47 protein-coding genes and 1 pseudogene are annotated in these 47,169 nt (G+C 58.4%); 28 read left to right on the forward strand and 20 right to left on the reverse strand.

Annotation, left to right across the window (positions count from 1 at the left end; all coding sequences use genetic code 11):
* Positions 1-171 precede the first annotated feature (171 nt).
* Entirely contained in the window at positions 172-1,080 is a 909-nt protein-coding gene (gene glsB, locus EJA70_RS15495; RefSeq protein ID WP_158831801.1) for a glutaminase B, read from the forward strand.
* A 201-nt stretch (positions 1,081-1,281) separates the two neighbouring features.
* Positions 1,282-2,784 carry an aldehyde dehydrogenase family protein gene (locus EJA70_RS15500; protein ID WP_158831803.1) on the forward strand — a complete coding sequence of 501 codons (1,503 nt, stop codon included), beginning with the start codon at positions 1,282-1,284 and terminating at the stop codon, positions 2,782-2,784.
* 118 nt (positions 2,785-2,902) lie between these two features.
* Here EJA70_RS15500 and EJA70_RS15505 read toward each other — a convergent pair whose 3' ends face one another.
* Positions 2,903-3,562 (reverse strand): carbonic anhydrase, encoded by a 660-nt coding sequence (locus EJA70_RS15505; RefSeq protein WP_158831805.1) that lies wholly within the window; start codon positions 3,560-3,562, stop codon positions 2,903-2,905.
* Positions 3,563-3,623: 61 nt separating this feature from the next.
* On the reverse strand, positions 3,624-4,091 hold the full coding sequence (gene cynS, locus EJA70_RS15510; RefSeq protein ID WP_008077320.1) for a cyanase: 468 nt from the start codon (positions 4,089-4,091) through the stop codon (positions 3,624-3,626).
* Positions 4,092-4,210: 119 nt separating this feature from the next.
* Between cynS and cynR the strand changes: the two genes are divergently transcribed.
* Positions 4,211-5,092 carry a transcriptional regulator CynR gene (gene cynR / locus EJA70_RS15515; protein WP_158831807.1) on the forward strand — a complete coding sequence of 294 codons (882 nt, stop codon included), beginning with the start codon at positions 4,211-4,213 and terminating at the stop codon, positions 5,090-5,092.
* Positions 5,093-5,238: 146 nt separating this feature from the next.
* Here cynR and EJA70_RS15520 read toward each other — a convergent pair whose 3' ends face one another.
* The 3 genes from EJA70_RS15520 to EJA70_RS15530 all read right to left on the reverse strand — a co-directional run bounded on the left by EJA70_RS15520 (position 5,239) and on the right by EJA70_RS15530 (position 8,689).
* The gene (locus EJA70_RS15520) at positions 5,239-5,568 is read right to left on the reverse strand and encodes a hypothetical protein (protein WP_008077317.1); all 330 of its coding nucleotides are present in this window, start codon (positions 5,566-5,568) and stop codon (positions 5,239-5,241) included.
* A 509-nt stretch (positions 5,569-6,077) separates the two neighbouring features.
* Positions 6,078-6,581 (reverse strand): GNAT family N-acetyltransferase, encoded by a 504-nt coding sequence (locus EJA70_RS15525; protein ID WP_158831809.1) that lies wholly within the window; start codon positions 6,579-6,581, stop codon positions 6,078-6,080.
* Between the two features lie 176 nt (positions 6,582-6,757).
* Positions 6,758-8,689: a DNA topoisomerase III gene (locus EJA70_RS15530; protein WP_158831811.1), complete on the reverse strand. Its 1,932-nt coding sequence runs from the start codon at positions 8,687-8,689 to the stop codon at positions 6,758-6,760.
* A 279-nt stretch (positions 8,690-8,968) separates the two neighbouring features.
* On the opposite strand from EJA70_RS15530, the gene EJA70_RS15535 reads away from it, so the two are divergent.
* Both EJA70_RS15535 and EJA70_RS15540 read left to right on the forward strand, forming a co-directional pair.
* Positions 8,969-10,378 (forward strand): serralysin family metalloprotease, encoded by a 1,410-nt coding sequence (locus EJA70_RS15535; protein ID WP_158831813.1) that lies wholly within the window; start codon positions 8,969-8,971, stop codon positions 10,376-10,378.
* Between the two features lie 172 nt (positions 10,379-10,550).
* Complete coding sequence (locus EJA70_RS15540; RefSeq protein ID WP_158831815.1) at positions 10,551-10,919, forward strand: DUF427 domain-containing protein; 369 nt, start codon at positions 10,551-10,553, stop codon at positions 10,917-10,919.
* A gap of 21 nt (positions 10,920-10,940) precedes the next feature.
* Here the strand turns inward: EJA70_RS15540 and EJA70_RS15545 are convergent, their stop codons facing one another.
* The 4 genes from EJA70_RS15545 to EJA70_RS15560 all read right to left on the reverse strand — a co-directional run bounded on the left by EJA70_RS15545 (position 10,941) and on the right by EJA70_RS15560 (position 17,324).
* The gene (locus EJA70_RS15545) at positions 10,941-11,360 is read right to left on the reverse strand and encodes a hypothetical protein (protein ID WP_158831817.1); all 420 of its coding nucleotides are present in this window, start codon (positions 11,358-11,360) and stop codon (positions 10,941-10,943) included.
* Positions 11,361-11,376: 16 nt separating this feature from the next.
* A complete protein-coding gene (locus EJA70_RS15550) occupies positions 11,377-13,602 on the reverse strand; it encodes a C1 family peptidase (RefSeq protein WP_158831819.1) in 2,226 nt (741 codons plus the stop codon).
* A gap of 291 nt (positions 13,603-13,893) precedes the next feature.
* A complete protein-coding gene (locus tag EJA70_RS15555; protein WP_158831821.1) occupies positions 13,894-15,516 on the reverse strand; it encodes an MFS transporter in 1,623 nt (540 codons plus the stop codon).
* Positions 15,517-15,677: 161 nt separating this feature from the next.
* Positions 15,678-17,324 carry a GMC family oxidoreductase gene (locus EJA70_RS15560; protein ID WP_158831823.1) on the reverse strand — a complete coding sequence of 549 codons (1,647 nt, stop codon included), beginning with the start codon at positions 17,322-17,324 and terminating at the stop codon, positions 15,678-15,680.
* A gap of 133 nt (positions 17,325-17,457) precedes the next feature.
* Between EJA70_RS15560 and EJA70_RS15565 the strand changes: the two genes are divergently transcribed.
* The 4 genes from EJA70_RS15565 (at position 17,458) to arsH (ending at position 20,028) form a co-directional block, all read left to right on the forward strand.
* A complete protein-coding gene (locus tag EJA70_RS15565) occupies positions 17,458-18,345 on the forward strand; it encodes a LysR family transcriptional regulator (protein ID WP_008077304.1) in 888 nt (295 codons plus the stop codon).
* 137 nt (positions 18,346-18,482) lie between these two features.
* Positions 18,483-18,830: a metalloregulator ArsR/SmtB family transcription factor gene (locus tag EJA70_RS15570; RefSeq protein WP_158831825.1), complete on the forward strand. Its 348-nt coding sequence runs from the start codon at positions 18,483-18,485 to the stop codon at positions 18,828-18,830.
* 19 nt (positions 18,831-18,849) lie between these two features.
* Positions 18,850-19,320, forward strand: coding sequence for an arsenate reductase ArsC (locus EJA70_RS15575; protein ID WP_158831827.1), 471 nt, complete (start codon positions 18,850-18,852; stop codon positions 19,318-19,320).
* Positions 19,321-19,329: 9 nt separating this feature from the next.
* Positions 19,330-20,028: an arsenical resistance protein ArsH gene (gene arsH / locus EJA70_RS15580; protein WP_158831829.1), complete on the forward strand. Its 699-nt coding sequence runs from the start codon at positions 19,330-19,332 to the stop codon at positions 20,026-20,028.
* Positions 20,029-20,048: 20 nt separating this feature from the next.
* Here the strand turns inward: arsH and EJA70_RS15585 are convergent, their stop codons facing one another.
* Positions 20,049-21,161: an aromatic ring-hydroxylating dioxygenase subunit alpha gene (locus EJA70_RS15585; RefSeq protein WP_158831831.1), complete on the reverse strand. Its 1,113-nt coding sequence runs from the start codon at positions 21,159-21,161 to the stop codon at positions 20,049-20,051.
* Positions 21,162-21,467: 306 nt separating this feature from the next.
* On the opposite strand from EJA70_RS15585, the gene EJA70_RS15590 reads away from it, so the two are divergent.
* The 5 genes from EJA70_RS15590 (at position 21,468) to dapF (ending at position 25,222) form a co-directional block, all read left to right on the forward strand.
* Positions 21,468-22,730 (forward strand): MFS transporter, encoded by a 1,263-nt coding sequence (locus tag EJA70_RS15590; RefSeq protein WP_158831833.1) that lies wholly within the window; start codon positions 21,468-21,470, stop codon positions 22,728-22,730.
* A gap of 124 nt (positions 22,731-22,854) precedes the next feature.
* Positions 22,855-23,307, forward strand: a complete 453-nt coding sequence (locus tag EJA70_RS15595) for a GNAT family N-acetyltransferase (protein ID WP_158831835.1) — start codon at positions 22,855-22,857, stop codon at positions 23,305-23,307.
* A 404-nt stretch (positions 23,308-23,711) separates the two neighbouring features.
* Entirely contained in the window at positions 23,712-23,927 is a 216-nt protein-coding gene (locus EJA70_RS15600) for a DUF4287 domain-containing protein (protein WP_008077296.1), read from the forward strand.
* A gap of 13 nt (positions 23,928-23,940) precedes the next feature.
* Complete coding sequence (locus EJA70_RS15605) at positions 23,941-24,444, forward strand: GNAT family N-acetyltransferase (RefSeq protein ID WP_158831837.1); 504 nt, start codon at positions 23,941-23,943, stop codon at positions 24,442-24,444.
* Positions 24,425-25,222, forward strand: coding sequence for a diaminopimelate epimerase (gene dapF / locus EJA70_RS15610; protein WP_158831839.1), 798 nt, complete (start codon positions 24,425-24,427; stop codon positions 25,220-25,222). Before EJA70_RS15605 ends, dapF begins: the two co-directional genes overlap by 20 nt.
* A 200-nt stretch (positions 25,223-25,422) precedes the next feature.
* Here dapF and gabP read toward each other — a convergent pair whose 3' ends face one another.
* Together gabP and EJA70_RS15620 are read right to left on the reverse strand one after the other, a co-directional pair.
* Complete coding sequence (gabP, locus tag EJA70_RS15615) at positions 25,423-26,823, reverse strand: GABA permease (RefSeq protein WP_008077293.1); 1,401 nt, start codon at positions 26,821-26,823, stop codon at positions 25,423-25,425.
* A 483-nt stretch (positions 26,824-27,306) separates the two neighbouring features.
* The gene (locus EJA70_RS15620) at positions 27,307-27,780 is read right to left on the reverse strand and encodes a hypothetical protein (protein WP_158831842.1); all 474 of its coding nucleotides are present in this window, start codon (positions 27,778-27,780) and stop codon (positions 27,307-27,309) included.
* A gap of 609 nt (positions 27,781-28,389) precedes the next feature.
* Between EJA70_RS15620 and EJA70_RS15625 the strand changes: the two genes are divergently transcribed.
* The 7 genes and pseudogenes from EJA70_RS15625 (at position 28,390) to EJA70_RS15650 (ending at position 33,402) form a co-directional block, all read left to right on the forward strand.
* Positions 28,390-28,755 (forward strand): DUF6124 family protein, encoded by a 366-nt coding sequence (locus EJA70_RS15625; protein WP_158831844.1) that lies wholly within the window; start codon positions 28,390-28,392, stop codon positions 28,753-28,755.
* A 196-nt stretch (positions 28,756-28,951) separates the two neighbouring features.
* Complete coding sequence (locus EJA70_RS15630) at positions 28,952-29,344, forward strand: DUF6124 family protein (RefSeq protein ID WP_158831846.1); 393 nt, start codon at positions 28,952-28,954, stop codon at positions 29,342-29,344.
* Between the two features lie 115 nt (positions 29,345-29,459).
* A pseudogene (locus EJA70_RS31385) lies at positions 29,460-29,625 on the forward strand (DUF6124 family protein); the annotation flags it as partial.
* A gap of 139 nt (positions 29,626-29,764) precedes the next feature.
* Complete coding sequence (locus EJA70_RS15635) at positions 29,765-31,306, forward strand: phospholipase effector Tle1 domain-containing protein (protein WP_158831848.1); 1,542 nt, start codon at positions 29,765-29,767, stop codon at positions 31,304-31,306.
* Positions 31,306-31,962, forward strand: a complete 657-nt coding sequence (locus tag EJA70_RS15640; protein ID WP_158831850.1) for a DUF2931 family protein — start codon at positions 31,306-31,308, stop codon at positions 31,960-31,962. Before EJA70_RS15635 ends, EJA70_RS15640 begins: the two co-directional genes overlap by 1 nt.
* Before the next feature lie 503 nt (positions 31,963-32,465).
* Positions 32,466-32,831: a DUF6124 family protein gene (locus EJA70_RS15645; protein ID WP_158831852.1), complete on the forward strand. Its 366-nt coding sequence runs from the start codon at positions 32,466-32,468 to the stop codon at positions 32,829-32,831.
* A gap of 178 nt (positions 32,832-33,009) precedes the next feature.
* Positions 33,010-33,402, forward strand: coding sequence for a DUF6124 family protein (locus tag EJA70_RS15650; RefSeq protein WP_158831854.1), 393 nt, complete (start codon positions 33,010-33,012; stop codon positions 33,400-33,402).
* Between the two features lie 812 nt (positions 33,403-34,214).
* Here EJA70_RS15650 and EJA70_RS15655 read toward each other — a convergent pair.
* From EJA70_RS15655 to EJA70_RS15670, 4 genes are all read right to left on the reverse strand, one after another.
* A complete protein-coding gene (locus EJA70_RS15655) occupies positions 34,215-35,009 on the reverse strand; it encodes a hypothetical protein (RefSeq protein ID WP_158831856.1) in 795 nt (264 codons plus the stop codon).
* A gap of 313 nt (positions 35,010-35,322) precedes the next feature.
* Positions 35,323-36,444 carry a DNA alkylation repair protein gene (locus EJA70_RS15660; RefSeq protein ID WP_158831858.1) on the reverse strand — a complete coding sequence of 374 codons (1,122 nt, stop codon included), beginning with the start codon at positions 36,442-36,444 and terminating at the stop codon, positions 35,323-35,325.
* A 2-nt stretch (positions 36,445-36,446) separates the two neighbouring features.
* Entirely contained in the window at positions 36,447-37,052 is a 606-nt protein-coding gene (locus EJA70_RS15665) for a glutathione S-transferase (RefSeq protein WP_158831860.1), read from the reverse strand.
* Positions 37,053-37,114: 62 nt separating this feature from the next.
* The gene (locus tag EJA70_RS15670; RefSeq protein WP_158831862.1) at positions 37,115-38,023 is read right to left on the reverse strand and encodes a MurR/RpiR family transcriptional regulator; all 909 of its coding nucleotides are present in this window, start codon (positions 38,021-38,023) and stop codon (positions 37,115-37,117) included.
* 505 nt (positions 38,024-38,528) lie between these two features.
* On the opposite strand from EJA70_RS15670, the gene EJA70_RS15675 reads away from it, so the two are divergent.
* From EJA70_RS15675 to EJA70_RS15685, 3 genes are all read left to right on the forward strand, one after another.
* Positions 38,529-38,933: a TraR/DksA family transcriptional regulator gene (locus EJA70_RS15675; RefSeq protein WP_008084239.1), complete on the forward strand. Its 405-nt coding sequence runs from the start codon at positions 38,529-38,531 to the stop codon at positions 38,931-38,933.
* A gap of 605 nt (positions 38,934-39,538) precedes the next feature.
* On the forward strand, positions 39,539-40,762 hold the full coding sequence (locus EJA70_RS15680) for a methyl-accepting chemotaxis protein (protein WP_371924592.1): 1,224 nt from the start codon (positions 39,539-39,541) through the stop codon (positions 40,760-40,762).
* Positions 40,763-40,875: 113 nt separating this feature from the next.
* Positions 40,876-41,079 carry a hypothetical protein gene (locus EJA70_RS15685; protein WP_008084245.1) on the forward strand — a complete coding sequence of 68 codons (204 nt, stop codon included), beginning with the start codon at positions 40,876-40,878 and terminating at the stop codon, positions 41,077-41,079.
* A 6-nt stretch (positions 41,080-41,085) separates the two neighbouring features.
* On the opposite strand, the gene EJA70_RS15690 is transcribed toward EJA70_RS15685, so the two are convergent.
* Together EJA70_RS15690 and EJA70_RS15695 are read right to left on the reverse strand one after the other, a co-directional pair.
* Entirely contained in the window at positions 41,086-41,322 is a 237-nt protein-coding gene (locus tag EJA70_RS15690) for a DUF2789 family protein (protein ID WP_158831866.1), read from the reverse strand.
* 48 nt (positions 41,323-41,370) lie between these two features.
* Positions 41,371-41,592: a hypothetical protein gene (locus tag EJA70_RS15695; protein WP_256677687.1), complete on the reverse strand. Its 222-nt coding sequence runs from the start codon at positions 41,590-41,592 to the stop codon at positions 41,371-41,373.
* Between the two features lie 479 nt (positions 41,593-42,071).
* Between EJA70_RS15695 and EJA70_RS15700 the strand changes: the two genes are divergently transcribed.
* The 3 genes from EJA70_RS15700 to EJA70_RS15710 all read left to right on the forward strand — a co-directional run bounded on the left by EJA70_RS15700 (position 42,072) and on the right by EJA70_RS15710 (position 43,856).
* The gene (locus tag EJA70_RS15700) at positions 42,072-42,521 is read left to right on the forward strand and encodes a hypothetical protein (RefSeq protein ID WP_177323325.1); all 450 of its coding nucleotides are present in this window, start codon (positions 42,072-42,074) and stop codon (positions 42,519-42,521) included.
* Positions 42,518-42,715, forward strand: coding sequence for a hypothetical protein (locus tag EJA70_RS15705; RefSeq protein ID WP_008084251.1), 198 nt, complete (start codon positions 42,518-42,520; stop codon positions 42,713-42,715). The genes EJA70_RS15700 and EJA70_RS15705 overlap by 4 nt, the downstream gene beginning before the upstream one ends.
* A 127-nt stretch (positions 42,716-42,842) precedes the next feature.
* Complete coding sequence (locus EJA70_RS15710) at positions 42,843-43,856, forward strand: ABC transporter substrate-binding protein (protein WP_158831870.1); 1,014 nt, start codon at positions 42,843-42,845, stop codon at positions 43,854-43,856.
* A 106-nt stretch (positions 43,857-43,962) separates the two neighbouring features.
* Here EJA70_RS15710 and EJA70_RS15715 read toward each other — a convergent pair whose 3' ends face one another.
* Positions 43,963-46,095: a TonB-dependent siderophore receptor gene (locus EJA70_RS15715; RefSeq protein ID WP_158831872.1), complete on the reverse strand. Its 2,133-nt coding sequence runs from the start codon at positions 46,093-46,095 to the stop codon at positions 43,963-43,965.
* Positions 46,096-46,187: 92 nt separating this feature from the next.
* Positions 46,188-46,577 carry a DUF2946 domain-containing protein gene (locus EJA70_RS15720; protein WP_008087349.1) on the reverse strand — a complete coding sequence of 130 codons (390 nt, stop codon included), beginning with the start codon at positions 46,575-46,577 and terminating at the stop codon, positions 46,188-46,190.
* Between the two features lie 94 nt (positions 46,578-46,671).
* Here EJA70_RS15720 and EJA70_RS15725 point away from each other — a divergent pair, with 94 nt between their 5' ends.
* Positions 46,672-47,112 (forward strand): DUF3995 domain-containing protein, encoded by a 441-nt coding sequence (locus tag EJA70_RS15725; protein ID WP_158831874.1) that lies wholly within the window; start codon positions 46,672-46,674, stop codon positions 47,110-47,112.
* The last annotated feature ends 57 nt before the right edge of the window (positions 47,113-47,169 follow it).

Here is a 47,169-nt window from a genome sequence, read left to right on the forward strand (position 1 = left end):
AGCTGCCGAAGGCTGCGATCTTTTGATTCTGTTTTTCAAGATCAAAAGATCGCAGCCTTCGGCAGCTCCTACATTGTGCGAATCGAAGGTGGAGGTGTGATTCGGCATTGATCGGCAGCGTCTAGCCCAAGTGTCCCCGCAATCCCTTGGGGCGAGACTTCGGAACCCGGCATGCAAGCGCTGTTGAACGAGATCCTTGACGCTGTCCGGCCCCTGATCGGGCAAGGCAAGGTGGCTGACTACATTCCTGCCCTCGGCACTGTGCCGGCCAATCAACTGGGCATCGCCGTGTATGGCAACGACGGCGAAATGTACTGCGCCGGCGATGCTGAAACGCCGTTCTCGGTGCAGAGTATTTCCAAGGTGTTCAGCCTGGTGCAGGCCATTGATCATTCCGGTGAAGCGATCTGGGACCGCCTCGGTCATGAGCCGTCCGGCCAGCCGTTCAACTCGCTGGTGCAACTGGAATTCGAACGCGGTCGCCCGCGCAATCCGTTCATCAATGCCGGTGCGCTGGTGATCTGCGACATCAACCAGTCACGCTTCGCTGCGCCGACCCTGTCGATGCGCGACTTCGTGCGGCGCCTGTCGGGCAATCCGCAGATCATGATCGACGGCAAAGTCGCCGACTCCGAATACCAGCACCGTGCGCGCAATGCGGCGATGGCGTATCTGATGCAGTCGTTCGGCAACTTCCACAACGACGTCGAAGCGGTGCTGCGCAGCTACTTCAGCCACTGCGCGTTGCGCATGAACTGCATCGATCTGGCCCGGGCGTTCTGCTTTCTGGCCAACGACGGCTACTGCAAACACAGCGGTGAACAGATCCTCACGCGGCGTCAGACCCAGCAAGTCAACTCGATCATGGCCACCAGCGGCCTGTACGACGAGGCGGGCAACTTCGCTTATCGCGTCGGTCTGCCGGGCAAGAGCGGTGTTGGCGGCGGAATCGTCGCAGTGGTGCCGGGGCAGTTCAGCGTGTGCGTGTGGTCACCGGAACTCAACGCCGCCGGCAACTCGCTGGCGGGGATGGCGGCGCTGGAAATGCTCAGCTCGCGGATCGGCTGGTCGGTGTTCTGAACCAATCCCCCAAACCCCATAAATCCCTGTGGGAGCTGGCTTGCCAGCGATGAGGCCGGAACATCCAGCACGAGTATTGCCTGAACCGCCGCCATCGCTGGCAAGCCAGCTCCCACAAGGATCTTTAGTGTTCGAAGAGATGTATTTCATCGCGTAATCCGCTACATTTTCCGGCCGCTCCCTGCATGGTGAATCTGCTTCATGTCTCTTGCACTCGAACGTCTCGTCGCTGGCACGCCGATCCCTTTCGCCGGTAACCGCGTCACCGTGGTCAGCCCCGAACTGGCTGAGCGTTTTCAGCCCGGTGACCACCTGCTGGTCGAGCAGGTGAGTGGGGAACTGTTGCTGATTCCGGTGGCGGATCAACTCGCGGCGTCGGTCGCGATCGAGCGAGCGGCTGCGGCGTTTACGGCGTTGTCGGCGGTCTCGGACGAGGCGATCAGCCAGTTTTTCGACCTCTTCGCACAACGCCTGGAAACCCCGCAGTGCTGGGCGCAAATTGCCGCGGCCAACCTTGCCGACATCGAGCGGGCCAAGGCACGCGGTCGCTCGACAACGCGCCTGCTCGCCGATGAACGCATGCGCGGCGACATGATTGCCGGCCTGCGTGCCTGGCGTGATGCGGCGCCAACCCGTGGCAAGGTGATCAGCAGCGTTGAACACGATGGCTGGAAGGTTGAACAGGTCGTCTCGCCACTGGGCATCGTCGCGTTCGTCTTTGAGGGACGGCCGAATGTGTTTGCCGATGCCGCCGGTGTATTGCGCACCGGCAACACGGCGGTGCTGCGCATTGGCAGCGATGCCTTGGGCACGGCGCAGGCGATTGTCGCTCACGCACTGAATCCGGCGCTGGCCGAAGCCGGTTTGCCGGTCGGTGCAGTGTCGCTGGTCGAAAGCGTCAATCATGCCGCCGGTTGGGCGATGTTTGCCGACCGCCGCTTGTCCCTGGCGGTGGCGCGCGGGTCGGGCCGAGCCGTCAGCCAGTTGGGCAGCATCGCGCAACAGGCGGGCACTGCCGTCAGTTTGCACGGCACCGGTGGCGCGTGGTTGATCGCTGATCGCGAGGCCGACGCTACGCGTTTTGCGGCAGTGGTGCGCAACTCGCTGGATCGCAAGGTCTGCAATACCTTGAACGTTTGCCTGATTCAGCGTGATCGGGCAGATGAACTGGTGCCGCTGTTCCTTGAAGCGCTGAAGCAGGCCGGAACCGCGCGTGGCCAGGGTTGCAAACTGCACATCGTCGAAGGCAGCCAGGAATGCCTGCCGGCCGAGTGGCAGAACGCGACGGTCGAGGTTTATCGCGCCGAGGGTTATCAGACCGAAGCGCTGGCCGAACCGTTGGCGGAGTCAGCCTTGGGTCGCGAGTGGGAATGGGAGGAAACCCCGGAGGTCAGCCTGATGATCGTTGACGATCTGGATCAGGCGATCGTGCTGTTCAACCGTTACAGCCCGCAATTCACCGTGTCGCTGATCAGTGAAAATGCCGCCGTTCAGGAGCGTTTCTATAACGCGGTCAACGCGCCGTTTGTGGGCAACGGCATCACGCGTTGGGTCGATGGGCAGTACGCGCTGAACAAGCCGGAACTGGGTCTTTCGAACTGGGAGAGCGGGCGGTTGTTTGCGCGCAGTGCGATTCTTTCGGGTGACGGCGTGTTCACCGTTCGTAGCCGCATGAGCCAGATCGACCTCAGCGTAAAACGCTGATACCCGACAACACAGACCCCCTCACTGTAGGAGCTGCCGAAGGCTGCGATCTTTTGATCTTGTTTTTTAGGGGCAAGATCAAAAGATCGCAGCCTTCGGCAGCTCCTACAGGGGTGTTTCAGGCTGCGTCAGCGCTGTTTGCGTAAACTGCACATGTCGCCGGTTGCTCCGCCAACGGCACAAACGTGCGCCGATCCGACGACAGCGCATCGATCGATCCGGTCTCGATGTCATACACCCAGCCATGCAGGTTCAGCAGGCCTTTTTCCTGGGCCAGGCGCACGCTCGGGTGGGTCTGGATATTCGCCAGTTGCGCGATCACGTTCTCGCGCACCATCGAACTCAATTTCGCCGCGTCATTGGCGTGTGCTCGCGCTTCATTCACCACTTTCGCCGACTCGGCGTGTTGCAGCCAGCCGCTGACGGCGGGCAGGTGGTCCATGCACTTGCACTGGGCGATGGCGGTCATTGCGCCGCAATCGGAATGCCCGCAAATCACAATGTCGCTCACCCCAAGTACCGCCACTGCGTATTCAACTGTCGCTGAAACTCCGCCCGGATGCGGGCTGTAGGACGGCACGATATTGCCAGCGTTGCGGATCACGAACAGCTCGCCGGGCTCTTGTTGGGTCAACAGTTCCGGGACTACACGGCTGTCGGAACAGGTGATGAACAAGGTGCCGGGCTGTTGCGTCGTCGCCAGGTGTTTGAACAACTCGGTGCGTTGCGGGAAGGCTTCGTTCTGAAATTTCAGGAAGCCGTCGATCAGGGCTTTCATGTGCGTGTCCTCTTGCAGGGAGATCGGGAAGGCCCGCACGCGAGGTGCGGGCCGGGGCACATCAGAACGGACGCAGGGGCAGGAACTTGCCGTCGAGGGTAACCACGGCGCGGGAACCACCTTCCGGGTCTTCGACTTTCTTGATGTCGAGCTTGAAGTTGATCGCACTGATGATGCCGTCGCCGAACTGCTCGTGAACCAGCGCTTTGAGGGTGGTGCCGTAGATCTGGATCATCTCGTGGAAGCGGTAGATGGTCGGATCGGTCGGCACACCGCTGAGGCTGCCACGCAGGGGAATGATCTGCATCGCGGCGACGTCTTCAGCGCTCAGTTCCAGCTTGTCGCCGACGACCTGGGCGGCGTTTTCCGGCAACGGGTGCTGGCCGAGCAGGGCGGCGGTAACGTAGGCCAGGCTAAGGCCGGTGCCGTCGGCGAGGTCCTGCCACGACAGGTCTTTGCCTGCCTTGGCGTCGAGAATGCGGGTGGTCAGGGCCAGGCTGGTGTCGTTGTAGGCGTGGGACTGTTGCATGTGTCACTCCTTTCAGGGGTTGGCTTGCTGTGTGGAGCAATCTTCGGCTGATTGATCCATAGCGTCCAAGACCGATATACAATGCGCGGCATAAGTCCTGCCTATGGATTGAGCGCCCTATGCTATTGCGACATTTGCGTTATCTGTTGGCCGTTGCCGATCACGGCGGCTTCACCCGCGCGGCCGAGGCGCTTCACGTGTCGCAGCCGACCCTGTCGCAGCAGATCCGCCAACTGGAAGAAACCCTCGGGGTGAGTCTGTTTGACCGGACGTCGCGCTCGGTCAAACCCACTGACGCTGGCCAGGCTTACATCGAATGCGCGCGGCGGGTGTTGGTGGAGCTGGAGGCGGGCCAGCGGGCGTTGCATGACGTGAAGGATCTGTCGCGCGGCAGCTTGCGCCTGGCGATGACGCCAACGTTCATGGCGTACCTGGTCGGGCCGTTGGTGCGCGACTTTACCGCGCGGTATCCGGGGATCCATTTGCAGATTTTCGAGTTGTCGATGGACGACATCGAGGCAGGGTTGGCGGATGACTCGCTGGATGTTGCGATTGCGTTTACGCCAGTGCGCAGTCCGGAGATCGAGTGTATTCCGGCGTTTACCGAAACACTGGGGATCATGGTCGGGCGTGAGCATCCGTTGTATGAGAGCACTGCGGTGCTGGCGGCGGATGACATCGCGCAGCTGGATTTCGCTTTGCTGGCGCCGGATTTCATCACGCGGTTATCGGTGGATGAGTATTTTCGTCAGCACGGGATCACGCCCAAGGTCCGCATCGAGGTGAACTCGGTGAGCACGTTGCTGGAGGTGGTTCGGCATTCGCCGATGGCGACGATGCTGCCGCAGGCGATTGCCACTGAAGAGCGGGTGCTGCGTCGATTGCAGGTCGACAGCGAATCACCGCAACGCGGGGCGGCATTGTTAAGACGCAAGCACAACTACCACAGCGCCGCGGCCGTGGCCTTCACCAAACTGATCCTGAACCCTCAACCCCTGTAGGAGCTGCCGAAGGCTGCGATCTTTTGATCTGGTTTTTTAGGGGCAAGATCAAAGGATCGCAGCCTTCGGCAGCTCCTACAGGGTGATCAATAAAAAGGGCCTGTTCCTTGGCAGGAACAGGCCCTTTTGATTATTGAAGGAGTGACTCAGCAGAACCGATCAATCACCCGAACTTCGTTTTTGTTCTGCAGCGAGTCCCACGCCTGTTTCAGCGTTTGCAGAACATTACCGATGAAGTCCTTGTCGGCGGCGGCTTTTTTGCCGACATAGCCGTGGCCGCGACGATACATCTTCAGGCGGGCCGCCAGGTTCTGGTTGTTCTGGTCGAACTCTTCTTCACCAGCATGCGGCGACAGGCAGTCGATATGCACCTGCCCCGACTTGCTGATCCACAGAATGTGGCTGTCGTGGCTGTCTTTTTGCGCAGCGAACATACGAGCCAGTTCTTCGATAGTTGGTTGATTGTTCAGATTCATGATTATGCCCCTTGACCAGTTTGGTGATCTTTCAAAGTTGATTCGCTAATACAGGTAGCCCATCGGTTAGTTGATCCCTGGCACCGAAACCAGGACGTCAGCGCTCGCCCGTTGAAGTACGGGGTCATGCCTCTGTTGCATGTAGTCGTGTTGAATAACTGCTACGCAATAGCGTCACAACGAAGAGAAGCAGCGAAAACCGGGAGGCTTCTTGACGACATTTACCGTGTCGACCACAAGCGTCTTGAGAATTTTCGCCAGCGCTTCTCGTCCTTGTACTGGACGTTCAGGCCAGGTCAGCTTCTTCAATCTGCCTTGTGGGCAGCGTGTATCCGGAAAAAACAACTCGGCGGTCAGACGAGTTTGCTCAAGCGTGTTACCCGTGTTCCCGATCGGGGAACGTCTTCATCATGCAAAAGCAAAACGACGCCGTCAACGGTTTTGTAGTGATTATTTTTGAGCACTACATATTGTCGGACAAAGCTGTTTTGGAATGAGAAAGGATCCGTTCAGGCAACGGAAAAAGGCGTACGCAAGCCGTAGAAGGTGCACGGATAACCGTCCACTTCACGCTGCTGCCGGGTGAATTCGCCGCCGCTCAATGCCGGGATCAGCCCGGCCCAGAAGCACCGGGCCGGCAGGTTGGCGTCGATATGGAAAATTTGCCATTGACCGGGGAGGCGGCTCAAGAGGGTGGAGACGACAAACTGGGCGACACCTTGGCCACGAAAACGCCGCGTGAGGAAGAAGTAGCCGATGTTGTGCTCGGCGCCGGCCATGTGCGTTTCGGTGTCGACGGTCACGAACCCGGCGAGTTCGTCATCGACGCGGATCAGAAAGGGTTGCGTGCCTGGGTGGCGCCAGTAGTCGAGCTTCGGCTGGATGGAAAAGAAACCATGGTCGGCGAGTTTCAGTGGTAGCCACTCGCTGAAATCGTACATGTAGAACTGCAAGAGGTTTTCGAGGGTATCGAGTTCGTCACGTTGGGCGGGGTGCAGTTCAATGGTTGGCATGGGGCGTTCACTCCCGGCGATATGACTCCTGACACAGTAGTCTGGATTGAACCCAATACCTGTGGTGAGGGGATTTATCCCCGATGGGTTGCGAAGCAGCCCCTCTTTTGACTTTAAAAAAGCAGGGGACTGCTGCGCAGTCCATCGGGGATAAATCCCCTCACCACAGGGGGATGTTATTTGGTGCTGGTTTTGGCTGTGCGCTTGGTTGGGCTGCGCGTTGATTTGCGTTTTTTCTTCCACGGGGTCGCCGCTTTGCCGGCAGGGGGCGGGCCGCTGATGGTCAGGCTCAGGGCGGAGCAGCGGGTCACTTGCTTGCTCATCCACGCTGCCTGTTTGGTGACGAATTCTTCCAGGCTCATTTCGCCACTCTGCACCATGTCCAGCGCCTGTTCCCAGATCGCCGTGGTGCCGGGGTCGGCAATCGCGCGGGGCACGGCGTCGATCAGACTGAACGCGGCCGGTGTAGCGGCGAGTGCCTTGCCGTTTTTCAGCAGATAGCCGCGATCCAGCAAACCCTGAATGATCGAGGCGCGGGTGGCCTCGGTGCCGATCCCGGTGGTGTCCTTGAGCTTCTGTTTCAGCAGCGGGTCTTCCACCAGTTTGGCGACGTTTTTCATCGCCTTGATCAGATCACCTTCCGTGTAGGGTTTGGGCGGTTGCGTCCACAGATCCTTGAGTCTTACGTCGGCGATGGCGCATTCGACGCCCTGGCTGAGTGCCGGCAGGGTTTGCGGTGCTGGGGCTTCGCGGCCCTTGGCCGGCGCCAGCGCTTCGGGCAGGGCGCGTTTCCAGCCGGGCTCGATGATTTGTTTGCCGACAGCGCGCAACGCTTCACCATTGCAATCGAAGTCGGCCTGGGTGCGATCGTATTCATGATTGGGCAGAAACTGCGCCAGATAGCGCGCGCGGATCAGCGTGTAGACCGCGCGGTGCTTGCCGCTCAGTCGCTCAAGGTTTTTCGCCGCAGCGGTAGGGATGATGCCGTGGTGAGCGCTGACCTTGGCATCGTTCCAGGCGCGAGACTTGCGTTGCGGTTCAAGAAAACCGTTCAACGCTTCCAGGCTCGGATCGGCCTGGCGCAACGCCGCGAGAATCGCCGGCGCCTCGCTGTGCTGGCTCAGCGGCAGATAACCGCAATCGCTGCGCGGGTAGGTGACGACTTTGTAGGTTTCATACAGCGCCTGGGCGATGTCGAGGGTTTCCTGCGCACCGAGGCCGAGCTTCTTCGAACAGACTTCCTGCAACGTGCCGAGATCGAAGGGCAGCGGCGCCACTTCGCGCATGCGTTCGGTTTTCAGCTTGATGACTCGTGCGCTGGCAGCGCTGCCGATCGCTGCCGCGGCCTGTTGCGCCAGTGCCTGATTCAGACAGCGATCCTGATCGTCACAGGCATCCGACGGCGCCCGCCACTGCGCCATGAACGCTGTGCCGCTGTGCAGCAGTTGTACATCGATTGCCCAATACGCCACCGGCACGAAGTCGGCGATGCTGCGATCACGATCCACCACCAGCCGCAGGGTCGGCGTCTGTACTCGGCCCACGGGCAGCACGCCCTGATAGCCGGATTGCCGGCCGAGCAGGGTGAACAGGCGACTCATGTTCATCCCGATCAGCCAGTCTGCCCGCGAGCGACCGAGCGCCGAGTGATACAGGCTGAAGGTCTCTGCCCCCGGTTTCAGGGCGGCCAATGCCTTGCGAATTGAGGCTTCGTCCAGCGCCGACAGCCACAGACGGCGGATCGGCCCGCGATAACGGCAGTGCTCGACCAGTTCCCGGGCGATCATTTCGCCCTCACGGTCGGCGTCGGTGGCGATGATCAGTTCGCTGGCCTCGCCGAGCAGGCGTTTCACCGCTTTGTACTGGCTGGCCGTGCGCGGCTTGACGGTCATTTTCCATTTGTCCGGAATGATCGGCAGATCTGCCAAAACCCAGCGCTTGTAGCGGGCATCGTAGGCATCCGGCGGCGCGGTTTCGAGTAAGTGGCCGATGCACCAGGTCACCGTGACGTCTGTTCCCAGCCAGCAGCCATCGCCCCGGCGCTTGGCACCGAGGACGGCCGCAATGTCTTTGGCCTGGGAAGGTTTTTCACAGAGATACAGCCGCATAACCACCATCGTCGATCAAGGTCGGAACAGGCGCACAGAATGGCCGGACTTGGCGTCAGGGGCAACTTTTATCTGTATGGATATACAGATAAAAAGCATTGCCGCAAGTGACGGGCAATCCCGGGACGGCATACGGCACTATCGAGAAATTGATTAGCGCCGTGGTGTGGGCGTGTGTCAGGTTCCCAGCGTCTCAACAACGCGCGCGACAGGACGGTCTCGCCAGGAGATCGCCGTAGTCTGTCGGACACTGACTACTTTGAAACAAGGACGTACACCATGCCTCAAGCATCCTCCAGCGCCAGCACGGCGTTCAGCGCCGTCGACACCTTCAGCCACCTCTACGACCGTGGTGGTGACGCGTTGGTCAACGGCAAACCGTCGTTCACCGCCGACCAGGCCGCTGACGAAATCCTGCGCAAGGGCCTGTCGTGGGGCGATAAAAACGCCGACGGCAAAATCGACCTCAGCTACAACTTCCTCAGCGAAAAACCGGCGAACTACAACGCCAAGCTGGGCAACTTCAGCGAATTCAGCGCTCAGCAAAAGGCGCAAGCCGTGCTGGCCATGCAGTCCTGGGCCGACGTTGCCAACGTCACGTTCAGCGAAGGCAAGGGCGGTGACGGTCACATGACCTTCGGCAACTACGACGTCAGTACCGGCGGCGCCGCGTTTGCCTACCTGCCGAGCGGCGGCAGTTACGACGGCCAGTCGTGGTACCTGATCAACAATCAATATCAGGTCAACAAGACCCCGGACACCAACAACTACGGGCGCCAGACCCTGACCCACGAAATCGGGCACACCCTCGGCCTGTCACACCCGGGCGCCTACAACGCCGGCAATGGTAACCCGACCTACGGCGACGCCAAATACGCCGAAGACACCCGTGGCTACAGCCTGATGAGCTACTGGAGTGAAACCAACACCGGCCAGGATTTCAGCAAGGACGGCAGCGGTGCCTATGCTTCGGCGCCTTTGCTGGACGACATTGTGGCGGTGCAAAAGCTGTATGGCGCCAATTATGAAACCCGCGCCGGTGACACCACCTACGGCTTCAGCTCCAACGCCGAGCGTGATTTCTACAGCGCGACTTCGGCATCGTCGAAAGTGGTATTTTCGGTGTGGGACGGCGGTGGCAATGACACGCTGAACTTCTCCGGCTTCAACCAGAATCAGAAGATCAACCTCAACGAAGGTTCGTTTTCCGATGTCGGCGGCATGGTCGGCAACGTTTCGATCGCGCATGGCGTGACCGTGGAAAACGCCATTGGCGGCGCGGGCAATGACTTGCTGATCGGCAACGCGGCGGTCAATGTCCTGTTCGGCGGTGCCGGCAACGACATTCTCTACGGCGGCGCTGGCGGTGACACATTGTGGGGCGGCGAGGGTGCCGATACGTTCGTGTTCGGCGCGGCCAGCGATTCGACCAATAACCAGCCTGACTGGATCATGGATTTCAAAAGTGGTCTGGACAAGATCGACCTGTCGGGCATTGCCGGGTTCGCGTCGGGCGCGGCGTCGTTGAATTTTGTCAGCCACTTCACCGGGCATGCCGGCGATGCGATCCTGACGTACTACGGACAAAGCGATCAGACCACGTTGCTGGTTGACCTTACGGGGCAGGGTGCGATTGATTTTGCCGTGGGTGTCGTGGGGCAGGCGTTGGCGAGCGATATCGTCGCCTGATCTGACGCACCGGGCATCGGTTGTAGCTGTGTGGTGAGGGGATCAATCCCCTCACCACACAGCTAACGTCGTGCAGCGTATTGCTTGATAGCCGTTCGGCTGCGAATCCGGCGCGATTGGCAACCATGAGTTATACCTGAACCGGTCTCTTCGCCGTCTCCAGGAGAACCCCATGAAAAGCTCCGGCCCCAGCCCAGTCATCAACCTCGAACAACTCGCCGGCTGCCTGCTGGTGAAGTTTCACGGCATTCAGGTCGCTGCCTCCTCCCATGCGCTGATCCTCAACGAAGCCAACTACCCGCCGGTCTATTACGTCCCTCGCGAAGACATCGACGAGAAGTACTTCGCCCGCACCGACCACACCAGTTACTGCCCGTACAAGGGCGACGCCAACTACTTCAGCCTGCAAGTGCCGGGGCACGAAGGGGCGAACGCGGTGTGGACTTACGAAAATCCGAAAGTGTCGGTCAAAGACATACAGAACTACGTGGCGTTTTACCCGGACCAAGTGAAATTCGAGGTCATAAAAGCTGAGTCATAGGCCATAGCACGCGAAACGGAGTCAGCTCCAGACCTGCAGCGTGATAGCCCCATGATTGTTGCAATACAGCAGCCGCACATCATTGGCAAAACACCTGAGCTGCCCGCTGGCCGGCGCCACCCAACCTGCCGGCCAGCGCGAGCCGTCGCCAATGGCGAAGTAGCTCTGGCGGTCTTTGTCGATTGCACCGATCAGTGTGAACCACTCGGCATCGGCGGCCTTGCAGCGGATGAGGCGTTTGAACGGCGCAAGTTTTGGTACCGCCGCGCCATTGACGTCATGGAGTTCGTTCCAGTCGCGCCAATGGCCACTGGCACGAAAAAAGTAGCGTTGCCCGGCCGTGAGCATGACTGCAGTCGGGCACCAAGGGTCGTCGGCCTGGATCTCTACGCTGCACAGCAATGTTTGCGCGCCCGCCGGAGCGACGACTGAAAGTGGCATGAGCAATCTCCGTGACTCAGTAATTCAAATCGATGAGGCGCTGATCCAGATCGGCGTTGGGGCCCAACCTGAGAATCGTCTTGAGAGTCAGCGTCATCGCTTTCAAGTCATTGTCGAATCCGCCATGTGAAGTATCACGGCTGACGCCCGGCCCATAGGTCATTTGCGCATCGTTGTAGATGTGCAGTGTGGCTGCGCGCGGGTGCGTCAGGCTTTTGCCGGTCGAGGCGAAACCGCTGGGGATTTTTTTGTCCCAGTAGAAGTTGTTCCACTCGACGGTCATGTTCTGCGCGGCCACGCTCCATTCGCTGAGCTTGGGGTTGCTGAAGTCCTGATAAATGCCGTCCAGGCTTTTGGCCATGCCCAGTAGCGGCATTTTATGCAGCTCTTCGTAGGCGCGGGAGACCAGGTAAAGCAACGATTTTCGGTAGACACCGGCGACGTTGTCACTCTGTTCGCGGTTGTCGGACATGATATGCAGATGAAAGTCGTCGCGTTTCAGTCCGCCCTTTTCTATGACCTGGCGGTAGGTCTGGTTGGCGAAATCGAGGGTACACGCCGGCGCCAGCAGTGTTGAAGTGGCAATCGGCAGGCCTCTATTCCAGAGCAGTTGAATCAGGTGACCATTCATCAGCGAACCTGCCGAGTGGCCGATCAGGTGCAGTTCTACATTGGCGGTGCCCATGGCGCCCACCAGTTTTTCCAGGTTGTCGGTGATCTCCAGCAGACCGCGCGGTGTGTACCCCGGAATCGAGGCTGCCAGTGCGTTCTGTTTCATTTGTCGCCACTGCGCGCCACCGGGCTGCTGGGTAATCACCTCCACCCCACGGTCCCACGCCTCGGTGGCTTTGTCCTTGAGCTCTTTTAACGTGTCGAGGAAGCTGCCGGCGTCCAGTGATTGAACGGCATATTTATCTTTGACGATGTCGATGAAAGTTTCCACGACCCCCGTGCGCCAAGTGATGAATAACGGATACACACCGTTTTCAAGAAAGTACGGCGCCATTGCACAAATGCGCTTGATCGACGCTTTTTCGGAATTAAGCCCTCCGTGGGAGAACACCGCGATCCGCAGTACTTTGGGCTTTTTCCCGGCTGGAAGGTTGTTGTACCAGGCCTGAGGGGCCTCAAACACGATGCGCGCCACACTTGCGCGCACATCTTTTACCGCGACGAGACGAGGACCGATGCTGCCGTCGTTTTCAAAAACCACGGTCAATCCGTAGGCGTCATCCGGCTTCAGTGGCAATGGGCCCTTGCGATCGGGGGTGGGCGAGTCGGCGGAAAACAGCGAAAAGCCTTCGCGTTTGGCGCTGGACGTCAGCAAGGCATCGCGAAACGCAGACTGCGCCCCATCTGCTCCTTTCGACGGCCGAGTATTGCGCGAAACGGTGCCATGTTTGATCGGCACGCCGAGCCCCACGGTCCAGGCGTCGGTGCCATTGGCCAGCCAGTCTTCATAGGTCAGGATCGCGAATCCTGAGTAGCCCCAGTCGGTGGACCAGGAGTTCTGCACGATAAAGCCTTCGTGGGTATAACCGAGCAGGGCGAACGCATGCCCCCCTTCGGCCTTTTGATGCAACTTGATCACCGGCAATTGCGCGGTGCTCTGGAATGCTCGGGCACCGGGTTTGCCTTTGGTCTTTAGATTCCAGCCCTGATGGACATTGGCTGAAACGTACAGCGCGCCGGTTTCACAGAGCGCCGCCATCATTGCGGTGATGTCGTCTTTTTCAACACGGTAGTAAACGCCCAAGGGGCGAGTGATAGCGTCTTCGGCCCATTGCGCCGAGGGCTCCTCAAAGTCCGGCACCGAGCCGTCGGCGGCGACGGTATAGGGCCACAGGCTTTTCTCGCAGACGCCGTGCTTGTGCCAGCCCTTTAACGCGCCCCGGCAACTGGAACCTGTGTAATCCTCGCCGGGCCATTCGTCGTACAGCTTGGCCAGATGGTAGAGCTGGCGCGGGCTGGTTTGCACCGATTCGGCATCCCGGCGCCACAACAGATAGTTCACCACCGCCGAGAGCCCGAAACCGGTGCAGGCGCCTTCACTGCCTTGAAACTGCACCATGCCCCGGCCCAGGTAATCCGCCCATTTACCGGTGATGTCCTGATCGGAGGGGAACGACGCTGGAAGCGACTGCACGCGGGGGGTGAATACCCGGTCGCGTAGGTCCAGACGGTCCGGGCGAGCATCCAGGGTGATGGTGGTTTGAGCGAGGGAGAATTGCGACGCAGGCATGGGAGAATCCTCAGTCCGAGAGGTTCAGTTGCCCCACGCCACGAACGCTTTTCTGCGTCGCGGGGTTTCAAGTGTGTGAATGATCGTAGACGAGATTTGGCGGGGTGGGCGGGATGAGGGATCTGTGGCGAGGGGATTTATCCCCGTTGGGCTGCGCAGCGGCCCTGATGGCTGCAACCTTGGTGTGTCTGACTCGCCAAGGTTGCAGGGTTGGGGGCTGCTGCGCAGCCCATCGGGGATAAATCCCCTCGCCACAGGGGGGGGTAAGCAGGCAGTTCTTTTCGGCTAGGCTCAGTTTTTGTCGAGGTCGATGTTTTTGGTTTCGCGCAGGCAGATCATTCCGACGACCAGGCTCACCCCGGTAATCAGCACCGGGTACCACAGCCCATAGAAGATGTCCCCGGTGTACACCACCAAGGCAAACGACACCGTCGGCAGGAAACCGCCAAACCAGCCGTTGCCGATGTGGTACGGCAGCGACATCGAGGTGTAGCGAATCCGCGTCGGAAACAGCTCCACCATCAGCGCTGCCAGAGGCCCGTAGCACATGGCCGAAATGATGATCAGCGCGACGATCAGCGCGACAATCATCGGCTTGTTGATCTGCTGCATATCCGCCTGTTGCGGGTAGCCGGCGAGGGTAATCGCACCGCGCAGGGCTGCTTCGTCGTAGCCGTCGAGTTTGACGTCGCCGACACTCACTTGCACGGCGCTGCCAGCAGGCGCAGCGGCGCTGGAGTAAGGCAGGCCTTGCTTGACCAGGAAGGTCTTGACCTTGTCGCACGGGCTGTCGAATTTGGCCTTGCCCACCGGGTCGAACTGGAAGGTGCAGGTCGCCGGATCCGCCAACACGGTGATCGGCGCCTGACGGCTGGCCTGATCGATTGCCGGGTTCGCATAGTGCGCCAGCGATTTGAAAATCGGAAAGTACAGCGCCGTCGCCAGCAGCAAGCCGAGCATCAGCACCGGTTTGCGCCCGACCTTGTCCGACAGCCAGCCGAAAATGATGAAGAACGGCGCACCGATCACCACGCTGATGATCAGCAAGGTGTTGGCCACCGCCGGGTCCATTTTCAGGAACTGGGTGAGGAAGAACAGCACGTAGAACTGCGCCGCGTAGAAAGTCACCGCTTGCCCGGCGTTGATGCTGAACAGGGCGATCAGCACGACCTTGAGGTTTTCCCATTTGCCGAACGATTCGCGGATCGGCGCCTTCGAGGTTTTGCCTTCCTCTTTCATTTTCAGATAGGCCGGCGACTCGTGCAGGCTCAGGCGAATCCAGGTGGAAATGCCCAGCAGCACGATCGACAGCAGGAACGGAATGCGCCAGCCCCAGACTTCAAACTGGTCACCGGTGAAGTAACGGCAACCGAGCACCACCAGCAGCGAGAGCAGCAGGCCGAGGGTCGCGGTGGACTGAATCCAGCTGGTGTGAAAGCCGCGCTTGCCGATTGGCGCGTGCTCCGCCACGTAGGTCGCCGCGCCGCCGTATTCACCGCCGAGCGCCAGGCCTTGAAGCATGCGCAGCACCACGAGGATGATCGGTGCGGCGATGCCGATGCTGGCGTAAGTCGGCAGCAGGCCGACGCAGAACGTCGCGATGCCCATCAAAATGATCGTCGCGAGGAAGGTGTATTTGCGCCCGATCATGTCCCCCAACCGACCAAACACCAGCGCCCCGAACGGCCGCACGATAAAGCCTGCGGCGAAGGCCATCAGCGCAAAGATGAACGCCGTGGTGTCGTTGACCCCGGCGAAAAACTGCTTGCTGATCACCGCCGCGAGGGCGCCGTAGAGGAAAAAGTCATACCACTCGAACACCGTCCCCAGTGATGAGGCGAAGATGACTTTCTGCGTGGCATTGCTGGTACTGGCGCTGCTCGCAGCGTCCAGCGGTTGAGCGTGTTCTGACATATCGGTATCCCTCACAGTGATTGTTTTTGTTGTTCCACTGATGCTCGATGTCCATGAATCAAACGCATATCCCCTGTAGGAGCTGCCGCAGGCTGCGATCTTTTGATCTTGGTTTTGATTTCAAAAATTCAAAGTCAAAAGATCGCAGCCTTCGGCAGCTCCTACAGGGTTTGGGCCAGTTCCGGTTTTGCGGTGCTGCTCCTGATGTGGGGGTTGAGGATCAGTTGGGCCGCTTTTTCGGCAATCATCAGCGTAGGCGAACAGGTGTTGCCCGAGGTGATGCGCGGCATGATCGAGGCGTCGGCAATGCGCAAACCGGGGACGCCGTGCACACGCAACTGTGCATCCACCACCGCGTCACCGTCATTGCCCATGCGGCAGGTGCCGACCGGGTGGAAAATCGTCGTGCCGATTGTCGCCGCCGCTTGCTGCAACTCTGCTTCGCTTTGCAGGCTGGCGCCGGGCAGGTACTCGACCGGTTTGAACGCGTGCAGGGCAGGGGCGCTGACGATGCGCCGGGTCATGCGAATCGCATCCGCTGCCACGCGCAAATCTTCCGGATGGCTGAGATAGTTGGGTTGAATCAGCGGCGCGTGCTGTGGGTCGGCCGAACGGATTTCGATGCGGCCACGGCTCTGCGGACGCAGATCACACACCGACGCAGTAAACGCCGGAAAGCTGTGCAACGGTTCGCCAAAGCGCTCCAGCGACAACGGCTGCACGTGATATTCCAGATTCGCCGAGGTCTGCTCCGGCCCCGAACGGGCAAATGCGCCCAACTGACTCGGCGCCATCGACAGCGGCCCGCTGCGGTCATACAGATAACGCAGGCCCATGCCCATCTTGCCCCAGACGCTGCCGGCGATTTGGTTCAGCGTGCGCGCGTTTTCCAGTTTGTAGATCAGGCGCAGTTGCAGGTGATCCTGCAGGTTGCCGCCGACGCCCGGCAATTCATGGATCACGCCGATACCGAGGCGCTCCAGCAGCGGCCGCGGACCAATCCCGGAGCGCTGTAAAATGCTCGGCGAGCCGACCGATCCGGCGCACAAGATGATCTCTTTGCGCGCCTTGAACTGTTTGACCTGACCTTCATGCCGCGCACTCACTTTCGATGCGCGCCCGTCCTCCAGCACAACCCGATCCACTTCAACCCCGGTCAGCACCGTCAGGTTCATCCGCTCACGCACAGGTTTGAGAAAAGCCTTCGCCGCGTTCCAGCGCACGCCGGCCTTCTGATTGACCTGAAAGTAGCCGCAACCCTCGTTGTCGCCCTGATTGAAGTCTTCGATGCTGGCGATGCCGCTTTGCTCGGCCGCGCTGCGAAACGCATCCAGAATCGGCCACGAAAGCCGCTGTTGTTCGACGCGCCATTCACCCTTGGCGCCGTGGAATTCAGCCGCGCCGGCAAAGTGGTTTTCGCTCTGTTTGAACAGCGGCAGCACATCATTCCAGGCCCAGCCCGGATTGCCCTCGGCCGCCCAGCCGTCATAGTCGTTGGCCTGGCCGCGCATGTAGATCATGCCGTTGATGGAAGAACAGCCGCCGAGCACTTTGCCGCGCGGATAACTCAGCGCACGGCCGTTGAGGCCCGCTTGTTCTTCGGTCTTAAAGCACCAGTCGGTGCGCGGGTTACCGATGCAGAACAGGTAACCGACAGGTATGTGAATCCACGCATAGTTGTCGCGCCCGCCGGCTTCGAGCAACAGCACGCGCTGCTGCGGATCCGCCGACAGTCGATTGGCCAGCAGGCACCCGGCAGGGCCGGCGCCGACCACGATGTAGTCGTATTCATCGAGGGAAGTCTGCATTCCCTGACCTCGCTTTTTGTTTTTATTGTCGGACACTCTAGTTGTTAGCTTTCGTCAAAAGAATGTTAGTTTTTGCGCAGCCGCTGTGCGTTTTTAAACAGCCTGCATAGACCTTAGCCGACAAGGACACAGCATGTTCGACTGGAACGACCTGCGGTTTTTTCTCGAACTGCAACGCAGTGGGCGCCTGCTCACCGCTGCCCGCCGTCTCAACACCACCCACGCCACCGTCGCCCGGCACATCGAGGCCATCGAAAAGAGCCTCGGCACTGCGCTGTTCGTCCAGCATGCGCAAGGCTATGAGATGACCCCGGCGGGGGAGGCGCTGCTCAAACATGCGGAAGCGATGGAGAACGTGGCGTTGCTGGCGCAGGAAGAAATCACCCAATCGACCGCGCCGCTGGGCAAGATTCGCGTGGGGGTTACCGAAGGGCTGGGGATCAAGTTTCTGGCCAGTCGCATGATTGGTCTGTTTGAGCGTTATCCGGGTCTGGAAGTGGAACTGGTGGCGGTGCCGCGCTTTGTCAGCATCCTCAACCGTGAGGCGGAAATCAGCATTCATCTGGAGCGCCCGGCGGCGGACATGCTGGTGACGCGCAAACTCACCGATTACCGCCTCGCGCTCTATGCCAGTCAACGCTACCTCGACAAAGCGCCGCCGCTGCAAAGCCGTGAAGATTTGGGCCGGCATGCGTGGATCGGCTATGTCGACGATTTGCTGTTCAGCCAGGAACTGATGTTCCTCAACAGCTTCTGTCGCAGCCCGCGGGTGGTGTTTCACAGCACCAGCGTCATCGCCCAACAGGAAGCCGCGCGGTCGGGTTTGGGCATTGCGGTGTTGCCGTGCTACATGGCCGAGTCCGATCCGGATCTGGTGCCGTTGTTGCCGGATGAAAGTATCGAGCGCAGTTACTGGATCAGCACGCGGCGCGAGTTGCATAAATCGGTGCGGCTGCGGGTGGTCTGGGATTATGTGGTGGGGTTGTGTGAGGCGGAGCAGGGGTTGTTGCTTAACCTTTAAGGTCAAAGGATCGCAGCCTTCGGCAGCTCCTACAGGGGGCTGTGTAGGAGCTGCCGAAGGCTGCGATCTTTTGATCCGGGTTGATTTATATATGGATATCCGTATATTCGAGTTTCCGTATGTATTGGTGCCGTTCCATGCTCACCCCCACCGAAGTCTTCAAGAGCCTCGCCGACGAAACCCGCGTGCGCGCCATCCTGCTGATTGCCGATCAAGGTGAACTCTGCGTCTGCGAGCTGATGTGTGCGCTTGACGACAGTCAGCCAAAGATCAGCCGTCACCTCGCGCAACTGCGCAGCAACGGCCTGCTGCTCGATCGCCGTCAGGGGCAATGGGTCTACTACCGCCTTAATCCGCAGTTGCCCGATTGGGTTCGCGAAATCCTCCAGGTGACGTCCGGGGCCAACACTGACTGGCTCAAGGACAACGCAGCTCGCCTGCAAAACATGGATGGCCGCCCGGTTCGCGAAGCCGCCTGCTGCTGACACTTCACTGGAGCACTTCATGCGAATCCTGTTCATGTGCACGGCCAACAGCTGCCGCAGCATCCTCTCGGAAGCCATGTTCAATCACTTGGCACCGCCCGGATTTGAAGCGGTGAGTGCCGGCAGTTTTCCCAAAGGCCAAGTGCTGCCGCGCAGTCTGTTGACCCTGCAACACGCCGGCATTGCCATCAATGGCTTGCACAGCAAAGGCAACGACGCTTTCGAAGGCAACCCGCCAGACATCGTCATCACCGTGTGCGACAAAGCCGCCGGCGAGACCTGCCCGGTGTATTTCGGCCCGGCGCTCAAGGCCCATTGGGGATTGGAAGATCCTTCCGAAGTATCAGGTGACGAGGCCACAGTGAATGGCGCTTTCCACGCGACACTGATGCGTATCGGCGAGCGTTGCCAGGCCTTCCTCGATCTGCCCTTTGAAACCCTCAGCCGCGATGAATTGAAAACCGCGCTCGACCGCATCGGCGCGCTTTAAGGAACACTCATGTCAGCCCACCTGCCAAACCTCGATTCCAGCTTGTTCGATAACGCCAAACCGGCGAAGCCCGGCGAACACAAACCGCGCATTCTGTTGCTGTACGGTTCGACCCGTGAGCGCTCCTTCAGCCGTTTACTGGTGGAGGATTCTGCTCGGTTGCTGGAACACTTCGGCGCCGAAACGCGCGTCTTCAACCCGTCCGGTTTGCCGCTGCCCGACGACGCCCCGGTCGACCATCCCAAAGTGCAGGAACTGCGCGATCTGGTGCTGTGGTCGGAAGGGCAAGTGTGGTGTTCACCCGAACGTCACGGCGCGATGTCTGCTGTGTTCAAGGCGCAGATCGACTGGGTCCCGCTGGAGCTCGGCGCCATGCGTCCGACCCAGGGCAAAACCCTGGCGGTGATGCAGGTCTGCGGCGGCTCGCAGTCGTTCAACGTGGTCAACCAGTTGCGCGTGTTGGGCCGCTGGATGCGCATGTTCACCATCCCCAACCAATCCTCGGTGCCCAAGGCCTACATGGAGTTCGACGAGGCAGGGCGGATGAAGCCGTCGCCGTTCTACGACCGTGTGGTTGACGTGATGGAGGAGTTGGTGAAGTTCACTGTGTTGCTGCGCGATCAGCAGACGCATCTGGTCGACCGCTACTCCGAACGCAAGGAAACTGCTGAGCAGTTGATGGCAAGGGTCAATCAGCGCTCGATCTGAATGCGAGAAAAAGCCCTGATTCAACTGCTGGCGGTTACGTCGATCAGCGGAATCGGTTCGATCGCCCAGGCACGGCTGTTGCGTCTTTCGGGGCACGGAATGGCGCAGGCCTTGCGCCCGGTAAAGTCGCGGGCGAGCCGTGCTTCATCGATCTGCCAGCCCAGGCGCTCCAGTTCGCGAAGGCGTTTGCGCAAGGCGATCTGCAGCGCATCGGACTTCAACGAAACTTCTTGCTGCCAGGAGTCCGGTACGCGCTCCGGGCGCACGTTGCGCAGTACTGCGTGATCCTGTCGGAAAATCTTCAGATTGCTGGCGACGAAGCGTCCGTCGAGCAAGCGCGAGCGTAGAAACGTGCGGCCCATCATCCACCACGTGCGCGTGCGGTTGGCGTCCACTGGCACATGGGCCGCAACAATGTAGATCCGCCAGCCATTGGGTAATTGCAATTGCAGCGTGGTACACGGGCCTGACAAATGAAACCCGGGCACGGTTGTCACGCTGACCTGCTCGGTGGCTGATTTGCGCCTGAACAGCCCGGTGCGCTTGGGTCGCTTCATCAACATTCGGGCCTGACCCTGCCACGCATCGCTGTCGACGTCGAACGCTTCGATTTCCGGATGAGCCGGGTCGCCGAAGGTCGAACCATGCACGAAAGGCGCGTGTGCAAAATCCAGCCCGTTCTCGATGACCCGATCCCAACTGGCTTCCCAGTCAAAGTGACCACTGACTACGCGAACGTTGGCATCATCGAGCCAATCCAGGTCAGGAAGCGGCGGGCGTTCAGCCTCTGGCAAATCGCCTAGAAAGGCCCAGATCCAGCCGTAGCGTTCCTCTGTCGGGTACGCATCAACCCGCGCCTTCTCCGGGATCCGCAGAGTGGGCTGAGCGGGAATCTGCACGCACCGGCCGTCACCGTCGAAGCGCCAGCCGTGGTAGGGGCACTGCACGCTGTCGCCGACCTTGGCCCCGGCCGATAGCGAACCCCCACGGTGCACGCAAATATCGGACAGCAGACGTGCCTTGCCGTGGCTGTCGCGGAAGGCGACAAACGACTGGCCGAGCAGGCGTATCGGCGCGATCTCTTGGCTCAACTGCGATGAGGGAATGATGACGTACCAAAGGTTTTTGAGCATGGGTTGCGGTGACCGAAAGAGTAGGGACGGGGCTCTGGACGCTTTGAGCATAGATCCGGGCTGGCAGTTCACCGAATGAACTGCATGCGCTCAGATTCGATCAAGGTTTTGCAGAAAATCGCCATGCGTCGCTTCGGCCTGCTGGACGAGGTGCCGGGCGAAGACCTACACGGAGGGGGTTTCAGCTCTGGTTTTAATCGCAGGCGAGAACAGTTGGCCCATGCAACTAACTGGTCGAGCCACAGGTCACTCAATCAGCGGAGGTCGATTCAATTCGCACGACCTCGAATATCGAAGACGCTGCCCGTGGCCACTCATCTCGATCGTCGCAACAACCTGTCACTGGACAGCCTGAATTTCTTCCTCGCCGATGTGCGCGACGGGCTCGGGCCCTATCTGGCGATTTACCTGCTGGCGGTTCATCAATGGGACCCGGCCAGCATTGGCCTGGTCATGACCATTGCCGGAATCGCCGCGCTCATCACGCAAACGCCAGCAGGCGCATTGGTCGATAGTACGCGTCGCAAACGAGCGATCATTGTCATTGCGGCGTTGCTGGTGACGGGCAGTTGTCTAGTGTTGCCTTTCGTCACCTCGTTCAGTCTGGTGGCGCTGACTCAAGCCCTCAGCGCTGTCGCCGCATCGATTTTTGCGCCGGCGATTTCGGCGATCACCTTAGGCATTACCGGGCCGCGCGCCTTCACGCGACGCACCGGGCGCAACGAAACGTTCAACCATGCCGGCAATGCCTGTGCGGCGCTGTTGGCCGGGCTGTTTGCTTACCTGTTCGGCCCGGTAGCGGTGTTTTATCTGATGGCGGCCATGGCGATTGCCAGCGTCATCGCCGTGTCCTTTGTTTCGCCAGAGGCCATCGACCACGATCTGGCCCGAGGCCTGAACCCCGGCGGTGCCGGGCATGGCACACAACCCTCTGGTTTGTCGGTACTGCTCAAGAACAAACCGCTGCTGATGTTTGCCGTGTGCTGCGCGTTGTTCCACTTGGCGAACGCGGCGATGCTGCCGCTGGTGAGCCAGAAACTGGCGCAGGCCAATCTGCAGATGGCCACGCCGTTGACCTCCGCCTGCATCGTCGCGGCGCAGTTGGTCATGGTGCCCGTCGCCTTGCTGTGCGGGGCCAAGGCCGATGTCTGGGGGCGCAAGCCGTTGCTGCTCGCAGGCTTCCTGATTTTGCCGTTGCGTGGCGTACTGTATGTGTGGTCCGACGACCCTTATTGGCTGGTCGCGGTGCAGTTGCTCGACGGTGTGGGCGCGGGGATTTTCGGCGCGCTGTTTCCAGTGGTGGTGAAAGACCTCACGTTGGGCACCGGGCATTTCAACGTCAGCCTGGGCGCGCTCTCGACTGCGTTCGGTCTGGGCGCTGCATTGAGTAACGGCCTCGCGGGATTCGTGGTGCAGGCCGCTGGCTACAGTGCGGCGTTTTTGACACTGGCCGTGGTCGCCGCCGCTGCGTTGATTCTGCTTTGGGTGGCCGTTCCCGAGACGTTGCAGTGTTCAAGTGCGCAAGCAGATACGCCGCAAGGCGCTCTTCGAAGTTCATCTTGCCCATGAGCATCAGCCTGTCGTGATCCCGAACGAACGGCCATTCTTGACTGAGCCTCTAGGCTGCGCATCGCGGGTTGGCGCTGCTTTTGCTTGAAACAGCTGCAAGGCCTTTCAAGAATGGAGAGATGCAATGAGGGAGTGGGTTACGGGCGGCGACATCCACAAGGATAACTTGCAGGCGATCTGTGACGGCGTCATAGAGCATGGCCGCGCTTTATCTGAGGCACGCGGCGGGCGGGCTCAGCCCATCGCCTGTCTGGTCATGGAGAATGGGCAACTCGTCGGCGGTGCAACTGGCAGAACCGAGTTCAGACGCTTGTTTGTCAGTTACCTGTGGGTCGATGCGCAACGGCGCGGCATGGGGCTGGGGGCTGAAGCGTTGCACAGACTTGAGGCGCTAGCCGTTGAACGGGGATGCGTGGACGCCTTGATCGAAACCCTCGATGACGACGTCGCCGAGTGGTACTCGCGGTGTGGATATCAAGTGATAGCGCATGTGCCGCAGTACTGCGGGCCATGGAGTCGGCATACGTTGTTGAAAACGCTCGACGGAGCTCATGGAAATGCTGCCGATGAGCAATAGCCATACCCGCAGTAGCATGCCAATCAGCGGCATGCTTCATCACGTCGAGATCAATGTTTCATCCTTGGAAGCATCGCTGCGCTTTTGGCGACCGTTGCTGTGGCCCGCAACACTACGCCCTTTACTGTGAAGATCCGGACAAGATCAAGGTAGAGATCGTTGCTGCGGGGCTTTGTGCTGTTCAGGGTGAATGCCCTTGGGTTGATCCAGCGCGACAACGACACCCGGAGTGAACCCGATATTGCCGGCAGGCCATGATTCATGGTCGTCCGAGCGATCCGTCAAAGTCGGTTTGAACTGAAGCACTGAAGCCACTTGCCGGGACCACGACGCGCGTCCACTCTATGGCATGCCGACAAGGAGCGTCAGCCGACTCTCCGTCGCGACCACAGGGAGCTTGCAGCATGAGCGAAGACAGCAAAGTCAAAGGCCCGGCATCCTACTTTCCCGCCATCGAAAAAAAGTACGGCCAACCCATCGAACATTGGCTGAACCTGCTCGCCAGCCTCCACGACAAAAAACACATGGAACGGGTTGCCTGGCTCAAGACCGAGCACGGCATGGGCCATGGCCACGCCAACGCGCTGGTCGCGTACCATCTGGCCAACAGCAAACAGTGAGGGCAGGGTAGCCATGAACTTCAGCCACCGGCCAGTGACGGCCGACGATGTCCAAACCGTCTGCGGTTTTCCGCAGGGTGTTCAAGAGTTGTACTTCATGTTCCCGAAGGCGCAATACCCGCTGACGGCAGAGCAGATGCACACCGCGATCGGCCAGCGCTTCGACTCCACGGTGTTCCTGGCCAACGGCGAGTTCGTCGGTTTCGCCAACTTCTACCGTGCTGAACACAATGCTATCTGTTGCATCGGCAACGTCATCGTCGCGCCCTACGCGCGAGGCCAAGGCGTGGCCCGATACATCATCGAAACGATGACGGCACTGGCCTTCGAAAAGTACCAGGCCCGCGAAGTGCAGTTGTCCTGCTTCAACGAAAACACCGCCGGCCTGTTGCTCTACCCCAAACTCGGCTTCGTTCCGTTCGCCATCGAAGAGCGACCGGCACCGAACGGCGGGCGCTCGGCGCTCATTCACATGACCCGCAGTCGAGGCGCCATCGATGCCGCTCAGCTTCCATAAAATGCACGCCAACGGCGATGACTTCGTCGTGGTCGATGCGCGAAACACCACCAACCCGATCACCAGTCAACTGGCCCGACAGCTGGGTGATCGCCACCGAGGCATCGGTTTCAACCAGCTCGCCGTGGTGCTCGATTGCGCGGATGCCGATGCACAGTTGCAGTTCTGGAACGCCGACGGCTCGGCGCTCGATGTGTGCGGCAGCGCCACCCGTGGCGCCGCCGACCGACTGATGCGCGAAGCCAGCCGAAAAACGATCACCCTGCGCACCCAACGCGGTGTGCTCCACTGTGAACGCACGCCCAGCGGACTGATCTCGGTCGACATGGGTCAACCGCTGCTCGCCTGGGCCGACATTCCGCTGACTGAGGCACACGACACGCTTATGCTGCCGCTGCCCGGCGACCCCGCCGCGTGCAGCATGGGCAACCCGCATTGCACCTATTTCGTCGAAGACCTCAGCATCCTCGACCTCGCCGCCGTCGGCCCAACCCTCGAAACGCATCCGCTGTTCCCGCACAAAACCAACGTGCACTTCGTCCAGATCCTCGACCGCAGCCACATCCGCCTGCGTATCTGGGAACGCAACGGCGCAATCCCGCTCGGCTCCGGCTCCTGTGCTTGCGGCGCCGCAGTAAACGGCATCCGCCGAGGCCTGCTCGACCAAACCGTCATCGTCGAATGCGACGGCGGCCCTGTCACCGTCCACTGGAACGGCACCGACAGCGTTACCCTGAGCGGCCCGGTCGAACCGATCTTCTCCGGCACAATCCCTTAAGCATTCCGGTCGGCCCGCTCTCTGCAGAAAAACCACCTGACTCCCCCGCAGGAGCGGCCCATGCTCAACGGTCTGAGCACGGCGCTCAGCCCCACGTGGGCGTTCTCTTGCCGACAGCGGATGCCATCGAGCTGCCGAATTATGCCGAGCAACAGCGGGGATAGATTTGGATGTGATTTCCCACAGCTCAGACGTCGGTTTTACCCAACAGACGTCACCCGCGCAGCCTGCGTTGGGTCACGCGACGTCACCAGCCCGAGGAAGGAAATCACCAGCGCCAGGCCGATGGTTGTGGTGACTTCGGTGCGGTGTTGCGGCGTGAGCATCATCACCGCCAGCGCCGCGCAGATGAACACAATCACCAGCCAGGTCAGCCAGGGAAACAGCCACATGCGAAAGGTCAGCTCGACGTTGCGCTGACGCAACAGCTTGCGCATACGCAACTGCGACACCGCAATCGCCAGGTACACCAGCAACGCAATCGCCCCGGAACTGGCCAGCAGGAACTCGAACAGCCCGGCGGGCATGATGTAACTCCACACGGTAATCGCCGCGCCGAGCACTGTGCTGGCGATAACGGCTGCGCGTGGCACGCCCTCCGAAGAGGTCGCCTTCAGCGCTTTCGGCGCATCGCCACGACGGCCCAGCGAATACAACATGCGTGAGGCAATGTAGATGGATGAGTTCATGCAACTGGCCACGGCAATCAGCACGACCACATCGACCATGAACTTGGCGTGGGGAATGTTCATGATTTCCAGCGCCCGCTGATACGAACCGACTGAGGCCAGCAACGGGTCATTCCACGGCACCACGGAAATCACCACGAAAATCGACAGCAGGTAAAACACGCCGATGCGCCAGATCACCGAACGCGTTGCCTTGGCAATATTACGCGCCGGGTCATTCGATTCGGCGGCGGCGATGGTCACAGCTTCCGTACCGATGAAACTGAACATGATGGTGATGAAAGCACCGACGACCGCCGACAGCCCATTAGGGGCAAAGCCACCGTGTTCAGCCATCAAACCGCTCAACCCGCTGACCTCCCGGTCGGGCACCCAGCCCATCAACACAGCAAAACCGACGCCGATAAAACCAATGATCGCCACGACCTTGGCCATCGCAAACCAGAACTCGAATTCACCATATTTCGACACGCTGAACAGGTTGGTCACCACCAACGCAATGATCGACACCAAGGCGAACAGCCAGGCATCGATCTGCGGAAACCATTGGTGCAGCACATGGCCGGCCGCCAGCGCTTCGATCGGAATCACCAGCACCCAGAACCACCAGTAAAGCCAACCGATGGTAAAACCGGCCCAGCGCCCGATGGCCTGATCGGCATAGGTGGAAAACGAGCCGGTGTCGGGATTGGCCACCGCCATTTCGCCGAGCATGCGCATGACCAGAACGACGAGCAACCCTGAGAAAAGATACGCCAGCAGCACGGCGGGGCCGGCCGCAGCGATGGCGTGTCCTGAGCCTACGAACAAACCGGCACCGATGATGCCGGCGATTGACAGCATGGTGACGTGACGAGGCTTGAAGCCCTGCGCCAATTGGCTACTCGAATCCTTGGAGTTCGGGCTAATCATCGTTTTTTTTATTCTCTGCTGATCGACATTTAAGCGGGTTGAAAGGGGCAACCAAGCATTACGATTGCCTGCTGAATGGCTTGGAAACAGCCCCTTCAAACGCTGCAGTTCTTATCAAACCGATCATCTCGATACGGCTATTTTTATGAAAAGACGCGTCACCTTACCCGGCTTGTCTGCTGATTCAGATGCCTGATCACGCCACCATCGTGTCTGATATCGACACACGGACACCTTACGGTCTTGTTGGAAACCCGTCAGTCACCGGCAGGGGCGCATTTGCTCCAACCGGCGTTCTCAACACTGGTTCTACAGCGAGGAGAGACGGGCGGATACATTCGGGCAAGGGGAGGGTGGCGGCTGCTTCAGAGCATCAGCCGAGCGGCGTCGGCTGAAACCGGGCTGCCCTTTACGAAGTGTGCACTTCGCCAAAACGGACAACCCGGGGCCTGTCGTCACAGGCACTGCAGCGGGCCTGAACGCTTAGCGATTAAATCTCGTATTCATCTCATCCAGCACTTCAACGATCTCCGGATCACGTTCCTTTAACCTGTTTTCGAAGGTGTCCTGCGCGTTGAAATAAGCGTCACCGATTTTGCTCATGAAGCCGCGACCCTCGGGTGTGTCAGCAAAAATGCTCTTGGCTTGTTCGGGATGGAAGTGGGCACGAATCGCCGCATCCAATTCATCCGCCTGCAAATTGGCCGCATAGGAGTCGATAAACAGCTCCTGCATCTCCTTGAACGGGGCTTTGTCTTCCAAGACTGTGCGGATGTCTTCGTCCATCACCTCCAAGAAGCGCGGCGAGTAGCTTTGCATCGTCGTTTGCACGAGGTCGTCGTAAACCTCTTTGAGCTGACTCACTTCGACCAATTCCCTGGCCTTGTCCTGACTCCCTCCGCAGGCGGTCATTGACGTTGCAAGCAACAAAACCAGCGCTGCCGTTCTCAAACCCATGAGTCATTGTCCTTGTTCAATGTGAAGGTGCCGATTGCCTGGCGCAGGTTCGAACACTGCTTTGCATAGCAAACCCGCAGAAGTGCAGGGGGCCGCAATTCTAAGCCGACTCCCCCCATTCCCCAAACCCCCACCGCCCCTGCTTCCGTAGGAGCAAAGCTTGCTCGCGAAGATGCCTTCAGCCACACCAAAAAATCCAATCCAGCTAAAACCCAAACGAGCCAAGCCAAATCCATGCTGCCGACCACTAAACAGGAAATAACCATCCTGTTTAAACGAAGCCTTCAGCAACCACCTAAGCCCTACAACGCCTTGCGCCATTGCCTACGACTAAGCCAGAATCCGCCGGCTTGTGCGCCTGGAACTCCCTCCGTATCTTGATTCCCGTCACTGCTCATCAGTGATCGGGTCTGCAAGCCCGCCGGAAAACCAGTCGCATAGCCCTGCCAACAGGACACTTGTTCGTGTCTACTCAATGGCGGCTTTGTGCGGGAGACCTTCGGGTCTGCCGGGTTCCTGGTTTCCCGGTCTTGCAGACCCGTGCATAGCTGCCACCCATCATCTGCAAGTGATGCGTACAGCTCCTAACGAAAAATCAGGAGTTTCACGATGTTCAAAGTAACGCCAAACCCACCGGACGCCGATCCGATCCCGTACGACCCAACGCTTGAACCTCAAAAGATAAAAGAGGCAACCGACCGCGCCATCAACTTCTATCTCAACCCTGGCTCACTGAAACTCTCGATCCCCTCCCGCAAGTCCAGCAAGATCTTCCTCGTCGATCCCTCCGTGGATGAAGAAACCCTGCTCGTCGAAGCCTGCGAATCATTGGCAGCCGCCAGCGACATGGCCCGCGACCTCGGCGACGTCGTCGACCACTCCCAGCGCCGAGCTATGCTGATGCTGCATCAAGTGATCATGCTGAGCGAACTCATGGTCAATCGAATACTGGATAGCCGCCGCTTACCCAACTAGTCGACAGACCAACGGATGAGGGGGCGTGCTCCCTCATACACAAATCAGAGTTCCATGTAGGAGCTGCCGCAGGCTGCGATCTTTTGATCTTGATATTTATTGTGAAAAAACAAGATCAAAAGATCGCAGCCTTCGGCAGCTCCTACAGGATGTTCATTTTTTCGCAGTACCGATGGGTACTCGCCTGGAGTTCCAGATGCCTGAAACCACACCCCAATCAGCGCTCACAGATCCGATATCCCCCTACGAATCCCTAAACTCAAGAAAGCTCCACGAAGCCGCCGAACGCGCCCTCGATCATTACCTTCTACCGCCAGGCACGATCAAACCCGAGCCCTACAGCCCCAGCAGCATGTTCATGGTCAACCCACAAACCGACACCGAGTCATTACTGGCAAACGCCTGCGAGTCCCTGGCATCGGCAACGGTGATGCTCGGCGATTTCGCCGGAACGCTGGACGGGCCGAATCGCCACACCTTACAAGGCATCGCTCAAGTGGTGATGTTGGGGGAATTGGCGGTCAACCAGGCGTTGGATAACGTTGAACTGAAGCAGCCAGTTTCAGAGGTCGCAACCGGAATGAAATAGTCCGAGCAGCCCACAATCTGTGGCGAGGGAGCTTGCTCCCGATCAGGCGCGAACCTCCCTTTGTCACTAAACCAGCGAATCAAACAAGACCGGCGTGCTTTTCGAAAATAAATCCGTCGCCAACGACAGCAAAACCCTCGGTTCGGCCAGTGAAATGCTCATCAACTTCGCCCGGGTTCGACAAGTCCCACAGCAAGACTGCGCTCGGCATTGCGCAGAACGTGATGCTCGGCAAACTCGCAGTAAATCAGGCGTTGGACAGCGTAAAAATCGCCCTCTGACCACCCACCGCGACGAGGGGAAACCCTCGTCACTAAACGCGGTCTGAACAACGCTGGCACAGGGCCACGGCTTGTGCCGCGCAGTCTCGACTGTCACCCTTCGCGCCGTTCTTCAAGGATCAGAACAAGGAATCAAGGATTGAGTGGTTACGTCCCCAACCCACCAAAAAACCATCGCTACGCAGAAGCCAAACCCGTCGATATTCATGCCCAGCGTTGGGCTGAGTATGAGAAGCACGGGAAAGAGCCTGCATCGGCGCGTGAAAAAATCGGCATTGCCTTGCGTATCGGAGTGTTCTTCGACGGTACCGGCAATAACGCTAGTAATGCTGCTGCGGGCTTGCTGTGCGGCGCCCATCATCCAATTGCCGCCGAAGACATTGATGCCAGTTGCAAGCCGTTCATGAAAAATCCGGACAGCAGCTATGGCAACGACACCAGCAATGTGCAAAAACTTAGTGACTTGTACTACGCGCCTCAAAATGCCGAAGGCGATAGCTCGCATAAGCAAGCGTTCCGTATGGTCTATATCCAAGGTATCGGTACCCGCTCAGGCGAAGAGGACAGCACTCTCGGGGCTGGTACAGGCCGAGGCGAAACAGGCGTTGCGGGTCGTGTTCAGTTCTCATTTTCAGAGATCAAACTGCGCATCGAAGGCGTGTTAGCGAACATTCCCAATAGTGAAATCACCTCTCTGACTTTCGATACGTTTGGCTTCAGTCGTGGAGCTGCTGCCGCCCGACATTTTGCCAATGAAATTGCCCGTGGAAAGCAGGGGCCGCTCGGGGAGGTTTTGCGCAGCAGCGCGAGAGGGTTCAGCTCAACCTTCAATGATCAATATAAAAGCAGCATCAATATGGGCTTTATTGGTCTGTTCGACACCGTGCCCTCAATTGCTGGCTGGTCCAATCTGGGCAACATCAAAAGCTCCATCGCGACGGGCATCAAGCTGTACTTGGATCGACGATTTTTTTCCGACGTTGTTCAACTGACAGCCCGCGATGAATGTCGAGCCAACTTCGCTCTGAGTCGTGTTAAACCCGATCATCTGGAAATCACCTTGCCGGGTGTTCACTCTGATCTGGGTGGTGGTTACCTCGAAGAAGCGCAAGAAAACGTGCTTATCAGCCCGATGCAAACACTTGATGTTTCGCAATTCACTGATGTATCTGCTACCTCGATTTACCGTGACGCTGCGATAGTCAGAGATCAATGGCTTGCGAAAGGTTGGCCTTCAGAAATGCTGGAAATCGTCACACCTGATGCGACGCCTTTACCAAACAGCCAGCCCAATGGGATCAGCCCACGCATGAAGCGCGTGTACGCTGCGGTCCAGCTCAAACGCCCTGTAAGCGGCATGCTGTCCAGGGTTTATCTGCGAGTAATGCACCAATTGGCAAAAGAGAAGGGCGTTCGGTTTAAAGACATCCCAGACACTCCAGACCTGGCTATCCCCTCAGAACTACAAGCGCTGTGTGATCGGTTCTTGGCCAAGGACTACAACGTCACTTCTGAGGAAGAACAGCTTCTGAAACTGAAGTACATTCACACCTCTGCAAACTGGAACCACCCTCTTGGGCGCAGAGATGGTAGCGGTATAAGAGCTGTCTACATCAACGCTCCTACGGCAGACTCGATTCGCGTGCAACATCCTCACGTACCTGATTGGACGCTTTGGTAATGAAATTAATTGTGACCCTGCTATGCGTGTTGTTCTTGACTGGCTGCCAATCTGCTGACCCATTCTCCGGAACGAATGACCCCAAGTCCGAATGGTGGGAACTGGCCTTCGTCGAACCGGATTACATGCAGGTTTGGGTAGAGGACAGTTCCGTCCAAGACATCACCGGTAGGGTCTACTACCGAGCAAATGGTGGCTCTGCGGCGGGTGGTGAGCCTGAAGACGGCACCGAGTCCGCGCGCGGTTGGTCAATCGTGGACGGTAGTGGTAAACAAGTGGTGGGCGCCGGTCTTCCCGTCCGAATCTATGTCCGGTGGCAGTCAATCGTTGAAAAGAAAACCTGGCAAGCCTGGGTGGATATTCCTGAGCAAGCAAGGCAACTGATGGCGTCATCTATCCACAAACGATGCCCGGAAACTCCTGATCAAGAAGCGCGATTTATGGCGTCGGTCTACTTGGGGCTCGCTCCCGGCGGAGTTGTGCAGGCTTGGGTCAAGGACTCTTGCCATAAAGCGATCAAAGTGGCTCGGACACAGGCTGAGATCGAATCACTGGGGCCGAGTCAGGGCAAGAATGGAGGGCGCTACGCCTATCCCGTCAGTGAGAAGTCCAAACGGTATATCGAGAAGTGGGGCATTCCTTACGGGAGTTGGTAAACCGTCATGCAATAAAGGAAAAGGGCGGTGGCAGGATTTAATCGTGGTCTGGCGCCGATTTCTCCCCGGGACCTGTGCGGCAGAACCAGTAACGGTTTGTAGGAAAACACCACGAAGGAGGCGGGCGTTTTTCGCGCGTAAACGTAACGCTTAAAGCGCGTTTAAATTACACGAACTGTTACTCCATAAAGGCTACGTCAGCTTGCGCCGTTGCCTACGCCTACTACAGAATTCGCCGGCATACGCCGCTATGGGGCGGGCTATATCGTTTCCCGGTCACTGCAAAACAGTGATCGGGTTTGGTAGCCCGCTTTGATACGTTCGTATTGCGCCACCCTATGTCGTCATTCTATTTGGCGGCGTTTTTTTGGTGGACATGCGTGGGGCTCATTCGTGAGCGCCGGGTTTCGTATCGACCGGTCTACCAACCCGCGCATGGCCGCCACCCATCGTTTGGTAGCGAGGGTGAGGGCTCTTATTTATTTCGATACGAGACTTCATCTATGCTCAAAGTAACGCCAAACCCACCGGACGCCGATCCGATCCCGTACGACCCAACGCTTGAACCCCAAAAGATAAAAGAGGCGACCGACCGCGCCATCAACTTCTATCTCAACCCTAGCTCACTGAAACTCTCAATCCCCTCCCGCCAGTCCAGCAAGATCTTCCTCGTCGATCCCTCCGTGGATGAAGAAACCTTGCTCGTCGAAGCCTGCGAATCATTGGCAGCCGCCAGCGACATGGCACGCGACATCGGCGACGTCGTCGACCACTCCCAACGCCGAGCCATGCTGATGCTGCATCAAGTGATCATGCTGAGCGAACTCATGGTCAATCGAATACTGGATAGCCGCCGCCTACCCAACTAGCCGACAGACCATATGAAGGGCCCCACCCCTTCATACACAAATCAGAGTTCCATGTAGGAGCTGCCGAAGGCTGCGATCTTTTGATCTTGTTTTCTCACAATCAATATCAAGATCAAAAGATCGCAGCCTGCGGCAGCTCCTACAGGTTGTCATTTTTCGAAGTACCCTGGAGTTCCAGATGCCTGAAACCACACCCCAATCAGCGGTCACAGATCCGATATCCCCCTACGAATCCTTAAACTCAAGAAAGCTCCACGAAGCCGCAGAACGCGCCCTCGATCATTACCTTTTACCAGCAGGCATGATCAAACCCGAACCCTACAGCCCCAGCAGCATGTTCATGGTCAACCCGCAAACCGACACCGAGTCATTACTGGCAAACGCCTGCGAGTCCCTCGCATCGGCAACGGTAATGCTCGGCGATTTCGCCGGCACGCTGGACGGGCCGAACCGCCACACCTTGCAAGGCATCGCTCAAGTAGTGATGTTGGGGGAATTGGCGGTCAACAAGGCATTAGATAACGTCGAACTTAAGCAGCCAGTTTCAGAGCCCGTCAGCGGACTGAAATAGGCTGGGTGACCAACAACCTGTGGCGAGGGAGCTTGCTCCCGCTCAGGCGCGATTATCCCTTCGCCACTAAACCAGCGAATCAAACAAGATCAACTTATCTTATGAAAATAGATCCGTCCTTTTTTTCGCATTGGCCCGGCAGAATCGATCTACTCCGGCACAATTCCCGACAGCCAATTACAACCTAACGCAATCCCACTGTAGGAGCTGCCGAAGGCTGCGATCTTTGACCGGTTATAGCTGAACGAGATAACGCACTCTTTTTAATTCGGAATGGTTTTAAAAGACTGTCAGTTTTTACAGTGCTGTAAATTTATGTGAAGAGTAATCTAAAACCTTACAAAAACTCACGGATTTCTTACTTGCCCGTATGGCAAATCGAGGGAAAGAAATGGTACAGACTACTACTTCAACGCGTAATGGGGTCATCTTATCAGTAACCATTGATGAGGAATATTATAAGGATCGGTGTTCGTTGGAACAAATAAAGTCAATGCGTAATAGTGGTGTGCCCGTCTTTTATTATCGTGTTAGGTGGGAGGATTGTTCTGAGGGTGCCTTGATTTTCAAGGGTCAATTTCCAAGTGTAGCTGTCGGTGATTCAGTTGTAGTGGATGTTACCGATGGTTCAATGGGTAGACATTATGGCTGGCCTGAAAAAGTTTGAACTTAAATCTAGTGGGGCCTGTTAGATAGTGCATCCATGCAATTCCTTATGAAAAACAAAGGGGACGTATTTATTTTCTGAAAATAGATCCGTCCCTTTTTCTAAATAGCCCGGTCGAGAAAAGAAAGAAAATTGTTTGTCATGGCTATTTGATAATGAAGCCGCTGTATGGTGTTGAAGGTGGAATCTCGAAATAATCTCCTTTGTTATTTATGGTGGGCGTTGTATGTAGAAATAGGTTGATGTTCGTGCCGTGTGTTAGTTGTGAAAAATAGGCTTGACCAGGTCTAACAATTATTCGAATACGTGCCCGATTAATGCCGTCGTTCAGCTTGTTGAACGTTTTTATAAAAAAAGACCCGCCATACAGTTTGACCGAAGCAGGCCCCCAAGCAATAGAGCTGTTGTTTACTGCGCTTAGGTTTCCTCCTCCCGTGTGGATCAGCGAGGTAAATGCGTTGGCGTAACTTGATGTTTGATTCGCAATCGTAAGCTGATGCTGATTTCTTTCACCAGTGCTCATAGTTTGCCATGCATCGACTACCTCCTGAAAAGTACCTGGGTGGGTTACTGGGGATGTTCGCACTTGTTGTGAGAGTCGAAGCAATTGTGTTGGATCAGGGTCGGTCTTTCTGCTGGAAACAGGGATTATCCCCAAATGAGTTGGTACGGTTGTGGGAGGCACCGCTGTGGTGAATTTTTTCGGTTTTCCGGGGGCTCCGGAAGACTCGGTGGTTTCTTTCTCGTGCCTGCATCCCGTTACATGTCTGTTTAAAGCGCGGAAAAAGATATTAATTTTACCTTGTACAGGGGCGACCCTCTCTAAGCATTCAGGTTCTGGGCAAAAATAGTAGAGGGTCGAATTACTGTTTGCATATTCCACCGACACTTTTTCCCCAAGTTCCCAGCAGATTGCAATGGTCATCAAGTCGGAGCTCATTGGTGTTTTTCCTTTGGTCTGTATATGGGGGTCAAGAAATTCAGTAATAAAAGAATTTCTATTATTTGAGTATATATTTCTGGGTGCTTAAATAACTTTTCTATATGACTTTTGAGTTTTTGAAGCTCTGTTGTTGTGCTGGTTTGATCAAAAAATTTATTCGCTTTATAAAAGCTTGAGAATACAGCGGCATTCTTGAAGTGAAAAATAGTCTGATGGGAACTGTTGAAGTTGATAGCAATCATTTCCGCTTTTAGCTGCAACAAAACTTAAGTGATAGCCAACTTCCTCCACGATTTTGCTAGATCAATCATTATGCAGATGTTGTGTCATTTTGTATGATTTCGAACATGCTACCGGCCAACACCTCCCCATTAACCATCACCCGAACCCCATGCCGCCCAACATGATGCTTGCGCGTCGTAAAGTCCCGAATCACCTGCCGCCTCGCCACAACCTCACTCCCAAACCCGGCCAACTCCAACGTCTTCAACTTAAAAACCTTCGCCGAAACCCCGCCATTCGCCTTCACATAGTCAATCGCATAATCAATCACCAACCGCTGTTCCACCGGCACGGTCGACTTCACCGTAAACGACAACGTAATCGTCTCGCCCAACCTCACCACCGCCGGTTCAACCCGCACATCCAGCAACTCAACCTCAGCCTTCGCCCCCGCGCCAATCACCGTCAGCGCGCGCACGTCCCCCTGTTTGATCAAACTCCGCAACGCATGCTTGGCAATCCACGCGGTGTGTTTGTTCTCCAGCGACCACCCCTCAATCACATCCAGCACCCATTCCGGGTGCTCTTTGGTGACGTCATTCAGGTGATTCGCCACGGACTTGCGCACGTACAAGCTGTCGTCGGCCTTCAGCCGGCCCAGTATCCCGGCAGCCAACCGAGGATTGGCTTGCACCGCTTCCAGCCGAAACGACCAAGGCAGGCGAGGACGGCTGCCTTCGCTAGCCAGGCGGCGGACGTGGTGGTTTTCGTCTTGCGCCCAGTCGTGCATCAATTCCAGCGAGCGTTCCAGGTCGCTGCGCAGAAAGTGGCGGATGGCGAATTCGGATGAGCCGAAAGTGGTGAAGTACTTCAGCGCTTGCATCGAGGTGTCAAACGCGTGCCCGCCGTAGCTCGCCACGTAGTGCGGCAGGCACATGCTGACGAATCCACTGTTCAACCGTGGTGCTAGCTGAAAAAGCACGTCGAGTGAGTCTTCGTAGCCCAGCGGCAGCACGGCATGCAGGCTTTCGCTGACTCGCGCCATGCGTTGCATCACTGATAATTCAGCGAGTCCGACCTGAGCCTGTTTTAGAAACGCCTTGGCCTTGAACGCGGGATACACGGCGCTCATTTCCTCAGCGATATGGCGCAGGCGTTCGGCGTTGAATATTTCCTTTAACGCCGGGGCGGCGGTGTCGGTGGTGCTCACGGTCAGTTCATCGGCGTGCTGACGAACGCTTCGAGCGTTTCGGCGTAGGCGGTGTATTGCGCGATGTGGGGGTAGCGGCGGGTGTCGATCTGGTCGGGGACGACGAGGTCGGTGAAGCTCCAGGCGACGGCGAGGCTGATGCCGGCCTGGGTCAGGGTGCCGTCGGTGGGCAGGCCGTTTTGCGCGAGTTCTTGTTCGAGGGCGGTGAATGCGGCGGCGAGTTGGCCTTCGACGCGTTCGACCCACGGCTGGTATTGAATGTCGGCCGGGCGCAGGTTGCGCTCGTAATAGAGCTGCACGGCTTTTTCGCAGGCGGCGAGGCTGAGGCCGATCAGGCGCAGGGCGTGAGCGCGTTGTTTGAGGTCGGCCGGCAGCAGGCTTTTGCTGACGCTGGCTTCGAGGTAGTCGAGGATCAGTGTCGAGTCCATCAGGACCACGCCGTCGTCGAGGATCAGCGTCGGCGCTTTGACCACCGGGTTGATTTGCTGGAATTGCTCGAAGTGACGGAACACCGAGACTGACTCGTGTTCGAGGTCGATGCCCAGGCGTTTGGCGGAGATCGCCACGCGACGCACGTACGGGGAGTCCAGCATGCCGATCAGTTTCATGACGCGTTCCTTCAAGTCGAACCGGTGGGGTAGGCATAACCTAGCCGAGCTTGAAGCAATTGTCAGTCGTCGAATCCCGCTTGTTCGTGAATCTCATCGACATTCAGTTCCAGGCGATAGGCCACTGCCACGAACAACGCTTGGCACAGGCACAACGTTGCGCTCAGTGAACGAAAGGCGAGGGCGCTGCCTTCGTTGACCAGCAGAACGCTGTTCGCGCGTTTGGCCAGGGGCGAGAGGTGGCTGTCGGTGAGGATCAGTGTGTTGGCCTGCTGCTGGCGGGCGTAGCGCAGGCAGTGTTGGGTTTCCTTGGCGTAGGGGGTGAAGCTGATGGCGATGACCAGGTCGTTGGCGCGCACGCTGCGCATCTGCTCGCGATAGCTGCCGCCGAGACCCGAGACCAGGTGAATCCGCTTGTGAGTGTGTTGCAAGTTGTAAACGAGGTAATCGGCGACGGCGAAGGAGCGGCGCACGCCGATGACGTAGATGTTGTCGGCATTGACGATGAGGTCAACGGCTTTTTCGAAGGCGACGTCGTCGAGTTCGCGGCCCAGGCGTTCGATGCCGGAGCGCGTGGCGTCGATGCATTCACGGGCGAGGTCGCCGTCACTGGCTTGCTGCGACTGGTTGGCGATCATGCTGCGGATGCGTTGCTGATAGTTCTGCACCGGTGAGGCTTTGTGGGTGTAGGCGGTGCGGAACAGCGCCTGCATCTCACTGAAGCCGCTGAAACCGAAGCGCTGCGAGAAGCGCACGATGGCCGACGGATGCACTTCGCACTCGCGGGCGATGTCGCTGATGCGGTCGACCATGATCCGGTCGCTCTGCTGGCTCATGTAGCTGGCGACGCGTTTGAGCTGGCGCGGCAGGGCTTCGTATTGCTCGGTGATCAGGTGCAGCAGGCGCTCGGCATTGATCGGAGGGCTGGCGAGCGGGCGCTCTTCATTGGCCGGCAGATCGGGGCGGGGCATAAAGTATCCTTCGGGCTGGTCGATCAACCTGTGGCGAGGGGGCGTGCTCTCGCGGGACTGTGCAGCAGGCGCAACGAGTGGGGCCGCTTCGCGACCCGGCGGGAGCAAGCTCCCTCGCCACAAAGTGCTGGGTTGTGGCTGATATTAGGGGGGCTTTTGCGGTTTTGCCTGGCTGAAACGATGCACTAAAGGGTGAAAAGATACCGATGACCTGCCGCCCGGTTAGCCGTTTGTCTTCTATATACCTCCGCTCGACTGAATTTCTTGCTATAAACGCACTCCGATGACCGCTGTGAAGCTCGTGTCAGAGCAGTTTCCGGGCTTTGTCGGACAAATTCCCTATATTTACAGTTGCTGAGGCCTCAAACGGGCCTTAGACTGCCGCCCCTCGTAAATTGAGTGCCGGGTGGCGTTTGCAATAAACGATGCCTTTTCGTCGACCGGACACGGTTCGCCGGAACGCTCCCTATTTCGCCTTAATGCACGTTTTTTTATAGAGATATCAATGACAAAGGACAAGTTGCTGGCCATGCCGGCAGATGACTACATGAATTCCGAGCAACACGCTTTCTTCACTGAGCTGTTGCAGAACATGAAAGTCGAAACCCATGAGCGCATTGAGCAAAATCGTATCGCCATCGAAAGCCTGGACACCCCGGCTGACCCGGCGGACGCGGCTTCGGTTGAAGAAGAGCGCACTTGGCTGGTCAACGCGATCGATCGCGACCAGCGCATGCTGCCGCAACTGGAACAAGCCCTTGAGCGCATCAAGGAAGACAGTTTTGGCTGGTGCGACGACAGCGGCGAGGCCATTGGCCTGAAGCGCCTGCTGATCAGCCCGACCACCAAGTACTGCATCGAAGCTCAAGAGCGTCACGAGCAGATCGACAAGCACCAGCGTCAGGCCTGATTCTGTGGGGTGACCCCTTGAATAGGGGCGTCTGGAAAAGATCGCAGCCTTCGGCAGCTCCTACAGGGGTTGTTGGGGCTGCGATCTTTGCTTTTTGTCGTCTGTGATATTTCCACGCGGTTCATTGACCTGCTGCAGAGCCCACGACTAACGGACCATGGATAATGGCGTTGTAGTGGCGTTTAATGCAGTCACAACAATGAGAACAAGCGTGGGGTGTTGATATGACGAGAGATGGATCTCTGGTTGGGGCTCTGCCCGCACCAGTGCTTTTGCCGAAAAACCGCTGGATCGCTCCGACCCTGCAAAGCATCGCCCTGATGTTGTTGCTGGCCGGCATGACGCTGGGTGAGTGGTCGCTTTACCTCGGTATGCCGTTAGCGGTGCTGATTGTCTGGCTGCCGCGCCTGCGTTCCCGAGCCGTCCCCGCTGTACCGCCTGCCGACACCGGCAGCGCAATGTCTGAACTGACCCGCGACCTTTCCTACACCACCAGCCATAACGCGTTGTCGGCGGCGGGCGTGGCGTTTTCGGTCAAGGAATTGGCCAGCAAACTCGAATCGCAACTCGATGCGGCGGCGCAGATCGTCAGCAACGCCGAGGCGATGATCGCCACCGAACACGCCACCTCGCAGCTCAGCCGTGAAGCACTGGCAGCCGCCAGCGAGGCGCATCACAGCAGTGCGGCCGGGCGTAGCGAGCTGGTCGATTCGATTGCGCTGATGCACCAGCTCAGCCAGCGCGCCAATGCCAGCCGTGAACTGATCGAAGCCTTGAGCGTGCGCAGCGATGACATTCAGCGGGTGACGCTGGTGATTCAGTCCATCGCCAGCCAGACCAACCTGTTGGCGCTGAACGCGGCGATTGAAGCGGCGCGGGCTGGCGAGCATGGGCGTGGTTTTGCCGTGGTTGCGGATGAGGTGCGCGGCCTGGCTGCGCGGACGGCGGCGGCGACGGGCGAGGTCGGTGAGATGGTCGCCGACATTCAGCAACGCACGGCGCAAGTGGTGGAGCAGATTCGCGAGCTGTCCAGCGATCTGCACACCGGTGTCGAGCAGGTCGAGCAGACCGGTCAGCACCTGCAGAACATCGCGCGACTGGCCGCCGGGGTGGAAGGTCAGGTGGGCGAGATTGCCCGTGGCGCCGAGACCAACCGCGAACAACTCGACAGTCTGTTCAAGGCGATCGAGCAGATGCGCAGCGACTTGGCGATCAGCGATCAGCAGACCCGGCGCCTCGCCGACGCCGCCGTGCAGATGGAAGGGCAGGCCGAAACGATCAGCGAGCGCCTGGCCGAAGTCGGTCTGGATGACTATCACCAGCGCATCTACGACCTGGCGCGCGAGGGTGCGAGCCAGATTGCGGTGTGCTTCGAAGCGGACGTCGAGCAGGGGCGGATCAGCCTCGAAGATCTGTTCGACCGCCAGTATCAGGCGATCGGCAATACCCAGCCGCCCAAGTATCAAACCCGTTTCGACCGTTATACCGATCAGGTCCTGCCGGCGATTCAGGAGCCTTTGTTGCCGCGTCACGAAGGGCTGGTGTTTGCCATCGCCTGCACGCAGCAGGGGTATGTGCCGACGCATAATCAGCTGTTCAGTCAGCCGTTGACTGGCGATGTGCAGGTTGATGCGGTCAACAACCGCACCAAGCGCAAGTTCGCCGATCGCACCGGGATTCGTTGCGGCAGCCATCAACAACCGGTGCTGTTGCAAACATACACGCGCGATACCGGTGAGCTGATGCATGACCTCTCGGTACCGATCATGATCAATGGCCGGCATTGGGGTGGTTTGCGCCTGGGCTATAAGCCGGAACGCGCGCGCTGAGCGATTGTTACCGCCCGTGCAATGAATCTGTGCGCGGCGGTTGCTGTTTCCTCTCGACAGAAAGCATTAATCTGACCACTTAGTTAGGTTGCTAATGATTTCGGGAGGTCTGCATGCAGTGCAGAGTTGATGTTGCGGTGATGATCGGCAGCGGTGTACCCGCCGGTTTGCGCGCGATGGGGCAAAGCGTTTGCTGGGTGGTGTTGCTCAACGGTGAGCGACGCGGTACCGCGTTTGCCAGTCGCGACGAGGCCGAAGAGTGCAAGGCTGCCTGGCTCGCGCAATTGCAAGCCGAGGCCGGTGACAGCCTGCACTGATCAGATTTACTTACCGCGGTGCAGGCGTACGTTCAGTTCATCGACCATGACCGCTTCTTCACCGTCGGCACGTAACCATTCCTTGAGCAGTTGCGCCTGTTGCGGCGACCAGAACTCGGCGTCGATCAGTTTGATGTTGGCGTCCAGTGGATGCGCTTCGATGAAGTCGTCAATTGCATTGCCTTCGGAAGGCAGGCCCAGTTGGTCGAACAGGGTTTTAAGATCGTAGGCTGGCAGTTCCATCGTGTGCTCCTTGGGTTGATGCCGAAATGGCACGGTCGATCACTCTCTTTATCTGAGGCAACCACTCGCCAGGAGTTCGATTTTCGACTCCAGTGAGCGGGCGAGGGCGCAGGCTTCGTTGTGGTCCTTGCGGAAACCTCTTACGCGGCCGGTCGAGATTTCCTGGATATGAAAGAACGCCGTCCCGGCCGGGATCACCAGAAAACGTGGGTTTCTGGAGCGCTCGGCTGGCTCCGCCGGATTCTTGAGCGGGCTGATATGCAGCGTCATCGGTGATTGGTTGGTGGCGTCAGGCTTTGAGGCAAAGTGAGTCAGAGTGCACATATGAAGTCCTTTTCATCGGTCGGCAGCTATTTACCGGCCGTTTCGGGTAGTCGTAATGAGCATTGCTGCTCTAGAATCGCCAGTACCTGTTGACGACAGGGCTTATCTAAAGCAATTTTTCACGGGCGATATGTCGGAAAAGTGCTTTTTTTCGTGAGAATTTTCCCTAAAGTTCGTAGTCAGCTTTCTCTGTCCGCCAGTAAGGATTTTTCCTTCAAGGTTTGGCGACATCGGGGCAAGTTTCGCGAGTGACATTCCAGTAGTCTTACGAGCCTCGCGATCGATTGAGCACTCTGCTCACTTCGGGCTTTTATTTGAGTCATTTGGCAGCACCGTCGGCCTGGCCGTTTTTTTTGCCGTGCGCGTTTTCCGTGGACGGTTTTTTCAGATGTGGGGATGTTTCTTTGGCAGTCAGTAACCTCGATATGCATGCTTTGTTCGTGCTGGGTGATTTGCGCGCAAAGCTGGTCAAGTTGTTCCAGTCGCGTTTTGTTTACATCACCGAGCAAAATCCCGAAGGCATTTACGTCGCCGAGATCGACACCGAAAGCGCGTTGGTGGTCGATGACAAACCGGGGCTCAAGCTCAAGGTTGGCGATCATTTCAGCGCCTCGGTCCTGCCCAGCCGTGAAGGCGGCAAGATGGATATCCGTTTTCGCGAAATCAAACTGACGGTGTATGGCCTGGGCGATTACGCCTTCGTCGAGACGGCTGACGGCAGCGCGATTCTGTTCAAGGAAGGCCATAGCGTGGTGACCGTGTTTGCCGCTCATGCGCAGTTGCAGGAAGGCCTGACCAAGACCCTCAAAGCCGTCACCGCCAAAGCCGCCAAGTGGCGCAAGGGCGAATTGGTGACCTTTAAGGCCAGCGAGTGAGTCGCGCCGATTTCCATGCGCAAAACATCGACACCGCGCGCGAGGAGGCCCAGCGATTGTTCGCTGCGAAGGCCGAGTTGCAAGGCGCGTGGTTGAGTTGGGTGGCGGCGCAGATCTACACGTTGCGTCCAGCGGAATACGCCAGCATGGTCAGACGCGAGCTGCAAAGCTTGCAGGAAAAGTCTGATTCGTAACCTCGTCCGGGTTCGGGCCCGGAAAAAGCAGGAACCTCGGCTACAGTCAGTTGACTGAGTATTCAGAGGCTTGCGGTCTTCTGTCAGGCCATCCTGCTATTGCTGTGAACAGCACGAGGTGCAATGCATGAACGGATTTCGACGGTTGTTGGCCGCGAGCGTGGCCACATTCGGTTTGCTGACGTCAGCGCAAACGGTGGTCGCGGCAGAGACGCCGATCCATTTTGCCGACCTGAACTGGGAAAGCGGCAGCCTGATCACGGATGTCCTGCGGATCATCGTCGAGAAGGGCTACGGACTGCCGACCGACACGTTGCCCGGCACCACCATCACCCTGGAAACCGCACTGGCCAACAACGACATTCAGGTGATTGGCGAAGAGTGGGCGGGGCGCAGTCCAGTGTGGGTCAAGGCTGAAGCCGAAGGCAAAGTGGTCAGCATCGGCGATACGGTCAAGGGCGCCACCGAAGGCTGGTGGGTGCCGGAATACGTGATCAAGGGCGACCCGGCCAAGGGCATCAAGCCGCTGGCACCGGACTTGCGCAGTGTCAGTGATCTGAAAAAATACAAGGATGTGTTCAAGGATCCGGAGAACCCAAGCAAGGGGCGTTTCCTCAACAGCCCGATCGGCTGGACCTCGGAAGTGGTCAACAAACAGAAGCTGACCGCGTATGGGCTGCAGGACGACTTCACCAATTTCCGCAGTGGCTCCGGCGCGGCACTGGACGCGGAGATCAGTTCTTCGATCCGTCGCGGCAAACCGGTGTTGTTCTACTACTGGTCGCCGACGCCGCTGCTGGGCAAATTCAAACTGGTGCAGCTGGAAGAACCCGCGTTCGATGCCGAAGCCTGGAAGACCCTGACCGACGCGGACAACCCCAATCCGAAACCCACGCGCTCACTGGCCTCGAAGTTGTCGATTGGCGTGTCGACGCCGTTTCAGAAGCAATATCCGCAGATCACCGAGTTCTTCAGCAAGGTCGACTTTCCGATCGAGCCGCTGAACAAGGCGCTGGCCGAGATGAGCGAAAAACACACCGCGCCACGCGACGCGGCGGTCGCGTTCATGAAGGCGCACCCGGATGTGTGGCAGGCGTGGTTACCGAAAGACGTGGCAGAAAAAGTATCCACCAACCTCTAACGCACCGCTTCATGTAGGAGCTGCCGCAGGCTGCGATCTTTTGATCTGGTTTTTTACAGACAAGATCAGAAGATCGCAGCCTGCGGCAGCTCCTACAGGGTGGGATTTAGAATCGGGTTTGTACGGCCAATTCGAAGGTGCGTGGGGTGCCGAGGTAATACGCGGGCGAAACATGCGCAAACTCGGCGTACACCTCATTGGTCAGGTTGCGCACCCGACCGGTCATGGTGGTGTGCGAGTCGACCTTGTAGCTGAGGAAACTGCCGAACAATGTGTACGACGGCACCGTCATGGTGTTGGCGGTGTCGGCGTACACCGACGCCACGTAGCGTGCATCCACCCCACCTTGCCATTGCGGCGAAAAATCATAGGTCAGCCACAGATTGCCGACCCGATCCGGCACGTTGGTTGGCGTATTGCCCTTGCGTGAAACCACCACGCCGGCGGCATCCTTTTCGGTGAAATCGTCGTACTGCGCGTCGACCCAGGCGAAATTGCCTTCAGCCAACAGCTTGTCGGTAAGGCGCAATGAGCTGGCGATCTCTATGCCTTTCGAGGTCTGCTGGCCGACTGGAATACTGCTGGTCGGGTCCAGCGGGTCGGTCACGGCGAAGTCCTTTCGCTCAATCGTGTAAGCGGCAACGGTCGCCGAACCACGGCCATTCAGATAATCGAATTTGCTGCCGATTTCCCACTGCTTGCCCGTCGAAACGTCAAAGTCCTGCGTGCCATTCGGTTGCTCGGCGGCAGTGCTGTATTGCACGTAAACGTTGGCCGATGGAATGAACTGGTAGGTCAGGCCGGCGCGTCCGGTCAGCGGTTCCCAACTGCGCTTGAGGTGTTTTGGATTGGTCGCGGTCACGGCGCGGTGGTTGGTCACGTCGAGGTCGATGTCGTCGTAACGCAGGCCAGTGAGCAGCGACAGTTTGTCGGTCAGCGCCAGGCGATTCTCCACGAACACTGCTTTGGTGGTGACATCGTTGGTTTTGTCGCTGATCAGCTTGGGGTTGGTGCCAGGAATGTCATAGAAATACCCCGGACGATAGTTGTCCGGATCGACCGTACTCGCACCTTTGATGTTGAGCGGTGAATTGGTGGTCTGGTTGACCTTGTACTCGAAGCCCCCCGACCAGGTCGTATCGAGGCCAAGCAACGTGTTGTCGTGGCGCAGTTCGAACTGGTTGCCGTTCTGCTCGCCCTGATGGCGCACCTGATAGGCGGTGGAGCGATTCACCGCCGTGTTGTCGGCGTTGTACTGATAGGTTTCGAGGTTGCGGTAATCGCGCTGGCTGTCGAGGTGGTACAGCGTGTTGCGCAGTGTGGTGCTGTCGTTGATGCGGTAGTCGACGATCGAGCGCACCCAGATCGTCCGCTGTTCGTAACGGCCGTCCTCGACGTTGTAGTTGTTGAAGCGATTGTGTTTGTCGATCTTCAACTCGCCGGCCTTGGGGTTGAGTACCGGCGTGCCCCAATAGGGGCTGTCTTCGTGTTCGTCCTGATATTCCAGGGCGAGGGTGTGCGAGAGGTTGGGCGTGAGGTCGCTGAGTAATGAGAACGCCACGCTCCAGGCATCGCGCTCCTGGCGGTCGATGTAGCCGTTGCCGGTGTTGTGGCTGACGTCGAGCCGCGCGTAGTGCTGCACGTCGGCGCTTGGGTCGGTCAGTGCGTGGTTGAGGCCGAACGCGGTTTCGGTGGTGTCATAAGTGCCGTAGCTGACGCGGCCTTCAATGGCCTGCTCCTGGCGGGAGGCAAGTTTGGTCACGTAGTTGAGCGAGCCGCCCACGGAACCTGCGCCGTTGATCAGCGACGAGGGGCCGCCGACCAGTTCAACCCGATCATAGATCCACGCATCCACCGGCCGGGCGAGGCCGCCGGACACGTTGATGCCGTTGAACATCTGGGTGATCTGGCTGCTGGTGAAGCCGCGATAGGAGACGAAACCGCCGAAGCCCGGCGGTGCGCTGGCGTTGACGCCGGGCAGGGTGTTGGCGGCGTCCTGGAAATTCTGCGCGCCGTGGCGTTCGATGTCGTTGCGATTGGCGATGGCCACCGAGGCCGGCGTGTCACGCACGCTCAAGCCGAGGCGTGAGGCCATGCCGCTGGACTGGTCGAGGGCAATGCCCGGCTCGTTAGCGGCTTCGCCATCGATGGTGATCGGCGCGAGATCCACAGTGGATTGCGCCCAGACGTTAACGGACAGGCAGCCGCACAGGCTCGCCAGCAGAGTGAGTTGTTTCATCATTGAATCCTGAATGCTTGTCTAGGAGTCAGCGCACAGGCGAACGCCGCGCGTTGGCGCAGTGGGCTGACAAATCAAAAAGGCAGGGACACTCAGGCGAGCGGCGGGGCGCGAGGGTTGGCCGAGGGCCAGGTGAAGCGGACAGGGAGGTCGGCGCTGACGATGGGCGCCAGCGGCGGGCTGTGCTGTTCCGGGAGGATCGCCAGGGTCAGGCTGGAGTTGAACGCCGGGCCCATGCCGCCACCGACCGAGCACAGCGGGCAGCCGAATGCCTTGGACAGTGTCGGCAGTTGTTCTTCGGTGGGATTGGACGCCAACGGCGCTTGAGTGGCCGGGTCGACTGTACAGAATTGGCCGCCGATGCCGTTGAGCTGCATGCCGACCATTTGTCCGTGACCGATGCTGCACGCGAACACGTTGAACAGGACGCAGCAATAAAGCATCCAGGCCAGCAGTGAGCGATCGGTTCGGGAGAATTTCATGGGGCGGCACTTTACCGTACCGCTGATCGGTCGTGCACTTGAAAAAAATGCGACTAGGATGATTTGTTCAAATCCCTTTCCAAGGATTTCAACCATGACCTTTGTGTTGGCTCAATGGCTGGTGACAATTTTTGCAGTGATCGCCTTGATGCACGTGTATTGGGCGTTGGGTGGGCAGTGGGCGGCGGCAGTGGTGGTGCCGCAGGTGCCGGTGCGCGGTTTTGTCGCAACGGTGCGACCGGCGTTCAAACCGTCGGGCTGGCTGACGCTGGTCGTGGCTGCCGCGCTGCTAACGATTGCAGCGTTGGTGTGTATGCGGGTTGGCTGGGGAATGCCGGCGGTCAGTCACAAAGCGTTGCAGTGGGTGATCAGCGCGATTGCGCTGTTGATGTTTGCACGGGCGATTGGTGATTCGAATCTGGTGGGGTTTTTCAAAGAGGTGAAGGGTTCGCGATTTGCCCGGCTGGATACGTGGGTGTATTCGCCGTTGTGTGCGCTGTTGGGCGCGGGGTTGTTGGCGGTGGCGTGGGTTTGAGAAAGGGCAAGATCAAAAGATCGCAGCCTTCGGCAGCTCCTACAGGGATCAATGTAG

It is taken from the genome of Pseudomonas sp. PB103, assembly GCF_009764635.1.
Lineage (GTDB): Bacteria > Pseudomonadota > Gammaproteobacteria > Pseudomonadales > Pseudomonadaceae > Aquipseudomonas.

Coding starts and splice junctions, on each gene's coding strand:
- glsB (WP_158831801.1), top strand. CDS start 172: ATGCAAGCGCTGTTGAACGAGATCCTTGACGCTGTCCGGCCCCTGATC.
- EJA70_RS15500 (WP_158831803.1), top strand. CDS start 1,282: ATGTCTCTTGCACTCGAACGTCTCGTCGCTGGCACGCCGATCCCTTTC.
- EJA70_RS15505 (WP_158831805.1), bottom strand. CDS start 3,562: ATGAAAGCCCTGATCGACGGCTTCCTGAAATTTCAGAACGAAGCCTTC.
- cynS (WP_008077320.1), bottom strand. CDS start 4,091: ATGCAACAGTCCCACGCCTACAACGACACCAGCCTGGCCCTGACCACC.
- cynR (WP_158831807.1), top strand. CDS start 4,211: ATGCTATTGCGACATTTGCGTTATCTGTTGGCCGTTGCCGATCACGGC.
- EJA70_RS15520 (WP_008077317.1), bottom strand. CDS start 5,568: ATGAATCTGAACAATCAACCAACTATCGAAGAACTGGCTCGTATGTTC.
- EJA70_RS15525 (WP_158831809.1), bottom strand. CDS start 6,581: ATGCCAACCATTGAACTGCACCCCGCCCAACGTGACGAACTCGATACC.
- EJA70_RS15530 (WP_158831811.1), bottom strand. CDS start 8,689: ATGCGGCTGTATCTCTGTGAAAAACCTTCCCAGGCCAAAGACATTGCG.
- EJA70_RS15535 (WP_158831813.1), top strand. CDS start 8,969: ATGCCTCAAGCATCCTCCAGCGCCAGCACGGCGTTCAGCGCCGTCGAC.
- EJA70_RS15540 (WP_158831815.1), top strand. CDS start 10,551: ATGAAAAGCTCCGGCCCCAGCCCAGTCATCAACCTCGAACAACTCGCC.
- EJA70_RS15545 (WP_158831817.1), bottom strand. CDS start 11,360: ATGCCACTTTCAGTCGTCGCTCCGGCGGGCGCGCAAACATTGCTGTGC.
- EJA70_RS15550 (WP_158831819.1), bottom strand. CDS start 13,602: ATGCCTGCGTCGCAATTCTCCCTCGCTCAAACCACCATCACCCTGGAT.
- EJA70_RS15555 (WP_158831821.1), bottom strand. CDS start 15,516: ATGTCAGAACACGCTCAACCGCTGGACGCTGCGAGCAGCGCCAGTACC.
- EJA70_RS15560 (WP_158831823.1), bottom strand. CDS start 17,324: ATGCAGACTTCCCTCGATGAATACGACTACATCGTGGTCGGCGCCGGC.
- EJA70_RS15565 (WP_008077304.1), top strand. CDS start 17,458: ATGTTCGACTGGAACGACCTGCGGTTTTTTCTCGAACTGCAACGCAGT.
- EJA70_RS15570 (WP_158831825.1), top strand. CDS start 18,483: ATGCTCACCCCCACCGAAGTCTTCAAGAGCCTCGCCGACGAAACCCGC.
- EJA70_RS15575 (WP_158831827.1), top strand. CDS start 18,850: ATGCGAATCCTGTTCATGTGCACGGCCAACAGCTGCCGCAGCATCCTC.
- arsH (WP_158831829.1), top strand. CDS start 19,330: ATGTCAGCCCACCTGCCAAACCTCGATTCCAGCTTGTTCGATAACGCC.
- EJA70_RS15585 (WP_158831831.1), bottom strand. CDS start 21,161: ATGCTCAAAAACCTTTGGTACGTCATCATTCCCTCATCGCAGTTGAGC.
- EJA70_RS15595 (WP_158831835.1), top strand. CDS start 22,855: ATGAGGGAGTGGGTTACGGGCGGCGACATCCACAAGGATAACTTGCAG.
- EJA70_RS15600 (WP_008077296.1), top strand. CDS start 23,712: ATGAGCGAAGACAGCAAAGTCAAAGGCCCGGCATCCTACTTTCCCGCC.
- EJA70_RS15605 (WP_158831837.1), top strand. CDS start 23,941: ATGAACTTCAGCCACCGGCCAGTGACGGCCGACGATGTCCAAACCGTC.
- dapF (WP_158831839.1), top strand. CDS start 24,425: ATGCCGCTCAGCTTCCATAAAATGCACGCCAACGGCGATGACTTCGTC.
- gabP (WP_008077293.1), bottom strand. CDS start 26,823: ATGATTAGCCCGAACTCCAAGGATTCGAGTAGCCAATTGGCGCAGGGC.
- EJA70_RS15620 (WP_158831842.1), bottom strand. CDS start 27,780: ATGGGTTTGAGAACGGCAGCGCTGGTTTTGTTGCTTGCAACGTCAATG.
- EJA70_RS15625 (WP_158831844.1), top strand. CDS start 28,390: ATGTTCAAAGTAACGCCAAACCCACCGGACGCCGATCCGATCCCGTAC.
- EJA70_RS15630 (WP_158831846.1), top strand. CDS start 28,952: ATGCCTGAAACCACACCCCAATCAGCGCTCACAGATCCGATATCCCCC.
- EJA70_RS15640 (WP_158831850.1), top strand. CDS start 31,306: ATGAAATTAATTGTGACCCTGCTATGCGTGTTGTTCTTGACTGGCTGC.
- EJA70_RS15645 (WP_158831852.1), top strand. CDS start 32,466: ATGCTCAAAGTAACGCCAAACCCACCGGACGCCGATCCGATCCCGTAC.
- EJA70_RS15650 (WP_158831854.1), top strand. CDS start 33,010: ATGCCTGAAACCACACCCCAATCAGCGGTCACAGATCCGATATCCCCC.
- EJA70_RS15655 (WP_158831856.1), bottom strand. CDS start 35,009: ATGAGCTCCGACTTGATGACCATTGCAATCTGCTGGGAACTTGGGGAA.
- EJA70_RS15665 (WP_158831860.1), bottom strand. CDS start 37,052: ATGAAACTGATCGGCATGCTGGACTCCCCGTACGTGCGTCGCGTGGCG.
- EJA70_RS15670 (WP_158831862.1), bottom strand. CDS start 38,023: ATGCCCCGCCCCGATCTGCCGGCCAATGAAGAGCGCCCGCTCGCCAGC.
- EJA70_RS15675 (WP_008084239.1), top strand. CDS start 38,529: ATGACAAAGGACAAGTTGCTGGCCATGCCGGCAGATGACTACATGAAT.
- EJA70_RS15680 (WP_371924592.1), top strand. CDS start 39,539: ATGATCGCCACCGAACACGCCACCTCGCAGCTCAGCCGTGAAGCACTG.
- EJA70_RS15685 (WP_008084245.1), top strand. CDS start 40,876: ATGCAGTGCAGAGTTGATGTTGCGGTGATGATCGGCAGCGGTGTACCC.
- EJA70_RS15690 (WP_158831866.1), bottom strand. CDS start 41,322: ATGGAACTGCCAGCCTACGATCTTAAAACCCTGTTCGACCAACTGGGC.
- EJA70_RS15695 (WP_256677687.1), bottom strand. CDS start 41,592: ATGACGCTGCATATCAGCCCGCTCAAGAATCCGGCGGAGCCAGCCGAG.
- EJA70_RS15700 (WP_177323325.1), top strand. CDS start 42,072: ATGCATGCTTTGTTCGTGCTGGGTGATTTGCGCGCAAAGCTGGTCAAG.
- EJA70_RS15710 (WP_158831870.1), top strand. CDS start 42,843: ATGAACGGATTTCGACGGTTGTTGGCCGCGAGCGTGGCCACATTCGGT.
- EJA70_RS15715 (WP_158831872.1), bottom strand. CDS start 46,095: ATGAAACAACTCACTCTGCTGGCGAGCCTGTGCGGCTGCCTGTCCGTT.
- EJA70_RS15720 (WP_008087349.1), bottom strand. CDS start 46,577: ATGAAATTCTCCCGAACCGATCGCTCACTGCTGGCCTGGATGCTTTAT.
- EJA70_RS15725 (WP_158831874.1), top strand. CDS start 46,672: ATGACCTTTGTGTTGGCTCAATGGCTGGTGACAATTTTTGCAGTGATC.